Annotated in this window: 53 protein-coding genes and 1 riboswitch; of the genes, 6 read left to right on the top strand and 47 right to left on the bottom strand. The window is 57.1% G+C overall.

The annotated features are described in order from the left end of the window. Nucleotides 1-200 (top strand): hypothetical protein (locus GYN08_RS23530; protein ID WP_206023899.1); only part of this gene is annotated, 200 nt, incomplete at its 5' end. Here the strand turns inward: GYN08_RS23530 and GYN08_RS23010 are convergent. Continuing rightward, entirely contained in the window at nt 195-737 is a 543-nt protein-coding gene (locus tag GYN08_RS23010; RefSeq protein ID WP_166279991.1) for a hypothetical protein, read from the bottom strand. The genes GYN08_RS23530 and GYN08_RS23010 overlap by 6 nt on opposite strands. 106 nt (nt 738-843) lie before the next feature. On the opposite strand from GYN08_RS23010, the gene GYN08_RS23005 reads away from it, so the two are divergent. Beyond that, a complete protein-coding gene (locus GYN08_RS23005) occupies nt 844-1443 on the top strand; it encodes a TetR/AcrR family transcriptional regulator (protein WP_166279988.1) in 600 nt (199 codons plus the stop codon). A 128-nt stretch (nt 1444-1571) separates the two neighbouring features. Here GYN08_RS23005 and lysS read toward each other — a convergent pair whose 3' ends face one another. From lysS to cysK, 10 genes are all read right to left on the bottom strand, one after another. Further along, nucleotides 1572-3083, bottom strand: a complete 1512-nt coding sequence (gene lysS / locus GYN08_RS23000; RefSeq protein ID WP_166279985.1) for a lysine--tRNA ligase — start codon at nt 3081-3083, stop codon at nt 1572-1574. A 230-nt stretch (nt 3084-3313) separates the two neighbouring features. After that, nucleotides 3314-3790 carry a transcription elongation factor GreA gene (gene greA / locus GYN08_RS22995; RefSeq protein WP_166279982.1) on the bottom strand — a complete coding sequence of 159 codons (477 nt, stop codon included), beginning with the start codon at nt 3788-3790 and terminating at the stop codon, nt 3314-3316. Between the two features lie 482 nt (nt 3791-4272). Continuing rightward, entirely contained in the window at nt 4273-5265 is a 993-nt protein-coding gene (gene dusB / locus GYN08_RS22990; RefSeq protein WP_166279979.1) for a tRNA dihydrouridine synthase DusB, read from the bottom strand. A gap of 119 nt (nt 5266-5384) precedes the next feature. After that, the gene (folK, locus tag GYN08_RS22985; protein WP_166279888.1) at nt 5385-5921 is read right to left on the bottom strand and encodes a 2-amino-4-hydroxy-6-hydroxymethyldihydropteridine diphosphokinase; all 537 of its coding nucleotides are present in this window, start codon (nt 5919-5921) and stop codon (nt 5385-5387) included. A gap of 1 nt (nt 5922) precedes the next feature. Continuing rightward, nucleotides 5923-6294, bottom strand: a complete 372-nt coding sequence (folB, locus tag GYN08_RS22980; RefSeq protein ID WP_166279885.1) for a dihydroneopterin aldolase — start codon at nt 6292-6294, stop codon at nt 5923-5925. A 93-nt stretch (nt 6295-6387) separates the two neighbouring features. Next, nucleotides 6388-7257, bottom strand: a complete 870-nt coding sequence (folP, locus tag GYN08_RS22975; protein WP_166279883.1) for a dihydropteroate synthase — start codon at nt 7255-7257, stop codon at nt 6388-6390. Next, on the bottom strand, nt 7254-8150 hold the full coding sequence (locus GYN08_RS22970) for an aminotransferase class IV (protein ID WP_328803012.1): 897 nt from the start codon (nt 8148-8150) through the stop codon (nt 7254-7256). Before GYN08_RS22970 ends, folP begins: the two co-directional genes overlap by 4 nt. Continuing rightward, entirely contained in the window at nt 8147-8734 is a 588-nt protein-coding gene (gene pabA, locus GYN08_RS22965; protein WP_166279881.1) for an aminodeoxychorismate/anthranilate synthase component II, read from the bottom strand. The genes GYN08_RS22970 and pabA overlap by 4 nt, the downstream gene beginning before the upstream one ends. Continuing rightward, the gene (locus tag GYN08_RS22960) at nt 8731-10335 is read right to left on the bottom strand and encodes an anthranilate synthase component I family protein (RefSeq protein ID WP_166279997.1); all 1605 of its coding nucleotides are present in this window, start codon (nt 10333-10335) and stop codon (nt 8731-8733) included. Before GYN08_RS22960 ends, pabA begins: the two co-directional genes overlap by 4 nt. 249 nt (nt 10336-10584) lie before the next feature. Further along, the gene (gene cysK, locus GYN08_RS22955; protein WP_166279878.1) at nt 10585-11523 is read right to left on the bottom strand and encodes a cysteine synthase A; all 939 of its coding nucleotides are present in this window, start codon (nt 11521-11523) and stop codon (nt 10585-10587) included. 474 nt (nt 11524-11997) lie between these two features. Between cysK and GYN08_RS22950 the strand changes: the two genes are divergently transcribed. Continuing rightward, complete coding sequence (locus tag GYN08_RS22950) at nt 11998-12150, top strand: hypothetical protein (protein WP_166279876.1); 153 nt, start codon at nt 11998-12000, stop codon at nt 12148-12150. Nucleotides 12151-12347: 197 nt separating this feature from the next. Here GYN08_RS22950 and hslO read toward each other — a convergent pair whose 3' ends face one another. The 15 genes from hslO to pth form a co-directional block, all read right to left on the bottom strand. After that, nucleotides 12348-13271: an Hsp33 family molecular chaperone HslO gene (gene hslO / locus GYN08_RS22945; RefSeq protein ID WP_166279873.1), complete on the bottom strand. Its 924-nt coding sequence runs from the start codon at nt 13269-13271 to the stop codon at nt 12348-12350. A gap of 59 nt (nt 13272-13330) precedes the next feature. Continuing rightward, nucleotides 13331-14104 (bottom strand): type III pantothenate kinase, encoded by a 774-nt coding sequence (locus GYN08_RS22940; protein ID WP_166279870.1) that lies wholly within the window; start codon nt 14102-14104, stop codon nt 13331-13333. Nucleotides 14105-14371: 267 nt separating this feature from the next. Continuing rightward, nucleotides 14372-16399, bottom strand: a complete 2028-nt coding sequence (gene ftsH / locus GYN08_RS22935; protein WP_166279867.1) for an ATP-dependent zinc metalloprotease FtsH — start codon at nt 16397-16399, stop codon at nt 14372-14374. A 112-nt stretch (nt 16400-16511) separates the two neighbouring features. Next, nucleotides 16512-17051, bottom strand: a complete 540-nt coding sequence (gene hpt, locus GYN08_RS22930; protein ID WP_166279864.1) for a hypoxanthine phosphoribosyltransferase — start codon at nt 17049-17051, stop codon at nt 16512-16514. A gap of 65 nt (nt 17052-17116) precedes the next feature. Further along, entirely contained in the window at nt 17117-18547 is a 1431-nt protein-coding gene (gene tilS / locus GYN08_RS22925; RefSeq protein WP_166279861.1) for a tRNA lysidine(34) synthetase TilS, read from the bottom strand. A gap of 30 nt (nt 18548-18577) precedes the next feature. Continuing rightward, nucleotides 18578-19501: a protein kinase domain-containing protein gene (locus GYN08_RS22920; RefSeq protein ID WP_166279859.1), complete on the bottom strand. Its 924-nt coding sequence runs from the start codon at nt 19499-19501 to the stop codon at nt 18578-18580. Nucleotides 19502-19730: 229 nt separating this feature from the next. After that, the gene (locus tag GYN08_RS22915) at nt 19731-20273 is read right to left on the bottom strand and encodes a S1 domain-containing RNA-binding protein (RefSeq protein WP_166279856.1); all 543 of its coding nucleotides are present in this window, start codon (nt 20271-20273) and stop codon (nt 19731-19733) included. A 126-nt stretch (nt 20274-20399) separates the two neighbouring features. Then, nucleotides 20400-20792, bottom strand: a complete 393-nt coding sequence (locus GYN08_RS22910; RefSeq protein WP_166279853.1) for an FtsB family cell division protein — start codon at nt 20790-20792, stop codon at nt 20400-20402. Nucleotides 20793-21111: 319 nt separating this feature from the next. Continuing rightward, the gene (locus GYN08_RS22905) at nt 21112-21390 is read right to left on the bottom strand and encodes an RNA-binding S4 domain-containing protein (protein WP_166279850.1); all 279 of its coding nucleotides are present in this window, start codon (nt 21388-21390) and stop codon (nt 21112-21114) included. A gap of 2 nt (nt 21391-21392) precedes the next feature. Then, nucleotides 21393-21665 carry an HU family DNA-binding protein gene (locus GYN08_RS22900; RefSeq protein WP_018978486.1) on the bottom strand — a complete coding sequence of 91 codons (273 nt, stop codon included), beginning with the start codon at nt 21663-21665 and terminating at the stop codon, nt 21393-21395. A gap of 245 nt (nt 21666-21910) precedes the next feature. Then, nucleotides 21911-23398 carry a bifunctional methyltransferase/pyrophosphohydrolase YabN gene (yabN, locus tag GYN08_RS22895; protein WP_166279847.1) on the bottom strand — a complete coding sequence of 496 codons (1488 nt, stop codon included), beginning with the start codon at nt 23396-23398 and terminating at the stop codon, nt 21911-21913. 131 nt (nt 23399-23529) lie between these two features. After that, nucleotides 23530-25272 carry an oligosaccharide flippase family protein gene (locus tag GYN08_RS22890; protein WP_166279844.1) on the bottom strand — a complete coding sequence of 581 codons (1743 nt, stop codon included), beginning with the start codon at nt 25270-25272 and terminating at the stop codon, nt 23530-23532. A gap of 108 nt (nt 25273-25380) precedes the next feature. Next, nucleotides 25381-26532 (bottom strand): peptidylprolyl isomerase, encoded by a 1152-nt coding sequence (locus GYN08_RS22885; RefSeq protein WP_166279841.1) that lies wholly within the window; start codon nt 26530-26532, stop codon nt 25381-25383. Further along, the gene (mfd, locus tag GYN08_RS22880; RefSeq protein ID WP_166279838.1) at nt 26513-30046 is read right to left on the bottom strand and encodes a transcription-repair coupling factor; all 3534 of its coding nucleotides are present in this window, start codon (nt 30044-30046) and stop codon (nt 26513-26515) included. The genes GYN08_RS22885 and mfd overlap by 20 nt, the downstream gene beginning before the upstream one ends. Nucleotides 30047-30151: 105 nt before the next feature. After that, nucleotides 30152-30712, bottom strand: a complete 561-nt coding sequence (pth, locus tag GYN08_RS22875) for an aminoacyl-tRNA hydrolase (protein ID WP_166279836.1) — start codon at nt 30710-30712, stop codon at nt 30152-30154. Nucleotides 30713-30849: 137 nt separating this feature from the next. On the opposite strand from pth, the gene GYN08_RS22870 reads away from it, so the two are divergent. Beyond that, the gene (locus GYN08_RS22870; RefSeq protein ID WP_166279833.1) at nt 30850-31050 is read left to right on the top strand and encodes a hypothetical protein; all 201 of its coding nucleotides are present in this window, start codon (nt 30850-30852) and stop codon (nt 31048-31050) included. A 137-nt stretch (nt 31051-31187) separates the two neighbouring features. Here GYN08_RS22870 and GYN08_RS22865 read toward each other — a convergent pair whose 3' ends face one another. The 11 genes from GYN08_RS22865 to GYN08_RS22815 form a co-directional block, all read right to left on the bottom strand. Next, nucleotides 31188-32138, bottom strand: a complete 951-nt coding sequence (locus GYN08_RS22865) for a ribose-phosphate diphosphokinase (protein ID WP_166279831.1) — start codon at nt 32136-32138, stop codon at nt 31188-31190. Between the two features lie 165 nt (nt 32139-32303). After that, nucleotides 32304-33710: a bifunctional UDP-N-acetylglucosamine diphosphorylase/glucosamine-1-phosphate N-acetyltransferase GlmU gene (gene glmU, locus GYN08_RS22860; protein ID WP_166279828.1), complete on the bottom strand. Its 1407-nt coding sequence runs from the start codon at nt 33708-33710 to the stop codon at nt 32304-32306. A 327-nt stretch (nt 33711-34037) separates the two neighbouring features. Then, entirely contained in the window at nt 34038-34334 is a 297-nt protein-coding gene (spoVG, locus tag GYN08_RS22855) for a septation regulator SpoVG (protein ID WP_166279825.1), read from the bottom strand. Nucleotides 34335-34672: 338 nt separating this feature from the next. Further along, nucleotides 34673-35500: a pur operon repressor gene (purR, locus tag GYN08_RS22850; RefSeq protein ID WP_166279822.1), complete on the bottom strand. Its 828-nt coding sequence runs from the start codon at nt 35498-35500 to the stop codon at nt 34673-34675. A gap of 216 nt (nt 35501-35716) precedes the next feature. Further along, entirely contained in the window at nt 35717-36571 is an 855-nt protein-coding gene (ispE, locus tag GYN08_RS22845; RefSeq protein WP_166279819.1) for a 4-(cytidine 5'-diphospho)-2-C-methyl-D-erythritol kinase, read from the bottom strand. 155 nt (nt 36572-36726) lie between these two features. Further along, nucleotides 36727-37005 (bottom strand): Veg family protein, encoded by a 279-nt coding sequence (locus GYN08_RS22840; RefSeq protein WP_166279816.1) that lies wholly within the window; start codon nt 37003-37005, stop codon nt 36727-36729. Between the two features lie 130 nt (nt 37006-37135). Beyond that, nucleotides 37136-38020, bottom strand: a complete 885-nt coding sequence (rsmA, locus tag GYN08_RS22835) for a 16S rRNA (adenine(1518)-N(6)/adenine(1519)-N(6))-dimethyltransferase RsmA (RefSeq protein WP_166279813.1) — start codon at nt 38018-38020, stop codon at nt 37136-37138. A 4-nt stretch (nt 38021-38024) separates the two neighbouring features. After that, nucleotides 38025-38570, bottom strand: coding sequence for a ribonuclease M5 (gene rnmV, locus GYN08_RS22830; protein ID WP_166279810.1), 546 nt, complete (start codon nt 38568-38570; stop codon nt 38025-38027). Between the two features lie 176 nt (nt 38571-38746). Next, nucleotides 38747-40207 carry a ubiquitin-like domain-containing protein gene (locus GYN08_RS22825; RefSeq protein WP_166279807.1) on the bottom strand — a complete coding sequence of 487 codons (1461 nt, stop codon included), beginning with the start codon at nt 40205-40207 and terminating at the stop codon, nt 38747-38749. Nucleotides 40208-40531: 324 nt separating this feature from the next. Further along, nucleotides 40532-40769, bottom strand: a riboswitch (cyclic di-AMP (ydaO/yuaA leader). A 200-nt stretch (nt 40770-40969) separates the two neighbouring features. Next, nucleotides 40970-41737: a TatD family hydrolase gene (locus tag GYN08_RS22820; protein WP_166279804.1), complete on the bottom strand. Its 768-nt coding sequence runs from the start codon at nt 41735-41737 to the stop codon at nt 40970-40972. Between the two features lie 142 nt (nt 41738-41879). Continuing rightward, on the bottom strand, nt 41880-43181 hold the full coding sequence (locus GYN08_RS22815) for an HD domain-containing protein (protein WP_206023898.1): 1302 nt from the start codon (nt 43179-43181) through the stop codon (nt 41880-41882). Nucleotides 43182-43525: 344 nt separating this feature from the next. On the opposite strand from GYN08_RS22815, the gene GYN08_RS22810 reads away from it, so the two are divergent. Next, entirely contained in the window at nt 43526-43780 is a 255-nt protein-coding gene (locus GYN08_RS22810; protein ID WP_018978467.1) for an AbrB/MazE/SpoVT family DNA-binding domain-containing protein, read from the top strand. 249 nt (nt 43781-44029) lie between these two features. Here the strand turns inward: GYN08_RS22810 and rsmI are convergent, their stop codons facing one another. From rsmI to GYN08_RS22765, 9 genes are all read right to left on the bottom strand, one after another. Beyond that, nucleotides 44030-44911: a 16S rRNA (cytidine(1402)-2'-O)-methyltransferase gene (gene rsmI / locus GYN08_RS22805; RefSeq protein WP_166279801.1), complete on the bottom strand. Its 882-nt coding sequence runs from the start codon at nt 44909-44911 to the stop codon at nt 44030-44032. Between the two features lies 1 nt (nt 44912). Beyond that, nucleotides 44913-45677 carry a tRNA1(Val) (adenine(37)-N6)-methyltransferase gene (locus GYN08_RS22800; protein ID WP_166279798.1) on the bottom strand — a complete coding sequence of 255 codons (765 nt, stop codon included), beginning with the start codon at nt 45675-45677 and terminating at the stop codon, nt 44913-44915. Between the two features lie 68 nt (nt 45678-45745). After that, entirely contained in the window at nt 45746-46126 is a 381-nt protein-coding gene (locus GYN08_RS22795; RefSeq protein ID WP_166279795.1) for an initiation-control protein YabA, read from the bottom strand. A gap of 32 nt (nt 46127-46158) precedes the next feature. Further along, nucleotides 46159-46959 carry a PSP1 domain-containing protein gene (locus GYN08_RS22790; protein ID WP_166279792.1) on the bottom strand — a complete coding sequence of 267 codons (801 nt, stop codon included), beginning with the start codon at nt 46957-46959 and terminating at the stop codon, nt 46159-46161. Between the two features lie 158 nt (nt 46960-47117). Beyond that, complete coding sequence (gene holB, locus GYN08_RS22785) at nt 47118-48098, bottom strand: DNA polymerase III subunit delta' (RefSeq protein WP_166279789.1); 981 nt, start codon at nt 48096-48098, stop codon at nt 47118-47120. 101 nt (nt 48099-48199) lie between these two features. Beyond that, a complete protein-coding gene (locus GYN08_RS22780; RefSeq protein WP_166279786.1) occupies nt 48200-48643 on the bottom strand; it encodes a YaaR family protein in 444 nt (147 codons plus the stop codon). Nucleotides 48644-48954: 311 nt separating this feature from the next. After that, a complete protein-coding gene (locus GYN08_RS22775; protein ID WP_037286068.1) occupies nt 48955-49284 on the bottom strand; it encodes a cyclic-di-AMP receptor in 330 nt (109 codons plus the stop codon). 171 nt (nt 49285-49455) lie between these two features. Further along, nucleotides 49456-50103 carry a dTMP kinase gene (gene tmk, locus GYN08_RS22770; protein WP_166279783.1) on the bottom strand — a complete coding sequence of 216 codons (648 nt, stop codon included), beginning with the start codon at nt 50101-50103 and terminating at the stop codon, nt 49456-49458. Nucleotides 50104-50211: 108 nt separating this feature from the next. Then, nucleotides 50212-51744, bottom strand: a complete 1533-nt coding sequence (locus GYN08_RS22765) for an aminotransferase class I/II-fold pyridoxal phosphate-dependent enzyme (protein ID WP_166279780.1) — start codon at nt 51742-51744, stop codon at nt 50212-50214. Between the two features lie 199 nt (nt 51745-51943). Here GYN08_RS22765 and GYN08_RS22760 point away from each other — a divergent pair, with 199 nt between their 5' ends. After that, a complete protein-coding gene (locus tag GYN08_RS22760) occupies nt 51944-52474 on the top strand; it encodes a hypothetical protein (RefSeq protein WP_166279777.1) in 531 nt (176 codons plus the stop codon). Between the two features lie 117 nt (nt 52475-52591). Here GYN08_RS22760 and GYN08_RS22755 read toward each other — a convergent pair whose 3' ends face one another. Next, nucleotides 52592-52990, bottom strand: a complete 399-nt coding sequence (locus GYN08_RS22755) for a hypothetical protein (RefSeq protein ID WP_166279774.1) — start codon at nt 52988-52990, stop codon at nt 52592-52594. Nucleotides 52991-53297: the final 307 nt, after the last annotated feature.

The raw sequence follows: 53297 nt of genomic DNA, 5'->3' as shown, positions 1-53297 counted from the left end.
GGCTTCTTGCGAAGCGTCTATTTCGATCACTTTTGGACCTGCTCACTCACTCGAACCGCACCGGCGCTCTCTCAAGGCCGTTCCTAGAATATATCATGCTAAGACAATCAATGCAAGCTTTTTTTCACAAAAAAAGAGCAGAACCTAATCTGCTCTTTAATTTACCTCTTCTTTTCCTCTGGCAAGCCGCTCTTTTATAAATCGCGAGCTGCTTTTCGAGGCCATAGGCTGTAGCTGAAGCTGATAAGGAAATCCACGCCGAGTATCAAAGCCCAATATACAATCCACTGCTTTAGCGGTGCTGCCCTGTCGGCGTCGCTGATCAACAGAATCATGATTGCCAGAAGCGCGCTGCCCACCGTCCATGCCAGCAAATGCCGATACCAGCCCTTTCTTTCTGCAGCCGCATGTTCTCGGCCCCTCTTGGGCCCTTTCTTCGGCCGCTCTCCTCCCGCGAATCGGTAAGCCGCTCTCTCATCCGCCCATTTGATCATACGATGCCCGTAGGCGACGGTCGCTCCAATGTATACGGCCGCCAACCCATGCATGAAATTCACTTCCGCTCCGCCGCGAATATCGATCACGGTGGCCGCGAGCAGCACCAGGTCGACGACCGGCGTCAGCAGAAGCAGGAGAGCACCGAGCTTTCTTTGTTTCAACAAATAGCGTGCCGCCAACCCTGCCGCCACCAGCACCCAAAAGCCGACTTCGCATCCTATGATTAACCAACCGATCATTAGGGTCCGCTCCTTTCTCCAATGCAGTTCTTCTTCGAAATTATATTAACACAATTGTATTAAAAAAATCAATGATTACAAAATAGTCGCGTGTTATAATTTAGGCATGCCAAAAATCGTTGATCACGCACAGCAGAAAATCAAAGTCGCCGAAGCCGCCTGGCGGGTCATCCGCCGGTCGGGGATCGAAAACGCCTCGGTACGAAATGTCGCTCAGGAAGCCGGCATTTCTCCCGGGTCGATGCGTCATTACTTTTCCACGCAGGCCGAGCTGTTTTCTTTTTCCATGAATCTGGTGTCGGAACGGGTAAACCAACGCATTCTTAAACTTTCTTTTGAACGCCCGGTGCCTGAAGTCGCCCGGGATCTGCTGCGGGAAATGGTACCCTTAAATGAGGAAAGTCGGTCGGAAATGGAAGTCTGGCTCGCCTTTACGTCCAAATCAATGTCGGAGCCTTCGCTGCGCGATCATGCCGATCGCGTTTACGAAGAGATGAGGCAGGCGATGGCGCGGATCCTTCAAGCCATGGTGGAGTACGAATTCGCTTCCGATAACCTGAATGTCGAGGAAGAAGCCGTGCGGATGCAAACCTATGTCGACGGTATCGCGCTGCACGGATTGCTCTACCCTGACCGCATGCCGCCTTCCCGAATGGAAAAGATGCTGGACGATTATCTCGCCTCTCTCTGCAAAAAGGAAAACTGACCGTCCGCCGAGACGCCTGCCGACCCCCATCCCGCATACCGAGGAGGAAAACAAAAAAGAGAAGGTGCGTACGCACCTTCTCTTTTTGTCTTTATTATAGAGAGAACCTCTTGTCCGTTCGTCTTTTTTTACAGATTCCGCATGTGCGGGAACAGCAGGACGTCGCGGATGGACGGCGCGTTCGTCAGCAGCATGATCAGACGGTCGATACCGATGCCCAGACCGCCGGTAGGCGGCATGCCGAATTCCAGCGCGCGAATAAAGTCTTCGTCCATTTCATGCGCTTCGTCGTTGCCTTGTTCCTTCTCGCGCAGCTGCGCTTCGAAACGCTCCCGCTGATCGATCGGATCGTTCAATTCGCTGAATGCGTTCGCGTGCTCGCGCGCCACGATAAACAATTCGAAGCGATCGGTGAAACGAGGATCCTGATCGTTCTTTTTCGCCAGAGGCGAGATTTCGAGCGGATGTCCCGTTACGAAGGTCGGCTGAATCAGCGTCTCCTCGACGAACTGCTCGAAGAAAGCGTTCAGGATATGACCGAACGTCATATGCTTTTCGACCGGCACCTTGTGCTCTTTTGCCAGCGCATGCGCTTCTTCGTCGGTCATGTGGACGCCGAAGTCCACGCCCGTGACTTCCTTGACGGCGTCGACCATCGATACCCGGCGCCACTGCGGCGCAAGGTCGATCTGCTGACCCTGGTATTCGATCGTTGTCGTGCCCAGCACTTCCTGAGCGATGTGCGCGACCATGTTTTCCACCAGATTCATGATGTCCTTGTAATCGGCGTAAGCTTCATACAGCTCGATCATCGTGAATTCCGGGTTGTGGCGCGTCGAAGTCCCTTCGTTGCGGTAGACGCGGCCGATCTCGTACACCTTCTCCAGACCGCCCACGATCAGGCGCTTCAGATGCAGCTCGATGGCGATCCGCATGTACAGTTCCATGTCGAGCGCGTTGTGGTGCGTGATGAACGGACGCGCCGCCGCCCCGCCCGCGATGGAATGCAGCGTCGGCGTTTCCACTTCGAGATAGCCCAGCGAGTCCAAATAACGGCGCATCGACTGGATGATCTTCGAACGCAGAATGAACGTCTGCTGCACTTCCGGATTCACGATCATGTCGACGTAGCGCTGACGATAGCGCAGCTCAACGTCCTTGAGTCCGTGATATTTGTCCGGAAGCGGCTGCAGCGATTTGGTCAAAACGGTCAGTTCCGCCACTTTGATCGTCGTCTCGCCGGTCTTCGTCTTGAATACCGTTCCGCGGACGCCGACGATATCCCCGAGGTCGAGGATCGAAAACGCGTCGTATTGTTCTTCCGGCACGCTGTCTTTGCGTACATATAATTGAATGCGGCCCGTCAGGTCCTGAATATGCGCGAAGCTTGCTTTGCCCATGGCGCGCTTGGCCATAATGCGGCCGGCCAGACGCACTTCGATCGCTTTCTCTTCCAGTTCGTCCTTATCCATCGTATCGTACTTGGCCATGATGCCGGCCGCCGTCTCGTCGCGTTCAAACTTGGCGCCGAACGGGTCGATGCCGAGCTCTTTCAATTCACCCAGTTTCTCCCGGCGTACCTTGAGCAGTTCGCTCAGTTCGACTTCCTGGTTTTCCTGGTTCGTATTTTCTTCAGACACGTATGTTTCAGCTCCTGTCCTTAGCGATCGCCCGCATGGCTGCCGCCGCGCTGGCTCCGCTTATCGTCAACCTATATTATCGTTCCAAATCGTCCGGTTCGTCAACCGCGAAAGCCGCTGCGTTGTTCCGTCATCCGTTCCGAACCGACGAAGACAAAAAAAGTTCCCGCCAACCTTCCGGCGTTGATCCGGAACAGCGGCGGGAAGCTCTGAAGCCTTCAGGCATCCGATTATTTTTTGATGTCGAGAATTTGGTATTGAAGGACGCCGGCCGGAACGTTCACGTCGACCGTCGAACCTTTTGCTTTGCCGATCAGCGCCATGCCGACCGGGCTCTCGTTGGAAATGCGGTTCTCGAGCGGATTGGATTCCGCCGAACCGACGATCGTGTATTCCATTTCGTCGCCGAATTCCAAATCTTTGACCTGTACGGTCGAGCCTACGCTCACCACGTCGGTGCCGATCTCGTCGGCGTTGATGATCCGCGCGTTGCGCAGCATTTTCTCCAGCGTAATGATTCGGCCTTCAATGAAGGCTTGTTCGTTCTTGGCATCTTCGTATTCGGAGTTCTCGCTGATATCCCCGTAGCCGATTGCTACTTTAATACGCTCCGCGACTTCGCGGCGTTTTACGGATTTCAGGTTTTCCAGCTCGTCTTCCAGCTTCTTCAGCCCGTCCTGGGTGAGAATGACCTCTTTATCGCTCATCTGTACCGATTCTCCTGTCATGTGAATAGTAGATTTTCGCACTCTCACATCCGGTTAATTACGAAATCCCTGTAAAGACGGCAACGGCAAAATAGAAACGACCACGCCCTTAAAGCAATAGACATGTTCCGCTTCTCGCTTAAGAAATATAGTCACGGGGCAGCCGGAGCCAAAGCCGTTATATCTCCAAGAACGTCGATACCCGGCGCGTAGACCGTACGATAAAGTCGTAGCGTTCAACGTGCGGCGCACCGTTCGCGTCTATCAAATGCCGAATCCAGGCAAAGCGTGAATATTCCGTATTTTGGAATTTATGCTGCTGAGGCGAATTTTATACTGACAAATTATAGGGGAAGCCTTGCGAAAAGTCAATGCGTTTCCCTGCTCAATTGTAACCGTTTTACCGGGAAGAAAAAGAGCCGTTTCCGGCCCTTCCGTCGAAAAAACGCGGGTTTTGCCTAATTATGTTCCACGGGGAGCAATCAGGCTTCCGCGGACGCCAGCTGCGGCAGATTGGCGATGTAATCCTCCAGAAGGCTGACCATTTCGTTTCGGCTCGTGCCCTCCATGATACTGTCCTTAATCCGGGCCGAACCTTTCAGCCCTTTGAGATACCAGGCCAAATGCTTGCGCATCTCGCGCACGGCGACGCCTTCGCCCCTCAAGGCGATCAAGCGATCCATATGCAGAACGGCGATACGGATTTTTTCCTCCGGTTCCGGGTCGCCGAGCAGTTCTCCGGTCTCCAGGTAGTGGATGGTGCTGTAGAGCATCCAGGGATTGCCCAGCGCGCCGCGGCCGATCATGACCCCGTCGCAGCCGGTCGTATCCAGCATGCGCTTGGCGTCTTCCGGCGTCGCCACATCCCCATTGCCGATAACCGGAATTTTGACGGACTCCTTCGCCAGCTTGATCCAGCTCCAGTCGGCATGTCCGGTATAAAGCTGCTCGCGCGTACGGCCGTGAACGCTGATCGCGCTTGCTCCGGCCGCTTCGGCCGCCTTGGCGTTCTGCTCGATAAAGATATGCTCGCTGTCCCATCCGATTCGCATCTTGACCGTCACCGGCTTCTGCACGGAGGCGGTCACGGCGCTCACCATCTCGTAAATCTTGTCGGGATTAAGCAGCCAGCGGGCGCCGGCATCGCACTTGGTTACCTTCGGCACCGGACAGCCCATGTTGATGTCGATAATGTCGGCGTTGGTTTCCTGGTCGACAACTTTCGCCGCTTCGACAAGCGATTCTCGGTTGCCGCCGAAAATTTGCAGACTGAGCGGTTTTTCGCGTTCGTCGACGAACAACATTTCGCGCGTGCGTTTGTTGCCGTGCAGGATCGCCTTGTCGCTGACCATCTCCGCGCAGACGAGTCCCGTTCCGAACTCCTTCGCGATCAGGCGGAAAGCGGGATTGCAGACGCCGGCCATCGGAGCCAGCACGACGCGGTTTTTCATTTCGATATTGCCGATCTTCAGCATGGGGAATCACCTCTTTGATGTAAAAAAACAATGCGCAGACGCGGGAACCCGCGGCTGCGCGGACTTATACGACCGGCGAAACGCGAAGCGCCTTTAGGCGCTATCCGGCGGAAAGTTTCTTAGGGGAACGGCGGCCCGCCGAAGCGGACGATTCCGGAGGCTTCGCCGAGTTCCATCAGCGAATCGTCGACCAATCGGCGCAGACCCGAAGGCTCGTCCTGCGGTACGACATCGTCGAGCGGCACCAGCACGAAGAACCGCTCATGCATGCGCGGGTGCGGAAGGATCAGCTCTTCGCTGGTAATCGTCAGGCCGTCCATCCAGAGCAGATCCAAATCGGCGGTCCGCGGTCCGTAACGGATATCGCGTACCCGTCCCAGGCTGTTTTCCACCGACTGCATGACTTCGAGCAGTTGATGAGGCGCCAGCGAAGTGCCCAGCACGGCGGCCATATTCAAAAACGGCGGCTGGTCGGCATAACCGACCGGGTCGGTCTCGTATAAGTCCGAAGCGCGAAGCACGTCGATCTCCGGATATTCGCTCAGCATCCGCAGCGCTTCCCGCAGCGTCTCCTCGCGCCGGCCGAGATTGGCCCCCAAAGCAATATAAGCCTCTGATCGCTCAGAGGTCAAATTTCGGATCGTGTCCTTTTTCATGTCAGAAGTCTCTCTTTCGGCTCCGACGAATCTCTACCGTAACGCCTTCAAAATGGATATCGAACGGAGGATGCGGCTTGGTGACCTTCACGGTCGCCGCTTCCACCCTAGTATACGTGCGGAGCACGGCGGATGCAATACGTTCGGCGAGCGTCTCGATCAGCTGAACCGACTCTCCTTCCACCACGCTTTTGACCGTCTCATGCACTTCCGCATAGTTGACGGCCTGCTCCAAATCGTCGGTCAGCCCGGCAGCAGACAGATCAAGCTCGAGTTCCAACCCTACGTAAAACCGCTGGCCCAGACGCCGTTCTTCTTCGAACACGCCGTGGCGTCCATAGTATTCCATGCGGGAAATGATCATTTTGTCCATGGGCTTACCGCCTTTTCCTGAATAGTTTGCCGAGCGCTCGGCAAATCGGATACCGCGGCACTCTCTTCGTCCGCCGCGGTATTCGACGCCTTTTTATGTAAGAAGAGCTTCGTAGGAACGACCGGGTTCGGCATACAGCATCGCATCGCACATGGCCACGGTCCGCTTGACGGAAGCCACGTCGTGCACGCGCACGATTTGGCAGCCTTCGGCGATGCCGAACGCGACGGTAGCGGCGGTCCCTTCCACCACGTCGTTTACCGGCAGATCGAGTACCTCGCGGATAAACCGTTTGCGCGACGTGCCGAGCAGCACCGGAAAACCGAGTTCGACAAGTCGGCCGAGCTGTGTCATCAGACGCAGATTTTCTTCCCCGTTCTTGGCGAAACCGATGCCCGGATCGAGAATGATGTTCGAGTCTCTGACGCCTGCGGCGCGGGCAATCTGCACGCTTTCCATCAAGTCCGCCGCCACGTCTGCAAGCAGATCCGAATAATTCGTATCGGGACGATTATGCGTCAAAATAACGGGACAGCCGGCTTCCGCCGCCACCTGCGCCATCCGCGTATCGGCCTTGCATCCCCATACGTCGTTGATAAGATGCGCTCCGGCTGCCAGCGATTGGCGGGCGACTTCGGCTTTGTAAGTATCGACGGACAGAGGGACATGCGGCAGCTCGCGCCGCAGCGCCTCGATCACCGGCAGAATGCGCGACAGCTCTTCGTCCAGCGAAACGGGGTCGGCCCCCGGCCGCGTCGATTCGCCTCCGACGTCGATCAAGTCGGCTCCGGCCAATACCATCTCGCGGGCATGGCGGACCGCCGCGTCCACATCGACATAGCGGCCTCCATCGGAGAAAGAATCGGGCGTCGTATTCAGAATTCCCATGATGCGTGTGGCACGGCCCAGATCCAGACGGACGTCGTCCCAGGCGTAATGCCGGATATGAAGGGTTGGCTTCATGTTCGGTTCCCCGTTTCTTTCGTATAGTGGCGGTACTCTTCCGTCAACCGGACGGTCAGCGGGCCGGGGCGGCCGCGGCCGACAACCTTTTCCGCTCCGTCTCCATGCCGCAAAACGCGCACCGGCACGATGCCCTGCACCGAACCGGTCAAAAAGATCTCGTCGGCAGCATTCAGATCCGCAATCGTATAAAAGCCTTCTTTCGCTTCAATCCCGGCTTGCGCCGCCAGCTCCAGCACAAATTGGCGGGTGATACCCGGCAGAATCCCGGTACCGATGGCCGGCGTATACAGCGTGCCGCCGGCGGCGAAAAACAGGTTGCTGACAATCCCTTCGGCCGCGAAGCCTTCGCGGGTCAGCATCAGCCCTTCGGCACCTTCGGCTCCGGGAATGCCGTCCAGCTCGCGGCGTCCCAAAATACCGTTCATGTAATGAAGGGACTTCAGCCGCTCCGCCCCTTCGGGCGTATTGCGGGGAGTCTTCAGCACCTGAAGCGTTCGCCCTTCGGCGTACCAGGCCGTCGGCGGTTCCGGCAGCGCCTTGACGTAGACAATGCGGCAGGGATGCTCATAATGCCGACCCGACGGCAGGCCCAGCCCGCCTTCGCCCGCCGTTAACGTCAAACGGATATACGCGTCCGCAAGACCGTTTGCGTTCAGCAGGGCACCTACCTCCGCGCGAAGAGCGGCATGATCGGGACTCCAGGCGATCCCGAGTTCGTCCGCCCCCCTTTTCATCCGCGCCAAGTGGCGCTCGAACAAAAACGGTTCGCCGCCGTACGTGCGGAACGTCTCGAACAGACCCATGCCGTACATCAGGCCGTGATCCATGACGGACACCGAGGCGGCTGCCGCGTCGACGACTCGGCCGTTCAAGCCGATATAACCGCTCACGGGCTTACCGCCGTTTCCGGGCTTCGGTTCAGGAATCGGGCCAGCATCCGGTGTCCATGCTCCGTCACGATCGACTCCGGATGGAATTGAACGCCTTCGATCGGATAATCCCGATGCCGAAGGCCCATAATTTCGCCTTCGGCCGTCCAAGCCGTCACTTCCAGGCAGTCCGGCAGGCTCTCCTTCTCCACGATCAGGGAATGATAGCGGGCCGCGATGAACGGCGAGGGCAGCCCTTCGAATACGGAGTGTCCGTCATGCAGGACCGGCGACGTCTTGCCGTGCATCAGCCGCTCCGCGCGCACGACGCGGCCGCCGAATGCCTGCCCGATCGCTTGGTGGCCGAGACAAACTCCCAGAATCGGAATCTCGCCCTTGAACGAATGGATCACATCAAGCGTGATTCCCGCTTCGTTGGGCGTGCAGGGTCCCGGCGAAAGCAAAATATGATCCGGCGAAAGCTCCCGAATGCCCTCCGGGCCGATCTCGTCGTTGCGGCGCACGATCACCTCTTCGCCGAGTTCTCCCAAGTATTGAACGAGGTTATAAGTGAACGAATCATAGTTGTCGATGACCAGAATCAAAAGGCGGTTCCCTCCTCGGCTTGGGCGGCACGCTCCGCGCACCAGACGGCGCGGCTTACGGATCTCGCTTTGTTGTGGCATTCGCGATATTCCCGGTACGGTTCCGAATCGATCACGATGCCCGCTCCGGCCTGCATATGACCCATGCCGCCTTGAACGACAAGGGTGCGAATAATAATATTTAATTCCATATTGCCGTTATAGTCAATCCAACCCATAGAGCCGGTATAAGGCCCACGGCGCACCGGCTCCAGCTCCTCGACGATCTGCATCGTGCGCACTTTCGGGGCGCCGGTGATCGTTCCGCCCGGAAACACGCCGGCGATCACGTCGAATGCCGTTTTTCCCGGCGCAAGATCCGCTTCCACCTGAGAAACGAGGTGCATAACATGCGAGTAGCGTTCGATCGTCATCAGTTCCGGCACCGTGACGGACCCGTAAGCGGCCACGCGTCCCAAATCGTTGCGCTGAAGATCGACCAGCATAATATGCTCGGCGCGTTCCTTGTCGCTGCCGGTCAGTTCCTCGGCCATGCGCCGGTCCTCCTCGTCGTTCGTCCCGCGCCGCCGGGTGCCGGCAATCGGGCGGGCAGCCAATCGGCCGCCCTCCAGCCGTACCAGCAGTTCGGGCGAACCGGATACGATCTGAAAATCCGGGAAACGCAGGAACCCCATATACGGCGAGGGATTCACGATTCTCATCCATTCATAGATTTCTTCCGGCGAGGCGGACAGCTTTCGCTGTTTGCGCAGCGACAAGTTAACCTGAAAAACATCGCCGCTGCGGATATATTCCTGAATGCGCAGCACGGCGTCTTGGAAAGCTTCCCGTTCGAATACCGTATCGAATCCGTCCACGTCGTTTCGTCCGGCCGTATGCCGTTCCGCTTCCGCGGCAATTTCGTTTCGGCGTTCCTCGCTCCACGGCAGCTCCGATTCTTCGAAGCGGCGCCAGCGTTCCAACATTCGCCGCGCTTCCCGGGCCGATTCTTCGTAGGCGGAAATCAACGCCCTCTCGGCTTCCGCTTCCCGAGCAGTCCTAGGCTCCGCTCCGCCTTCCGGCTCCCGCAGGGTGTCGGCCGGTACGGATACGCAAATATACACCGCGTCCTCTTCATGATCCAGCACCCACAGCTGCCTCAGCCGCATAAAGGCGTAATCCGGAAGGCCGTCCTGCGCCAGATCGTCTTCGGCCAGTTCCGGCAGCTTCTCCAGCGAGCGCGCGACGTCGTAAGCCAGAAAGCCCACCGCGCCGCCGCAAAATTTCGGCGTTCCCGGTACCCGAGGCGCGCGGTGCGGCTCCATCCAGCCGCGAATGATGTCGAGCGGAGAGCCGTACACGTCGGCATCTCCCGCCAATCCTCGACCGCAATCGGTGACAACCGCTTCGTTCCCCTGCCCCCGCAGAACCGACTCGGCTTGAAGACCGAAGAACGTATATCGGCCTTCTTTGCCGCTCTCCAGCACGAAGGCGTAAGGCGAAGCTTCGCTCCAAGCCTTCTGCCAGGACTCCGGCCGCCTCTCCAACTTGTTGCGCATAACGTAAGGGAGACGGGTATATCCGCGCCCTGCCCATTCCGTCCACTGCGTAAGGGATGTCATGATTTCGTTCAAGCTTTCCGCACTCCTTCGGCCCGCATGTTTAAAAATGATCGGATTCGATTTTGTCCATTATACGATGAAGGTGCGATACCGCGGTAGCCAAAACCAAAAAGCGGGCCGAGTCCCTTCGTCTTCAAAATCCGGTTTCTTCGCAAAAAGCCCCCGCGGCCGATGCGGTTGCACGGGGCGGGGGCTTGCTTAGACTTCTATCTCATCAATCCTGTGGGCCCGAAAGCCCGCCGACGAAAATTAAGCTTCGAAGTTGTACAGCGGCGTGCTGAGGTAACGTTCTCCGTTGCTCGGTACGACGACGACAATCCGTTTGCCCTTGCCAAGTTCCTTCGCGACTTTAAGAGCGGCGAAGATGGCCGCACCCGACGAAATGCCGGACAGAATGCCTTCTTCTTTTGCCACGTTGCGGGCCGTTTCGAAAGCTTCGTCGTTCTCGACGTGAATGATTTCGTTATAAATATTCTGATTGAGAATATCCGGGACGAAGTTCGCGCCGATCCCTTGAATTTTGTGCGGACCCGGTTTGCCGCCGGCCAGAATCGGAGAAGCCGCAGGCTCGACCGCATAGATCTTCACTTCCGGGAAGCTGGCTTTCAGCACTTCGCCGGCGCCCGAGATCGTGCCGCCCGTACCGATGCCTGCGATAAACGCGTCCAGCGTTCCGCCGATCGACTGAATCGCTTCGACGATTTCCGGTCCGGTCGTCTCGCGGTGAATTTTCACGTTAGCTTCGTTCTTGAACTGTTCGGCCATGAAGTAATCCGGATTTTGCTGCAGCAGCTCTTCCGCCTTGCGGACCGCTCCGTTCATGCCTTCCGCTCCCGGCGTCAGCACCAGCTCCGCTCCGTAAGCGCGCAGCAGGTTGCGGCGTTCCAAGCTCATCGTTTCCGGCATGACGATAACGGCTTTGTATCCTTTCGCAGCCGCTACCATGGCCAGGCCGATCCCCGTATTGCCGCTCGTCGCTTCGATGATCGTGCCGCCCGGTTTCAGGCGTCCGTCCGCTTCGGCCGCTTCCACCATGCTGATGGCGATCCGATCCTTGACGCTCGCGCCCGGATTCTGGTATTCCAATTTCACGTAGATTTCCGCACTGTCTTCCGGTACGATCCGGTTCAGGCGGACAAGCGGCGTATCTCCGATCAGATCCGTAATACTGTTAACGACTTTGGCCATGGTAAATCCTCCTCCGTAATAGGTAAACTTGGATACATTCGACACCTGCCCGCGCGCTGCGAACAGCCGCTTGGCAGAGGCGCCGTTTATGCAAAAGCGGTTCCGGTTCTGCATGCCCGGGGCCCGCCCGATCAGCCGAGTGACGTTCCGCAGCCGGTGAGGCGACGCCGCCGACTTAATCCGAGTAGAAAAGTAGGTTTTTAACTCCCTTTATCTTAGCAAATCCCCGGGGCTCATGTCAACGAACACTCCGAGGCTCCCAAAGCGTCCGGACTTCTCTAAAGCTTATCGTTCAATGAGCGTTTCGTATTCCGAACAGCGGGTAATTTTCGAATAAGCTCGATTCAACGCTCAACCCGAAACGAAGCCGCGAAGAAACGGCGTGTCCAAGCGTCCGGTTTGTTCGCGAAGCCTGTTCGTTTCGAGGCCGGGCGACTTTGCACTTATCCGTACAATCATAAGGAGGACGACAGCATGAAACGGAAAAACACGCTTCTTGGAGTTGCCGTTGGTCTGGGAGCCGCTTATCTTCTTCGGAATAAGGACTCGCGCGGCAAGCTGATGACTCAGCTTCAATCGATGGGACGCAGCAAACAAGACAAGAACAGTGCCAGCACCGTTATCTGACGGTCGATCCCGCTTCTACCGAAGCGAGGCAGAAAAAATAAATCGCAAAAAGCCGTTCCCCGGGAGGAACGGCTTTTTGCGTTTGTTTATCTATGATCGAAAAGGAACTCTCCATGCAAATCCGGGTTCCGCGACGCGCTCGCAGCGGTCCGATATCCGTTCCCGCCGTATGTCGGGGCATCGGGGTCGTCCGGCGATTATCTGCGGGTCTGTTCCAAAATTTGTTCCAGATCTTCCCGCTCGAATTGATAGGTTTCGTTGCAGAAATGGCAGACGACCTCGGCTACGCCCTGATCGTCGATAATGCCCTGAATTTCCTCGGAGCCGAGGCTGATCAGGGTCCGTTCGACCCGTTCGCGCGAGCATTCGCAGCGGAATACGACATCCAGCGACTCCTGGATATTCACGTCCGGCAGTACCCATTTGATCAGCTCTTCCGGCGACAAGCCTTGATCGATCAGTGCCGACACCGGCGGCAGCGTCGAGATCGCTCGTTCGATCGCGTCGATCTCTTCGTCCGACAGACCCGGCAGCAGCTGCACGATCAATCCGCCTGCGCTGATAACCGAATTGTCCGGCGCCACCAGCACGCCGATTCCGACGGCCGAAGGCGTCTGTTCGGATGCCGCGAAATAGTAGGTGAAGTCTTCGCCGAGTTCGCCCGAGACGATCGGCACGCTTCCGCGGTACGGCTCTTTCAAGCCAAGGTCCTTGGTCACGTACAAAAAGCCCTCGGTACCCACGGCGCCGGCCACGTCGAGCTTGCCCATCGCATTGCTCGGCAGGTGAACGTGCGGATGATCGACGTAACCCCGAACTTCACCTTTGGCATTGGCGTCGGCAACGATTTGCCCGAGCGGTCCGCTGCCTTTGACCTGAATAGTCAGCTTCTCCTCGCCTTTCAGCATGGCTCCCATCATGGCAGCGGTAGTCAGCGTGCGTCCCAGCGCTGCCGTTGCCGTCGGAAACGTATCGTGCCGGCGGCGGAGTTCCTCCACCAAATTCGTGCTGCGTACCGCGAATGCGCGGACTTTGCCTCCGAGCGCCGTACCTCGGACAAGATAGTCGCGCTCTTCCGGGTTTTCGGACCCGCCGTTATGCGTATGCTCCAGATTTTCCATCTGCAGTCTCCTCCATTCCAGCCGCCTGGCGGCATATAAGTTGGTTATAAACGATTATTTCATTTGGCAAAACGATTGCGCTCATAAATCAAACGCAGTCCTTCCAACGTCAGCATCGGATTGACCTCCCGGACCGAATCGGTCTCGGCGCAGATCAACGGGGCCAAGCCGCCCGTCGCCACAACCTTCGGCTCCGTATCCATCTCCTGTCGAATACGTTTGACGATGCCGTCCACCTGTCCCGCGTAACCGTAGATGATGCCGGCCTGCATGGCATGAACGGTGTTGCGCCCGATCACCTTTTTCGGCTTCTCCAGCTCGATTCTCGGCAGCTTCGATGCCCGCTGATACAGCGCTTCGGTCGAGATTCCTATGCCCGGAACGATCGCTCCCCCAAGATAATTGCCCTGCGCATCGATGCAGTCGAACGTGGTTGCCGTACCGAAGTCCACGACGACGAGCGGACCGCCGTACAGCTCGACAGCCGCAACCGCGTTGACGATCCGATCCGCTCCGATCTCCCTCGGGTTTTCGTAGCGCAGATTCAACCCCGTCTTGATGCCCGGACCGACGACCAGCGGCGTCTTCTTCAAATAGGTGCGGCACATCTGCTCGATTACGCCGACGATCGGCGGAACGACGGAAGAAATCATGACCCCTTCGATCTTGTCCGCATCCACGCCCGACATTCGGAACAGGTTATAAATCATTACCCCGTATTCGTCGCTCGTCGCCTGCCGGCTGGTGCTGATCCGAAAATGATGCAGCAGCTCGGTGCCTTCGTACACGCCGAGCACAATATTGGTATTGCCGATATCCACTACAAGAATCACGCCGTCGTTCTCCCCCTCTGCATTCGTTCGAAGCCCAAAAGAAAAACGGCAAGCCGAACGAATCGGCCGGACGGACCGCTAAGCCGCCCTGTCCGTTTGACCGCCTTCTGCATTGTACCATTATCCCGAAAAGCGGGCACTATCCCTTCCGCCGAACTCCCGCACACGAAAAGACCGGAAAACGAGGGTTCGTTTTCCGGTCTTGCTTGCGTTGAACCTGGCTTGAGAAAAGGTCGTGCACGACGATGAACGCCGCCTGCCGTCCTGTTAGGACTGGGTCGTCCCTCCGCCGGAATCTCCGCGCTTATTCATCGGGTCGTTCGGAATGTCTCCGTCCTTGCCGAGATCCACGGGATCCGATTCATCCAGACGCACATTGGTATTGCCGATGCTGTCGAACGTCGGGTCGGCTGCCGGTTCGGAGTCTTCCGGTTTGTTCGTGACGGCGCCCTCCGGAGCTTCGATCGTGCCGTATTCGATCAGATTGCGGATCTGATCGATTTCCAGCGTCTCCACTTCGAGCAGCGTATTGGCGATCAAGTGCACTTCCTTCGCATGATCGGTCAGCACCTGACGCGCTCTCTCGTACGATTCGTTGACAAAACGCTGCATTTCCTGATCGATCTCATGCGCTACGGCGTCGCTGTAGTTCGGTTCGTGTCCGAGATCGCGGCCCAGGAAGACCTGGCCCTGACCGGTTCCGAACTGCATCGGACCGAGCTTCTCGCTCATGCCGTATTCCATGATCATGCTGCGCACGATGCCGGTCGCCTGCTGGAAGTCGCTGTATGCGCCGGTACCGATCTCGCCGATGAACAGTTCTTCCGATACGCGTCCGCCCAGGAGGCCGGTAACGCGGTCGAGCAGTTCCTGCTTCGTCACGAGCATGCGGTCTTCTTTCGGCAGCATGATGACGTAGCCGCCTGCGCGGCCGCGAGGAATGATCGTGACTTTATGCACCATATCGGCGTGTTCGAGGAAGTAGCCGACGATCGTGTGACCCGCTTCGTGGTAAGCCACGATGCGTTTCTCCCGTTCGCTGATCACGCGGCTTTTCTTCTCCGTACCGACGATGACGCGATCGATCGCTTCGTCGATCTCCTGCATCGAGATATCTTTGCGATCGCGGCGCGCCGCGATCAGCGCCGCTTCGTTCAGGAGGTTCTGCAGATCGGCGCCCGAGAAGCCCGTCGTGCGCTTCGCGATTTTGTCGAGCTGAACGTCCTTCGTGAGCGGCTTGTTGCGGGCGTGAACGTGCAGCACCGCTTCGCGTCCTTTGACATCCGGGCGGTCGACCGTGATTTGACGGTCGAAACGTCCCGGACGCAGCAGGGCCGGGTCGAGGATATCCGCGCGGTTCGTCGCCGCGATAATGATGATGCCTTCGTTTTCGCCGAAACCGTCCATTTCGACGAGCAGCTGGTTGAGCGTCTGCTCGCGTTCGTCGTGTCCGCCGCCGAGACCTGCGCCCCGCTGACGTCCGACGGCGTCGATTTCGTCGATGAAGATGATACAAGGCGCGTTTTTCTTCGCGTTCTCGAACAAGTCGCGGACCCGCGAAGCGCCGACGCCGACGAACATTTCGACGAAGTCGGAACCCGAGATGCTGAAGAACGCCACGCCGGCTTCGCCGGCTACCGCGCGGGCGAGCAGCGTCTTACCGGTACCCGGAGGGCCGACAAGCAGCACGCCTTTCGGAATTCTCGCGCCGAGAGCGGAGAATTTGCGCGAATCCTTAAGGAATTCCACGACTTCGACGAGTTCCTGTTTCTCTTCGTCTGCTCCGGCAACGTCGTTGAAGGTCACTTTCTTCTTTTCTTCGTTGTAAAGTCTCGCCCGGCTTTTGCCGAAGTTCATGACTTTACCGCCGCCGCCCTGGGCTTGATTGAAGAGGAAGAAGAACAGCACGAACATCAGAATCAGAGGAATGAACGAGGTAAGCAGCGTAACCCAGATGCTAGGACCCTGCATCGGCTTCCACGAGACCTGCACCTCGTTGTTTTCCATCGTATCGATCAGATTGTTAACCACCGATTCGGTGGACGGAATATACGTCGAGAACGTTTTTGGCCCGTTTTCCTCAAGCGGAGCCTTATACGTTCCGGTCACCAAATAAGAGTAGTTGTCGAACTGGAACGTGGCCTTTTCCACGTTGTCGTTCTGCACCTGCTGGACCAGTTCGTCGTATCTTGGAGCTTGGGCCGTATCCCGGCCGCCGTTCAAAAACTGAATAATGCCTACCACGACAAGAAAAAGGATTAAATAAAAGCCAGAATTCCGGATGAACCGATTCATCCCCAACCTCCTCTCAAGACACTGAAGTTATTTTAACATAGTACGTTCACACATCACAAATTCAGACGAGGAGCGGACTTCGGAGCGGACAAGCCCCGGTCCGGCACGCGAATTATTTCGTGTAAACCTCCGGTTTGAGCACGCCGATATACGGCAGGTTGCGGTAGTGCTCCGCGTAGTCCAGACCATAGCCGACGACGAAAGCGTCCGGCAGAACAAAGCCCGTGTAATCCGCTTCCATCTTCACCGAGCGGCCCGACGGCTTGTCGAACAGCGTGACAACCTTCACGCTCTTGGCGTTGCGGTTCTTCAGCAGCTCGATCAAATGGCTCAGCGTAAGTCCGCTGTCGATGATGTCTTCCACGATCAGTACGTCGCGGCCTTCCACCGTCGTATCCAAATCCTTGATAATTTTAACCACGCCGGACGATTTGGTCGCCGCTCCGTAGCTCGATACCGCCATAAAATCGAGTTCGATCGGTACCGTAATGCGTTTGACCAGATCGGCCATAAAAATGAACGCGCCTTTCAGTACGCAGATGACGAGCGGATTGCGGCCTTCGTACTCGCCGCTGAGCTGCTCGCCCAATTCCTTGATTTTGGCCTGGAGTTCCTCTTCGCTGATAAGCACTTCCTGAATGTCGTTTTGCAACGTGCATGACCCTCCCGTAATCGTGATCTGATTCGATCTTCTTTCTATCTTATAAACCAAAACCGTCAACAAAGAGCCCGATCTATCCGAATATATAGAATCTTCTCGCTCCGACGGTCCAACCAGGCGTGCTTGGAACGCTTCAAGCCGCCGAGCCAGAGTATGCGTCCTCCGGCGTCGCAGACGAGCGGAATCAGGCCGCGCTGGGACGGAGCGATCTTTTCGTCGATCAGCAGATCCTTGACTTTCTTCGTGCCGGCTCCGCGCGGAAGCTCGATCCGGTCTCCCGGAAGGCGCGAACGCACGGTCAGCGGGTATTCGAGACGATCCGCGTCGAAAGCGGCTTCTTCCGGTCCCAGAGTCGTGAACGCCTCGTCGTCCGGGACTTTCCGCTCTTCTTCGAAGATCATTCCGAGACTTCCGAACCGCAAGGTCCGGATACCCGGTTCCCTGCCGATCGTCTCCGCCCGAAGAACGCCGGGCTCGGGCCTGCCGAGACGGAAAAACGCACGATCGTACTCGCGCGTACAGGTCCGGCCGTATCCGAGGTCCAGCGTCCAGGTCGAATCGTCCGGGGAGAGCAGACGCCGGCGGACAAGGTCCACCTTGGCGAAGTCGGTCTCCGCCCCCGGCTCCGACAGGTAATTTAATATTAATTTAACGAGCCTGCGTTGTAAAGCGAAGGGCAGGGCGGAGAAGGCCGTCCGATCAAGCTCGGTTCCTTCTTTCCGGCCCCGGCAGGTTTGTTCGAACGCCAGAAGCGTTTGTTCGTGCAGATAGTCTTCCTCCGGCCCGAGCGTGTCTGCCAGGCGGTTCAGCGCCGCCGACAGCTTTGCGTTGTAGCTCTCCAGGTGGGGAAAAGTATCCAACCGCAGGCGGTTCCGGGCATAATCGGTGCCTGCGTTGCTGCTGTCCGTCGCGTACCGGATACCGTTATTTTCGCAAAAAACGACAAGGGCTTCTTTTTCGAACCGCAGCAGCGGACGAACGACTCGCAGACCTTCCCACAGCCGGATCCGCCGCATGCCCGCCAGACCTCCCGTTCCGCTGCCTCGCAGCAGATGCAGCATAACCGTCTCCGCCTGGTCCCCGGCGTGATGGGCCAGCGCAATCGCGGAAGCCCGATGTCTCAGGGCGGCTTCCCTCAGAAAGCGATATCGCAGTTCGCGTGCCGCGGCCTGCGTGCCGAGCCCCGCTTGCCTTTTATACCCGCGCACGTCGGGTTCGCCCAGTTCGAACGGCACGCCGAGCCCTGCCGCCGCCGCGCGAACCAGTTCCGCTTCCTCCGCGGATTCTTCAGGTCTCAGCCCGTGGTTGACATGCGCGCAGACCAGGCCGAATCCCTCTTCCCTCGACAAAACGTGCAGCAGATGCAGCATCGCCATGGAATCGGGTCCCCCCGATACGGCGGCGACGACGGTGTCCCCGGTCTTCCACATGCCGTATTCCCGGATTTCTTCCCTTGCCTCCCGCAGCAATCCGTTCCGATCGTTCATTCCCAGGCCTCCTTCTCTCCCGCCGATTCCTTACAGCGACAGCACCGTATACAGCACGGCGGCCAGCAGCAGCAGCGAACCGCAAAACGCGGCCGCCAGAAGCTTGGAGGCGCCTTTGCGTCCGTCTGCGGGCAGACGCCGGCAGAGCGCGTTCCAGTAGGCATGCGCTTCCCGCGAATTGACGAAACCGCCGCGCAGGGCGCGATCCAGCCACGGTTCGAACGGGCGCAGAGCAGGGATCTTCCCGGCCAACTGCACCAGGTCTTCGGGACTGCGCGTCTGCGGCAGCAGTGCGGCGTCCAGCCGGCGCAGTCCCCGTTCGTCGAATACATGCAGGCACAGAACCGCAAAGGCGAACAGATCATAGCCGGGATCGGCCGTCCGGCTGCCCGCATTCCAATACTTGCGGTCATACCAGCCGCTGTACTGCTTGACGTTCCCTCCGATGGAAGTCGCGCCGCCGTAATCGACCAGCTCGACCCCCCCGCTTTCTTCCACCAGCACGTGGCAGGGCTTAAGGTCGCCGAAGATAAATCCCGCCTGATGCAGGCCCGACAGGCGATCGAGCAGCCCGAGCCCCGCGGCGCCGATCTGGCGATATCCGTACTTGCGGATGTAGGCATCGATCGGGACTCCGCGGACGAATTTCATCACGTAAAAGGGCACCGAACGTCCGTCTGTCTTAAACCGGTCGGCATCCAGCAGAAAAGGCCGGCGGCTTCCCCGGTCGAGCTCGTGCTTTTTCAGCTCCGCCAGCACTTCGACTTCCGCTTTCAGTTCGGGCTTTTCCGGACCGGCCTTGAGCGCGGCCTGCTGCCCGCCCGCCGTCCGGACCAAATACACGTTGCCGTTGGAACCTCGTCCGATCAGCGACTGAATCGTGTATTGTCCGCCCTGGGACGCTCCGGTTACGACCGTTCCCGGCGTAAATCCCGGTAAATCTGGTGCAGCCACTCGGCATCCCGTCCTTTCCGGTGCGATTCCGGCGAAATTCCAAATCCGCCATTCACATCCAGTGTATCATAACGCTTCCGGCCGGGCAGCCCTGCCGGGCGACCGTTCGGATTTCCTGTTCCCGTTCTTTATCGGTCAATCCGGGGAGTTCGCTGAAGCCTTTGTTGCGGCACAAAGCAAAAAACCGCGAGCGGCTGAGCTGAGCCATTCGCGGTGCTCGAAACTATAATTACGATCTCTTGGCGCCACGGCCTCCGCGTTTGGATTCCGTGTTTTTCTTGATCGAAGAAATTCTCTCTTCGCTGTCCTTAAGGAAACGGGACAATTTATCATCGAACGAAGGCTTACCGAATGCGGGCTTGCCGAATGCAGGTTTACCGCCGCCAGGAGGTCTGGATGGTCTTCCGCCGCCGCTGCCGCCGCGGTTGAATCCTCCTCCGCCGCCACCGCCGCTGAAGCGTTCGCCCCCGCCGCTGCCAGGGCCGCGATCTTGTCTGGGCGGACGGGAAGATGGCGCAGGCGCAGAGCCGGCAGGACGATCCACGGTTTGCTTGATGGACAATCCGATCTTGCCGTCTTTGTCGACATTGATGACCTTAACCGTCACGACGTCGCCGATCTTCAGGTGGTCATTCACATCTTTTACATAGTTATCGGCGATTTCCGAGATGTGAACGAGACCCGTGACACCTCCGGACAAATCCACAAATGCTCCAAAATGCGTGATGCCTGTCACTTTGCCCTCTAATTTGGTGCCCACTTCAATTGCCATAGAATAAAATGATCCTCCCTTAAAAATATACAGCCGAATCAGTCACATTCCGGTCTGCGGTGATTTGATTATAACGGAAGCGCAATCGGCGGTCAACAAACAAAACCGCGTGAAACCGCGGAAAAGCTACTCTCCTCCGCCTTCTCCGGTGACCCGGATCGGGATCTCTTCCGGTTTGAACATATTGTATTCCTTACGTGCGATTTGCGCGATATATTCGGGATCCTGGAGACGCTTGATCTCCGCTTGAACGTCGTTAAGCTTCGCTTCGCTGGCGACTTTGGCTTCCCGGGTCGTTTCCAGCTCCGCCGCTTTGTCCGCGATGACGGAAGACTGCCCGATCAACGTATATACAGCCCAACTGCACAAAGCGATCATTAAGACGGCCCACAAACGAAGACGTTTCTTACCGCTCTGCTGCCGATTCGACGAAGTTCGCCGGACCTCGGTCCGAGTCGCCTTGGACGTTCGTTCAGTCTGATGGTTGTCTGGCTTGGGTGCTGCGGAAGTCGCTCTCATGGAACCCTCCTTCACCGGACTGCTTCCGGCTTTTATGTAAAATGACGCATGGCCGATTCCCCGACAAACGGCGGTTTGGCACACGATCCAATTCTTTTATCGGAAAGCAAGCGGCCCAGCTCGATAGAGCGGCAGAACTATTATTAAGCCGAAAATGCTCGGTCAATAGTCTCTCCTGCCTAACTTTCATGTTCATCTTAAACATTAACACAAAAAATCGAACTGTGAAGCAAAAAAAAGTCATATTTATGCCGAAAAGGCGCTTCCGCGTTAGCGGAAACGCCATAAATCGATATTCGGCTATCAAAAAGCGGGTCTGTCAGAAGTTCAATCCGTCTTCTCTCGGAAGCGGCTCTTCCTTCACGACGGTGTACATGCCTGCGGCTTCGTCCTTGCGGGTCGTGTCGGCGATTCGTTCGACGCGAACGGTAACGAGCTTCTGGCCGAACTGCACGGTAATTTCGTCGCCGATCTTCACCGAAGCGCTGGGCTTGGCCTCGCGGCCGTTAATCAGCACGCGGCCCTGCTCGGACACGTCCTTCGCTACGGTGCGACGCTTGATCAGCCTGGACACTTTCAGGAATTTATCGACACGCATAATTACTTAACCGCGTCTTTGAGTTTGTTGCCGGCTTTGAACGCGGGAACGCTGGACTCGGCAATCGTGATCGGTTCGCCGGTTTGCGGGTTGCGGCCCGTGCGGCCTGCGCGCTTGCGGGTTTCGAACGTGCCGAAGCCGATGAGCTGCACTTTGTCGCCGCTTGCCAGAGCTTCGGTTACGCCGTCCATGAATCCGTTCAGTACGGCTTCGACTTCTTTTTTGCCTACTCCGCTTTTTTCCGCGATGCTGTTGATCAGTTCTGTTTTATTCATTGGTTTCATTCCTCCCGGGATTTTAAAATCGCGTCTTTTCGCCTGGGCACCGGACGCCGAATCGGAATCCGTACCGGTACCGGGATCGAGACGCTCAATAATAATGATAAGCGGAGCACGGGAATGATCCGCGCCGCCGCGGTTATCCGTTGTCTGAGCAGCCTGCACGCTTGCGGGCGCCTATCCTCATATTCTGGATTCCGACGCGTTTTCCTCTTTCGCGGACAGGCGCTTTGAAAATTTTGTCACTTCGTTTGTTCCGCGCCTTTGGCTTCGTTCCACAAAGCATCCATTTCCTCGAGGGTGCTGCCTTGCGGCGAGCTTCCCTGCTCGCGCAGCCGATCCTCGATATAGCGGAAGCGGCGGCGGAACTTGTCGTTGACGAGCGACAGGGCTTCTTCGGGATCCGCATCCAAGAAGCGCGACGCATTGACCGCGGAGAAGAGCAGATCGCCCAATTCGAGCTTAAGCGATTCCGAATCGGCTCCCTCGGCCAGCGCTTCGCGCAGCTCGCCCAGTTCCTCTTCGATCTTCGCAAAGACGTCTTCGATCTTCTCCCAGTCGAAGCCGGCCTTCGCCGCCTTCTTCTGGAGCTTGTACGCCTTCATAAGCGCCGGGAGATCTCTCGGAACGCCGTCGAGCAGCGAAGCTTCGGGCGCGGATGCGCCCTTGCGCTTCTTCTCTTCCGCCTTCATGGCGTCCCAATTCTTGAGCGCCTCGTCGGCGCTGCCGGCCGCCCGGTCTCCGAATACATGGGGATGGCGGAAGATCAGCTTCTCGTTCAATCCGCGAATCACGTCGTAGACGGTGAACGTGCCGACTTCCTCTTCCATGCGGGAGTGCAGCATGATCTGCAGCAGCAGATCCCCCAGCTCTTCGCGCATATGGTCCGGATCGTCGTCGTCGATCGTTTCCAGCACTTCGTACGTCTCCTCGATCAGATTTTTGCGAATCGAGGCGTGCGTCTGCTCCATATCCCACGGGCAGCCGCCCGGACTGCGCAGAATGCCCACGATCTCGTGCAGCCTCGCAAAGCTGCCGATCGTCAGCGACTCGTCGTCGGCCTTCGGTATGTAGACGAGCGACAGATTGCCGTACCCTTCCAGCCGATCCAACTCGTATAAGGGAACGCGCAGAATCCGTTCTTCGCCTTCCACGCCGAGCGCATGACCCACGATAACCGGATGATCGTCGGGGTAGACTTCCATCAAACCGAGTTTAACCTCCGAGGCAGTCAGCGAATCGTAGACCTGCCCGATCAGCGTGTGCAGGGAAGGGCGGATGCTCTCGACCGTCACGTCCGAAGAGTCCAGCAGTTGGAACCCTTCGATCGGATCGAAGCCCAACCGGACAAAGGCCTGGTCGAGGAAGCTTTCCCCGCCCAGCACCTTCAGAGGAATCCCCGCTTCCTCGGCATATTCGCGCAGCAGCAGTACCGTCTTCTCCGCGACCATGGGATGACCCGGAACCGCATAGACAAGCTCGCCGGAGGCGGCAAGCTCGACAAGCCGCCGGGCAATCGTCTCGTACACGTCGCTGAACGATCCGTTGTTCTCGTAGACCGAGTCGAACGACTCGAAAGCGATGCCCTCCCCGGCGATCCGGTTCATGACCGGATGCTCCTTGGTCCGCACATAAATCCGGGACGCGCCCTGAAGAACTTTCCATATACCCAGCGTCAGCTGATCCGGATCGCCGGAGCCAAGTCCGACGACCGTAATTCCCGTACCCATTGCCATTCCTCTCCTTCCGCTGCACCTCGCATTTTACCACTATATCACGGGTTCCGGCGAATTGCGAATCCAAAATGCGTACAGACGTTCCCGCAGACCAAAAAAGCAAAACCCGCCGGATGCGACGCCGGCTACGCTTCCCGCCGAAGACGCCGTGCCAAAGCGGCGAGCTTCGCGCCGCCGGGCAGCGCGGACAGCTCCGCGTCCGACACCGCGCGGGTGTAGACGAGCGCGGCGGCGAAGACGAGCACGCCGGCGGCGACGCCCGCGACGCTCGTCAGCAGCGCGCCCGCGCGGCCGCCGAGTTCCGCGGCGGAGAGCAGCACGCCGCACAGCAGGCGGGCGGAATAGGCGGCCAGCGCCGTCAGCCCCGCCAGCAGCAGGGGCTGGAGCAGCGCGCGGCGCACGCCGCCGCGCAGGCCGGTCAGACGGGCGAGCACCAGGACGCCGAGCAGCGCGGCGGCCATGTAGGAGACGGCGCCGGCCAGAGCGGCGCCGGAGATGCCCATCTGCGGCACCAGCAGCAGATTGAGCACCAGCTTCAGCGCGGCCGAGACGATCAGGAACAGCGCGGGCGCGCGCACGGCGCCGATGCCCTGCAGCAGCGCGGCCGAGACGATGCCGAGCGTGCCGCCGGCGGCCGACAGCGCCGTCCAGCGCAGCGCGTCCGTGCCTTCCGCGTCGGCGTACAGCATGACGTTGACCGGCTCGGCCAACGCGGCCAGGCCGGCGGCGGCCGTCAGGCCGAGAATCCACAGCCAGCGCAGCGACGTACCCGCGGAAGAGCGGATCCGGTCTTCTTCGCCGCGGGCTTTCGCCTCGGCGATCGCGGGCAGCAGCAGCGTCGAAAGCGAGGTCGCCAGCATGAAGACGAGCTGCACGAGCGGAATACCCCGGTTATAGACGCCGAACTGCTCCATGGAAGCCAGGTCGTTCCATCCGGCTCCCTGCAGCAGGCGCGGCACGGTGAGCGTATCGACCAGATTTAACAGCGGCTGGGACAGCGAGCCGACAAATACGGGAACCGCATAGATCAACAGCCGCTTCGCCCACTGCCCCGACGTGAAGCGCTTCGGCCGTTCCGCCGAATCGGCCGCCGCTTCAACGAAGCCGGGCTCCTTCTCCGCATAAGCATCCGAAGCGCCGACCGACCGCAAAGCTTCCTCTTCGGCCTCGCGTTCGGCCTGCACGGCCAATTTCGCCGCCGACGGGCGCCAAGCGCGGCCGCTGCGGCCGTAACGGCGCCAGAACAGCAGCATGGCGCCCAAGCCCGCCAGTCCGCCCCCGGCCGAGCCCAGCGCGGCTCCGGCCGCGATACGCTCGTCCGACGCTCCCGCCGCGTTCAGCGTCAGCAGCAGCGCCACCATAACGCCGACGCGGACGATCTGCTCCGTCACCTGCGACACGGCTGTCGGCAGCGCCTGCTGCAGCCCCTGGAAAAAGCCGCGCAGCGCAGCCATCGGCGGTACGACGAGCAGCGCCAGCGCAGCCGCCCGCAGCGGAAGAAGCGTATGCTCGCTCCCGATCCAGCCGGACAGGGCGGGAGCGAAGGACCACATGCCCAGCGCCATCAGAAGACCGGCGCTGCAGGCCGTCAGGAGGCCGGCAAATAGCACCTTGCGCACGCCGCGCTCGTCCGATTCCGCCGTCCTTTCCGCGACGTACTTCGAAATGGCCGCCGGCAGAGCCGCCGTCACGAATACCGCCAGAAACGCATAAAAGGAATAAACGGTCGTATAAATGCCGAACACGCCGTCTCCGCCTATGTTTTGCAGCGGGATTTTCTGCAGCGTGCCGATCAGCTTGGACAGGATCGCCGCGGTTCCGAGGATAAAAGCGCCCCGCAGCAGACCCGATGAAGCGGGCGTCTTCATGCGGCGCCCTCCTTTCCTTCCGGGAGTCCTTCGGACTCCCGGCGTTTTTCGGCTCAAAAAAATAGCGCGGGTTGCGCGCTATTTTGGGGTTTCGTTATGAGTCGCGATTTACTTGCCGTCCGTCTTCGTATCGGTCGTCGTTCCGGCATCGCCGGATCCGTCCGTCGCGGCGCCCTGATCGGCCGGCGCGCCTTGATCCGCGCCTTCCGTGGCCGCTCCGTCCGTGCCTTCGATCGAAGTGCCGTCGGTTCCTTCGGCCGGCGCTCCGTTCGGATCTCCGGCTGCAGGCGCTTCTTCGTCCTTGAACTCTTCCTTGCTCTTCGTGATGCCTTTCAGCTCTTTTTCCATGAAATCGTTCAGCTTGGTGGAAGCGAGGTTGCGGCGAACCGATTCCTTCACTTCGTCCGTGAGCGTGTCGTTTCTTTTCTCGACTTTGATGACATGGTAGCCGTATTCCGTCTTGACCGGATCGCCGACTACGCCGACTTCTTGTTCCATGGCCGCTTTCTTGAACGCCTCAACCCATTGGCTGACGGCAGCGTCCGCGTACAGGCCGCCGTTCGAAGCCGAACCCGGATCTTCCGACAGTTCCTCCGCGACTTTGGCGAAATCTTCGCCTTTGTCGACTCTTGCCTTGGCTTCCTTCGCCAGCTTCAGCGTTTCGGCGTCGGTACGCTTGCTGCCTTCGGCGTCGGTGAAGTTGATCAGAATGTGGCGAACGTCCGCCGTGATATAAGCTTCCTTGTTGGCGTCGTATTCCTTCTGCACTTCTTCGTCCGTCACTTGGTCGGACATATACTGCACGGCCGTCATTACCTGAGTCATGTAAGTCGTCAGGTCCTGTTCGGTGATGTTTTGCGACGTCAGCATCGTGTCGAGCTGCTCCTGATCGACCTGCGCCTTCAGCTGGTCGATTTGCTCGGTCGCCATATCGGCGCCCTTCTTCTTCTCTTCGTCCGTCGCTTTGCCTTCCAGATAGTTATAAGCGATCTGTTGGTCGAGCATATAGTTTTTGATTTCGGCCGAATCCATCAACGAAGCATAGGTCGGCTGAAGGAATTTCATTACGTTCAGTTCGGTATTGAACTGGTCTTCCGTCACCGTTCCTCCGTCGTAAGTGGCCAGTACCTTGCTGTCGTCGGTCTTTGCGGTGTCGTTATCGGCTTTGTCGCCGCAGGCCGCCAGCACGGAAAAAGACAATACCGCGACTGCGCCGAGCGACGCCAATTTTCCCCATTTTTTATGACTTGACTGCATCATGAAGTTCTCCCTTCGATTTGAACGCTTCTTGGAGGGCGTCCAGAACCCGCTCCAGCGTCTCCAGCCGTTCGGATTCCGGCAGGCTCTTGCCCTTGATCGTAAACGCAAGAGGCATGCCCTGCTTAAATTGTACACTGCTTTCGAACCGATTTCCAATTCGCGCGAGTTTGGACGGTTCGGCCGCCTTTTCCTGTCCTTCGTAGAACGTCACCGTGAAGTCGTCGCCTTTTCTCGCGATGCTCTCGATGCCGTACATCCGTCCGTAAATCTTGAAGCGCGCCACCTGCATCAGGCGCACGACCGCTTCCGGCATCTCGCCGAAACGGTCGAGCAGCTCGTCCTCCAATTCCAGCACGTCTTCGAAGGTCGTGGCCGCAGCCACTTTTTTGTAAATCTCGATTTTTTGGATGCTGTCGTAGATATAGTCCGAAGGCAGATAAGCGTCGATCGACAGGTCGATCATCGTGCTCCAGTTCTTGTCGTCCGCCGGCGCTTCGCCCAGCATCGAGATTTTGCGTTTCTGAATTTCTTCGGCCAGCATCTGCGAGTACAGATCAAAACCGACCGACGCGATAAAGCCGGACTGCTCCGCGCCCAGCAGGTTGCCCGCGCCGCGGATCGACAGGTCTCGCATCGCGATCTTGAAGCCCGAGCCGAGTTCCGTGAATTCCTTGATCGACTGAAGGCGCTTCTCGGCGACTTCGGTCAGAACCTTATCTTTTTGATAAGAGAAGTACGCGTAAGCGATCCGGTTGGAACGACCGACCCGTCCTCTCATTTGATACAGCTGCGACAAGCCCATTTTGTCCGCGTCATGCACGATCAGCGTATTGACGTTCGGGATATCCACCCCGGTCTCGATAATGCTGGTGCTGACCAGAACGTCCGACTCGCCTTCCAGGAAGTCGAGAATGGTCCGCTCCAGCTCCTGCTCGCTCATCTGGCCGTGACCCACGCTGACGCGCGCGTCGGGTACGAGCTCGGAGATTTCCGCCGCTTTTTCATGAATGCCCTGCACGCGGTTGTACAGGTAGTAGACCTGTCCTCCGCGGGCAAGCTCCCGTTCGATCGCTTCGCGCACGAGCGTCGGGCTGTATTCGACGACGTACGTCTGCACCGGAAACCGGTTTTCCGGCGGCGTCTCGATAACCGACAAGTCGCGTACGCCGAGCATGGACATGTGCAGCGTGCGCGGAATCGGCGTAGCCGTCAGCGTCAGCACGTCCACGTTCGTTTTGAGGCGTTTGAGTTTTTCTTTATGCGTGACGCCGAAGCGCTGCTCTTCGTCGACGATGAGCAGGCCCAGATCCTTGAATACGAGGTCCTGGGACAAAATGCGGTGCGTGCCGATAATGACGTCGATCGTGCCCTGCTTGACGCCCTTGATCGTCTCGTTCTGCTCTTTGCGCGAACGGAAACGGCTGAGGACGCCGATATTGAACGGGTAGCCCTCGAAGCGTTCCTTGAACGTTTCGTAGTGCTGCTGCGCCAGAATCGTCGTCGGCACGAGAATGGCCACCTGCTTGCCTTCGATCGCCGCCTTGAACGCCGCCCGGATCGCCACTTCCGTCTTGCCGTAGCCGACGTCTCCGCACAGCAGGCGGTCCATCGGACGGCTCATCTCCATGTCGCCCTTGATCTCTTCGATCGCCCGGAGCTGATCCCTCGTCTCTTCGTAAGGGAACGTATTTTCGAATTCCTGCTGATCCGGCGTATCCTTGTCGAAGCTGTAGCCGGCCGAAGCCTGGCGTTCCGCGTACAGCTTGATCAGGTCGTCGGCGATATCCTGCACGGACGAGCGGACTTTGGTCTTGACCCGGGTCCATTCGTTGCCGCCCAGCTTGTAGACCTTCGGCTCTTTGTCTTCGGCGCCGACGTATTTCTGAATCAGGTCGATCTGCTCGATCGGCACGGACAGCTTGTCTCCGCCCGCGTACATGATATGCATGTAGTCCTTATGGATGCCGCCGACTTCGAGCGTGCCGATGCCGAGGTACTTGCCGATGCCGTGGTTTTGGTGCACGACATAGTCGCCGACCTTCAGCTCGGTGTAGCTCTTGATGCGCTCGGCGTTGTCGATCTGCTTGGACCCGCTGTTTTTACGGACTTTGCGCTGCTTCTGCGCGAACAGCTCGCCTTCCGTAATGACGACCAGATGCGCGGACGGAAGTTCGAAGCCTCCCTGCAGATGGCCGCGCACGATCTCCGGCGTTTCGATCTCGTAATCGTCCAGCACGCGGCGGATGCGCTCGGCCCGTTCGTCGTCTCCGGCCAGCATGATGACGCGCATATTGGACTTTTTCCAGCGGTCCATCTCGGCCTTCAGCACGTTCATTTGTCCGTGGAAGTCCTGCATGGTCCGGCTGACCACATTGACGACCTGCCCCGGATGGGTGCGCGGAATTTGCCGGACGAACAGAGACAGGAACAGCGTCTGGAACGGGCGCTGATACACGGCCCCGTCGCCTTCGATCGCCAGCGGCAGATCCGGCAGGCTCTTCCCGCTCTGCAGCAGATGCAGATTCCACTCGGCTTCGTCGCGCTCGAGCTGCGAAGCCGTGTCGAGCAGACGCGAAGGCTCGTCCATCAGCAGCAGCGTGTTTTCCGGCATGTAATCGTACAGCGTCCGCTGTTCCGGATAGATCAGCGACACGTATTTGTACATCTCCGGGAAATGGATCTGCTGACGCAGCATGTCGATCTCGCGGCCGATTTCCTGCTGCATCGCCGTTTTGGCTTTGCGGTCGGTCATCCGTTCGAGCTGCTTCTCCAGCAGCGCCGCGGCCGCGTCGGCCGCTTTACGCATCCGTTCGCCGCTTGCCACAAGCTCACGGCTCGGCAGGATGCGGACACTTTTGACCTTATCGATCGAACGCTGGTCTTCCGGATCGAACGTGCGGATCGAGTCGACCTCGTCGTCGAACAGTTCGACCCGGTACGCAAGCTGCGACGTCATCGGGAAAAAGTCGACGATTCCGCCGCGCACGCTCATCTCGCCCCGGGTCTCCACGCGTTCGACGCGCGAATATCCGAGTTCGACCATTCGCAGCAGAAACCGTTCGAGATCCAGCGTTCCGCCTTCTTCAAGCGTGAACTGGGCCTCGCGAATTGCCGTTGGATCCGGCACGAAGCGGCGCAGGCCCGAAAAAGGCACCACCAGAACGCCCTTAAACCCGTCCGCGCAGCGAGTCAGCACTTCGATCCGCTGAGCGATCGTCTCGGGACTGGAAATGGCCGATTCCGCGGCGACCAGCTCGTTGGCCGGGTAGAACAGCACGGTCCCTTCAGGAAGCGCTTCCTGAAGATCATCCGCGATTTTTTGAGCCGAAAAAATATTATGCGTCACAATCAGCAGCGGACGTTCCAGCTCCTGATGCAGGCCCGCCATCATCAACTGGCGCGCCGAGCCCGACAAGCCCGCGACCAACTGCTCCTTCATCCCCGCCGAAACGGCGTCCTTGATGGAGACGAAGTCGTGATCCCGGGCAACTTCTTTGATAAGCGCGTTTAACAAGGGGGGCACCTCTCTTATGCTTGTAAAGTCTCAGACTGGGAAAGTAAAAGGATACGGCACGAAGGCCTTGCGGCACGTAAGGACGTGCGACGAAAAAGGCCTTCTTTATCCATTGAACCGGGCCATCGTTTGTTCAAACGTATGGTCCAGGCTGTATTCGATCGCTTCGCACGTTTTTTCGATCATTTCGTCCAGCAGCGGCTGCTCCGCTTTGGCGAAAGGAGCCAGTACGTAGTCGACGACGGCCATGCCGTTTTGAGGACGGGAAATGCCCATGCGCACGCGGTCGAACGTCTGCGTGCCGGTATGCTGAATGATCGACTTGATCCCGTTATGGCCGCCGGCGCTGCCCTGATAACGCAGCCGGACCCGGCCCACCTCGGTATCCAGGTCGTCGTAGACGACGATCAGGTCTTTCAGTTCGACCTTGTAGTAATCCATATAGGCGCGCACCGATTCGCCGGACAGGTTCATGAACGTCATCGGCTTGATCAGCACGATCTTCTCGCGGCCGATCATGCCTTCGCCGACCAGCGCCTTGCACTTGCTCTGGGTAATCGATATGCCGTGTTTTTGTGCCAATCGGTCCAATGCCATGAATCCGACATTATGGCGCGTTTTTTCATAATTTTTGCCGGGATTCCCCAGCCCAACGATCCATTTCATCTGCCGTGGCTCCTCGTTCGCAATCGTTATGGTTCTGATGCGTATTTTTGTTACAATATAGGGATAAAGCGCAAGGTCGCGCGGCTGGGCCGCGAATCGCCTGCGAGTCAGTATCAGCAAAGGAGCTGTAAAGCGACATGTATTCATTCGGAGCCGTACTCAAAGAAAATCGCCACTTTCACGATCATATGAACGCCGGAGTCCCCGTCGAGGTATATCACCAGGACGTTCCCGTCGATATCGGACTCGTTACCGGCATCCACGACAGCTTCATCGAGATCGGCCAAGCTCTTTATCATCGCGGCCGGTACGTGTTCCTCTCCCGCCCCGGTTATTGACCTTCGGGCCTTCCCCGCCCGCCTTCCGGACGCTCCGGACTTTCCCGCGAGCGCCGGAAACGTTCACGCCGAGAAGGGTTACGCCTCCTTCCGGGAAGGAGGCGTAACCCGCGGCAGGCTTATCGCGATGGGAAATCTTAGAGTTCGAACAGCTTGCTGATCGACAGCTCTTCATGGACGCGAATGATCGCCTCGCCCAGCAGCGGAGCCACGGACAGCACTTTGAGCTTGTTCGTCGGATTCGGATGCGTGATCGGAATGGTATCGGTCACGATGACTTCCTTCAGCGGCGAATTTTCCAAACGATCCATCGCCGGTCCCGAGAGAACCGGGTGCGTGCAGCAGGCGTATACTTCTTTCGCTCCGCCTTCCACCAGGGCGTTCGCGCCGAGCACGATCGTGCCGGCGGTATCGATGATGTCGTCGATCAGAATCGCCGTTTTGCCTTCGATATTCCCGATAATGTTCATGACTTCGCTGACGTTCGGTTCCGGACGCCGCTTGTCGATGATCGCCAGCGGAGCGTTAAGCAGATCCGCCAATTTGCGTGCCCGCACGACGCCGCCGTGGTCCGGCGAGACGACGATCGGATTCTCGATCTGCTTCGAGCGGAAATACTGCGCCAGAATCGGCACGCCCAGCAGGTGATCGACCGGGATGTCGAAGAAGCCCTGAATCTGCATCGCGTGCAGATCCATCGCGATGACGCGATGAGCGCCGGCTTTTTCGATCAGGTCCGCTACCAGCTTCGCCGTAATCGGGTCGCGGGAACGGGCTTTGCGGTCCTGACGCGCATAGCCGTAATACGGAATGACAACGTTAATGCTTTTCGCGGAAGCGCGCTTCAGCGCATCGACCATAACCAGCAGTTCCATCAGATTGTCGTTGACGGGAGCGCAGGTGGACTGGATGATGTAGACGTGGCTGCCGCGCACGCTCTCCGACAGCTTAACCTGAATCTCACCGTCGCTAAAGCTCGTCGTGTGCGATTCGCCCATCGGGATTCCGATATAGTCGGCGATTTGGTTCGCCAACTTGGGGTTCGAATTGCACGTGAATATTTTCAGCTTTGAATCGCAATAAGTCATAGTATTGTAAACCCTCCGTGCTGGTCATTAGTGGTCAGGCGCGCCATAAGCGCCCTGGCTCTGAATATAGCGATGCCGCTCCGACTGGCGGAGCTTTGCCCTTCACGCCGCTTCGAACTCTCGCGAAACGCCGTCCGGTCTCTACCCGGACGGCCGTTTCGCTTTTTATTTGTCTTTGCCTGCTTCTTTTTTCGCCTTGGCGCGCGCCTTGATCTTATCGGCGTAGCCCTGCTTGTTCTCCTGGCGCGCTCTTGCGATCGCCAGGTCGCCTTCCGGCACCTGCTTCGTGATCGTGGAGCCGGCCACCACATAAGCGCCTTTGCCGACATGGACCGGCGCGATCAGGTTGACGTTGCTTCCGACGAACGCGTCGTCTTCGATCTCCGTCAGCGATTTGTTGAAGCCGTCGTAGTTGACGGTAATGGCGCCGCAGCCGATGTTGACGCGGCTGCCGACTTTGGCGTCGCCGACATAACTCAGATGGGACACTTTCGAGTCCTGTCCGATTTCGGCGTTCTTCACTTCCACGAAATTGCCGACCTTTACGCCTTCGGCCAGGCTTGCGCCCGGACGCAGATGAGCAAACGGTCCGACCGAGACGTGATCGCCGACTTTCGAATCGCGGATCACGGAATGCGATACGGTCGTGCCGTCGCCGATTTCCGCGTTTTCGATCTCGCTGTTCGGGCCGATTTTGCAGTCTTCGCCGATCGAAGCGCGGCCCGTAATGACGGTGCCCGGGTAGAGCACGGTATCGGAGCCGATCGATACGTCCGCGCCGATGTACGTCGAAGCCGGATCGATGACCGTTACGCCGCCGAGCATATGCTCGCGCACGATGCGCTCGCGCATCGCCGCTTCAGCCTGGGACAGCACCACGCGGTCGTTGACGCCGATCGACTCCGTGAGATCCTGCGTCACGTAGGCGGCGATTCTCTCGCCTTCGCCCCGCAAAATGCCGATGACGTCGGTGATGTAGTATTCGCCCTGGGCATTGTCGTTCGTAACTTTGGACAGCGCATCGAACAATTTGCGGTTGTCGAAGCAGTACGTTCCCGTATTGATTTCCCGTACGGCGGCTTCTTCCGGCGTGCAGTCCTTCTGCTCGACGATGCGCACGACGCCTCCGTCTTCGCCGCGGATAATGCGGCCGAGGCCGGTCGGGTCTTCCGGAGTCGCCGTCAGAATGGTGGCCGCGGCGCCTTCGCTTTCGTGCAGCGCGATCATCGCTTCGATCGTTTCCGCGCGCACGAGCGGCGTATCGCCGCAGATCAGAATGGTCGTTCCTTCTTCTTTACCCAGAAGTTCTTCCGCCTGACGTACCGCATGTCCCGTGCCGAGCTGCTGCTCCTGCAGCGCATACTCCGCCTGGTCGCCCAGATAAGCCTTCACGTCTTCGGCTCCGTGGCCTACGATCACTACCGTACGCTCGCTGTTCGTCCGGCGAACCGTGTCCACGACATGGCCTACCATCGGCTTGCCGCATACCGGATGCAGCACCTTGTACAGCTTCGACTTCATTCGTTTGCCCTTGCCGGCGGCCAGGACAATCGCCATCCTTTTCAATGCCATGCCTCCTCTTCGTTTACCCGGAAATAACCGTTGCCTATGGAGGCGACGGTTATGAGGGGTTCGGCGCTTCAGCCGTTATTTCTGCGTCTTCTGCTGCGTCTATGTCATTCATCCGACCGCGAAGATTGTCCGCAGCCTTCACAAATGCGAATTGAATCGTTATTCCGAACTAAGATTCCGCCGCGAAAAAAACCGTTTGAGTCGGCATCCTCGCCTCGCTTCCCTATTTCGCAATAACTGTTTACTATACTGAATATAGCGCATTCCGGGCAAAAAGAAAAGGGAACCGATACTCCCCGGCTCCCCGTTCCGTCTGTTATGTGTGTCTTACGCGCCTTCTTCGATCGCTTCTTCGACTTCCGCGCCTTCCACGCCGGCCCGTTCGTATTCTTCCAGAACGGCAGCTTGGATCTTCTCGCGGGTTCCCGAAGAGATCGGATGGGCGATATCCCGGAATTCGCCGTCCGGTGTACGCTTGCTCGGCATTGCGACAAACATTCCGTTATTTCCATCGATCACCCGAATGTCGTGAACGACAAACTCGTCGTCGATGGTAATCGAAGCGATTGCCTTCATTCTACCTTCGGAGTTGACGCGGCGGAGTCTCACAGCCGTAATTTGCATCTAGGTTCACCACCTTTATCATTAGAAGACTTGGTGTATTATTCCACACCCACTTTCAAAATCCTTCTTTTTGCAGACAAAAATTCAGGAATTCCGTAATTTTTTTTGCTTTTATTCATGAAATCGACAGATACCGCCGTTTTACGCTGAAACTCGTTATCAATACGACGGATTTGCGAAAAGGTTTCAGTTTTTTGGACGTCCTTTTGCGAATTTCGCCTCCGTTTTGCAGATTTTATCGTTCCTAGCGCCTTGGTCGGCGGCATAGATGCAAAAAGACGCTTTCCGGGGGGAAAGCGTCTTTTTGCATCTATGCCGAAAACGGAACCCGCCCGGCGTTACTTGTCGAAGTAATTGCCCGGCTTTACGCCGACTACCCGATTTTTCGCGTCTACCGTCTCAAGCGTCGCCAGCGACACGTAGTCCTCGAACAACCGCTCTTCCGAATCGACGGAACCGGAATCGAGCAGCACGCCCACGCCTGCGACTTCGGCATCGAATTCGGCCAACAGGTCGATCATCCCGCGTACCGTACCGCCCGCTTTCATGAAGTCGTCGACGATCAGCACGCGGGACTTCTCCTTCATCGCCCGGCGCGAGAGCGTCATCGTATGGATGCTTTTGTGCGAGCCGGAGACGTAGTTGATGCTGACCGCCGAGCCTTCCGTCACCTGATGGTCCCGGCGTACAAGCACGACCGGCAGATTGAGCTTGGCTCCCGTCGCGTAGGCGATCGGGATGCCCTTCGTTTCGACCGTCATCACGACATCGATGTTCTTCCCGCCGAAGATGGTCGCGAAAATGTCGCCGATCTCGTTCATCAGGTGCGGCTGCCCAAGCAGATCGGACATGTACAGGTAGCCGCCGGGCAGTATGCGGCCCGGCTCCTCCAGCTTGGCGCAGACCCCGTTAATGATGCCGAGCGCTTTCTCGTCCGAGACGCGCGGAATATATTTTACTCCGCCCGCCGCGCCCGCCAGCGTCTGCAGCTCGCCCATGCCTTCTTCTTCAAATACTTCCTTGATGATTGCCAGATCCTCGCTGATCGACGACTTCGCCGCTCCGTAACGTTCCGCGAAAGTCGTCAGCGGAATAAGGGAATGCGGTCGGGCCAGCAGAAATTGGGTTAACTCGACTAAACGTGCACTGCGTTTTAATTTTTTCACTAGGGTTTCCTCGCTAAATCCGAATGTTTTATAAAAAATATATCATTGATGTACGTATTTGTACATGTGAATGTTTTATAAAACTCTAAAAAAGCAAGGAAAATCAGAGAAATTCAGGAAAAAAGGCCGGATTGGCCGAATTTCCGAGCTTTAAATCCCCCAAATGCTCCCCTTCGAATTTTATAAAACACCGAACGCCGATAGGATGGGCGTTTCTTACCCGAGCGTTCTGACCGCATACACTTCTTCGCAGAATCCCCGAAGTCCGTTGCAGATCTGCCGCGCTTTTTCTTCCTTTGCGACCAACGCGAATACGGTCGGTCCGCTCCCGGACATCAACACGCCGTCCGCGCCGAGGCTCTCCGTCACCTTTTTCAGCCGCTCCACAGCCGGATACAGCTTCAGCGTCACGTCTTCGAGCACGTTGCCCAAGCCGCCGCAGACGTCCCGGAACGAGCCGCGTTCCAGCGCCTCCCTCATCTTGGAAGAGGAAGGATGGACGGCGATCTCCCCCGCTTTCAGATTGCCGTACACGTCGGCGGTCGATACGTTGATCGGCGGCTTCGCCAGCACCACCCAGCATCGCGGAGGGTTAGGCAGCGTCTCCAGCTTTTCGCCCCGTCCGGTAGCCAGCGCCGTTCCTCCCCGCACGCAAAACGGCACGTCGGAACCGAGTTCGGCGCCCAGCTCCTCCAGTTCGGCTTCGGACAGCCCGAGCTCCCACAGCCGATTCAGTCCGCGCAAAGCCGCCGCCGCGTCGCTGCTTCCTCCCGCGAGTCCGGCCGCTACCGGAATCCGTTTTTCCAGATGCATATGTACGCCGCGGCTTACGCCGAAGCGCTGCTTCAGCAGACGCGCCGCCCGAACCGCCAGGTTTTTGTCGTCCAGCGGAATGTATCCCGATTGGCTCGACAGCGAGATCCGGCTGCTGCCGGGATCGCTCAGCGTCAGCCGATCCGCCAGATCGACCATCGTCATCACCATCTCCACTTCGTGAAACCCGTCTTCTCTTTTATGTAAAACGTCCAGCATCAAGTTGATCTTCGCCGGCGCTTTTTCGTAAATGTACAAGCTTTCCACCGCCCCTGCATGCTGACCGAGCTCTCGGCCGCCCTCTCTAAACAGCTTTAGATATTATATGAAAAATCAGGGTTGAAGTCTATTTATTGAACGAACAAAGGCGGCCTTCGCATAAGCGAAAACCGCCTTCTAGAAAAACGTGTCAATCAGGCGCCCGCGTAAGCGATCGGAGTCTCCGAATCTTCTTCCACGAGCGAAAGCTCAACCGTCTCTGTCAAAACATCGGCATAACTGTAAGATACGCGGCCCGAAGCGTGCTCGGCCTCTTCTTCAAGCATGACGGTAAATACCGCCGGGTAAGTTCCTTCGAGGACTCCGGTCTGCTCAACCGTCTTGCGTCGGCCTCCGTTGGCCCGAAGCATGATGCGGTGTCCTACGTGAGCGTCGAGACTGCGTTTGATATCCGATAGCGTTTGATTTGCCATTCTTCTCAACCACCTCTCTCATGCACTTAATTGTAACATTTTGAGAGGTTCATGTCAAGTTTAATCGATAATTATATCAATACCCTTTGTATCTTGTCAACGAGGTTTTTTCTGGTAAATTACTGACGTTTTACCGAATGCCTTCCCTGAGAAAAATGCCGCTCAGCCGCGCATATTCTTCCATCGACAGCGTCTCGGCGCGGCGCGAAGGTTCGATTCCCGCTTCCTGCAGCAGCCCTTCCATCCGCTCGCGTCCCTCCTGCGAAAAGTAGCGCGCGCGCAGGTTGTTGGCGATCGTCTTGCGCCGCTGCGTGAACGACGCCTGCACGAGCGTGAAGAAATGCTCCTCGTCCGCCACTTCGACCGGAGGCTTCTCGCGCACTTTCAGGCGAATGACCGCGGACTCGACGTTCGGCTGCGGAATGAACACCGTGCGCGGCACGATGCAGACCAGTTCCGTTTCGCTGTAATATTGCACGGCGATGCTGAGGCTGCCGTATTCCTTTCCGCCCGGGGAAGCGGACATCCGCTCGGCGACCTCCTTCTGGATCATTACGACGATGTTCTCCAGCGGAAGCTTTTCTTCCAGCAGCTTCATCAAAATAGGCGTCGTTACGTAGTACGGCAGGTTGGCGACGACGCTGACCTTTTCGCTGCGGACGAATACTTCGTCGAACAGCGCCTTCAAGTCGACTTTGAGCACGTCGGCTTCACGCACCGTGACGTTGCCGTACGGGCCCAGAACATCCTTCAGAATCGGAATGAGACGGCGGTCGATCTCGATGGCGGCCACTTCGCCGGCGTTCAGCGCCAGCTTCTCCGTCAGCGCGCCGATGCCGGGACCGATTTCCAGCGCTCCCTTGGAGGGATCCAGACCGGCGGCGTCCACGATTTTGCCCAGAATATTTTGATCGATCAGAAAGTTCTGACCGAGGCTTTTTTTGAATGAGAAACGGTGCTTGTCGATGATTTCCTTGGTTCGCTTCGGCGAAGCGATGCCTTCTCTTTCGTTCATGGGTTCACGATCCTTCTTCTTCGATTTGGGCAAGCGCGTCGGCGAATTCCTGCGGAGAAATCTGGAACATGCGCAGGCGATTGTGGAACTGCTTGCCGTTGCAGTACCCGATGCCAAGCAGGTTGCCCATCGCCATGCGGCGCGCGGCCGCGTTCTTGTGCACGATCAGTCCCGCCTCGATCAGATCCTGCCAGTCGAGCATGCTCTCCTTGCCCTGGACTTCCGTATGCACCCGTTCCAGCGCGCGCCGGATCGCCTCGGGAGACGCGTTCTCCACGCCGATGTCCCCTTTGCGGGTCGCGTCGGCTTCCGGAATAAAAGCATGCTTGCAGCCCGGTACCTTCTGCGCCACGATCTTCCGGATGCGCTCGCCCGCAAAATCGGGATCGGTCAAAATGATGACGCCCCGGCGTTCCATCGCCAGCTTGATGCGGCGAATGACGGCCGGTCCGATCGCCGATCCGCCGGTCTCGATCGTATCCGCCTCCACCGCGCGCTTGACGGCTACCGTATCGTCGCGTCCTTCCACGACAATGACTTCTTTGATCATGGTTGTTCTCCCTCTCATAACAAAAAGAAGAGGAGAACCTCCTCTTCTTTGGCTTCGTTCGTTCCTATACGGTTGAGTATACCATCTTGCGGCCGTCAGCGTAAACGTCCGCTTCGATGAAAAGGCTTGGCATACCGGTAAAGGCATGCCAAGCGCTTTGAAAGAAACGGGTTAGTTTACGGTCTGTTCGGACCGATTACGTAAATGGTCAGACCGGATTTGCGGCCGAAGTTCAGCGCGGCTCCGAGGCTGTCATAATACATATCGATCTTCTTGCCTTTGATGGCGCTGCCCGTGTCTTCCGCTTTGCGGTAGCCGTAACCTTCGATGTACACCCACCATCCGAGCGGAATCACGTTCGGATCGACGGCGATGGTACGGCCTTCGGTCACGGTCGTGCCCGTCGCGGTGCGCGTTCCGATTCCCGGCTGCTGCGAGGAATAGGCGGTTGCGGATACGCCGGTCAACACAGTCTTATATTCGAATCCCTTGCTGCTGGACGAACCGGAAGAAGTCGTCTTGGCGGCGGCTGCCGGCGCAAACGTCTTCTCGACGACCGGCTCTTTCGTGCCGACGGCGATGATCTCGTCCCGCTTTTCGGTTTTGACTTTTTTATCGACTACGTACTTCGTCACGAACTCTCCGTTCTGGTAGACCTTTTCGATCGTTTGGACCGTGACGCCTTCGACGCCGGCCTGAATCGTTTTGGTCTTGCCTTTAAGCAGCGACGAGTCTTCTTTTTTGACGGTTTCGTAAGGCACCTTGATCTCCTGCTCGGCGGTAAACTTGTTGATCCGGTATACGGCAACGTCCATGTTTTCCGTCAGCGGAGTCGTCGTTCCCGGATAGACTTTGTCATGCTCTCCGAGTTCGATGCCTTTGTCGGCCAGAACGGATTCTACCGTTCTCGCGGTCGTGTACGTCGTGCTCGCGTCCTCGCCCACTTTCAGCGTGACCGGAATGGCGGTCGTGATCGCGATCTTGCCTTCCGCTTCGACTGCCGAACTCAGCGGCACCGAAATTTTGTCGTGGGCGCTGAAATCGACGTTCCAACCTTCGAGCGCGGCGGCTACCGTCTTTTCGGCCGTATACATCTGCTTGCTTGTCCCGTTGACGGACAGCGATACCGGGACGGCTTTCGTGATGGCCACGGTCGCGCTTTTTTCGACTGCCGAGCTGACCGGCACCGAAATCTTGTCGAACTGGCCGAGCTTTACGTTCCAGCCTTCGAGCGCGGCGGCCACCGTTCTCGCGGTCGTGTACCGCTGCTCGCTCTTCCCGTCGATCGTCAGGGTTACCGGCAGTGCCGTCGTAATGGCGATCCGGTCGCCGTCCTGAATCGAAGCGCCGAGCGACATCGATACATCGTCCTGCGGTTTGACGCTGAGCGAGTGTTCGTCCAGAAGTTCCTGGAGACTCCCCTTATGCGTGCTCAACGTCTGTTCTTTTCCGTCGACGACCAGCACGATCTGCTTTTCGGCCTGCGCATACAGTCCGAGCAGCACCATCGTCACCAGTGCGACGACGAACAATGCGACACCCAAAATTTGGAGCCCGTTCTGGCGCTTCCAACGCAAAGCGTAAGTCATGCTGGATGATCGTGAACCATGGGTGTCTTCTTTAGTGAAAATGCCCACTCTTCCGTCCTCCTCCATAGCCCCGCCGTCAAGTACGTACATGAAAAAATTGACGCGACTACTTGCTATTTTTTCGTAGAAGCGCGCGGCACAACGTTCGTGTTTGCCCGGCAGGCCGGTAGCGCCGCTTCTACGTCATTCCCGTTCTAATAGCTCAGCCCATGATCCACACTTATGTACGCTGTTCCCCCGGCTTATGCGCCTAAAACAAAAGAAGCCTGGGAAAAATCGACTTAAGCAAACTTAAGAGGACTTTTCCGCGGCTTCCCTCTGTATACAATCGACAAGTTGACGATCTGAGGAAAACATAAGGCGCGTGGCTGCCTCTCTCTTATTTTACGCTTACGAGGTTAGCTGTCGGGTTCGGACGAAGAGAGTCGTCCTATGTCGGTTCTTCCGCTCATGGCGAGAAGACCTCCAATTCACCCCGTAGACCCAGTTGAAAAAGGAATCGACCACGGCAGCTTCTTCCGGCGATTGGGCCGGTTATTCGATCGGGCATGCCGCTTCGGGTTCCCCCGTTCTCCGTTTATGTATGACGAAGATTCAGCGAGACGGTACATGAATTTATCGGATTAACCGAACATACGGCCGATTAATCACTGACAAGATAATAGCTTTTTTCAGAGGAGTTTGTAAAGCCGCCCGTTTTCACGTTTATCCGTGTAAAAGGTTAAAACTTTGTAATCTTCTACTCTTTTTTGTAACAAAGAGATTAATATCTCGTAAATACTCTCTTTTTTGCCGGTTTTACTCCCGTTTTTAAACGATACCAAAAAGATTGTTGGCATTTTTCGTTGTCTGTTCGGCAATTTCTTCCAGAGAAACGCCTTTTAACAGCGCGGCGGCCTCGGCAACCAAGCGTACATAAGCGGTCTCGTTTCTCTTGCCTCGATATGGGTGAGGTGTCAAATAAGGGGAATCCGTCTCGATCAGCAGGCGGTCCATCGGCGTCTTTTCGAGCACCTCTTTCGGCTGCTTGGCGTTCTTGAACGTAACCGGACCCCCGAATGACAAATGGAAGCCCATATCGAGACAGATTTTGGCCGTTTCCCAGCTTCCCGAGAACGCATGCATGATGCCGCCGACCTCGGACGCGTTTTCTTCTTTCAGGATCCGGATCGTATCCTCGTGCGCTTCGCGGTTATGAATGACGATCGGCAGCTTGACCCGCTTGGCCAGCGCGATCTGTTCACGCAGTACCCGGTGCTGTATCTCTTTCGGCGACTTGTCCCAGTGGTAATCGAGGCCGATTTCTCCTATCGCGACCACTTTTTCGTGGCTGCACAACGATTCGATCCATTCCAGGTCGCCTTCCTGCATATCGATTGCATCCACCGGGTGCCAGCCGATGGCGGCATAGACAAACGGATATTTTTCGGCCAGCGCCAGCGTCGTCGGAATGGTCTCCCGGTTGAACCCGATATTGACCATACGGCTTACTCCGGCTTCCACCGCTCGGGCGATCGCCTCGTCCCGGTCTTCTTCGAATTCCGGCGCATCCATATGAGTATGAGTATCGAATAACATGATTCACCATCTCCAATTCATAAAAATGGACAGCCGGATTTTTCGCCGACTGCTTTCTTTCACGACTTTTCTGACTGTTTTTCAATAAGGCGAAATCGGGAAACAGGTTCTTTTTTCAAGAAGAAATCGGCATTTAAAGGCTTTAATCGGCCGAAATCGGGAAAATCGACGCAATTTCCGGCGGCAGTTCCGAGATCACGTCCGCAAGTTTGTGGTGAGGGTAATAGAGATGATACTTTCCGCGATGCAGTCCGCTGATCGACCTTATGATATCGGAAACTTCGGAAATTTCTCTCAATTTATCCTGTTTTCCAAGAAGCAAGATTTGACTGCCCCTTTTGGAGTCGTCAGGCCGGAACACATCATACGGAAGATCGGTCGGAAAGTCGATTTCGAAGTCGTATTCCGGATGCAGTCCGACTTTCGCGAAGCTGCTGCGAATCTCATCGATCGTTTCCATATCGATGGACTCGACCTCTACATATTTATACAACCTGCGATGCAGGAATCGGCAGCAAAGCTCGCTAAGAATAGGATCTTTTTCGTCGCTCCACTGCATAAACGTCGTTTGGATCAACGATTCATCGAGTTTCAGATATTCTTTGACGGTCAGATTGTTTCGGAACAATCCCGGCAGCGGCTGCGGCAGAAACGCAAAAGAGTATCCTTCCCGATAAAGCTCGCCCGCCCGGCGGAAAATTTGCCGCAGAATAATTTCGGAGCTGCGCGTTACGGGATGGAAATAGACCTGCCAGTACATCTGGTAGCGGGACATCAAGTAATCCTCGACGGCGTGCATGCCCGACTCCTTCACCACGATTCTTCCATTATAAGGGCGCAGCATCCGCAAAATCCGGTCGATGTCGATCGTTCCGTAATTGACGCCGGTAAAATAGGCATCGCGAAGCAGATAGTCCATTCGGTCCGCATCGAGCGGGCTTGTGATGAGATTGACCACGATTTCTTTTTCGTAGTCCTTGCGGATGACCGAAGCGACCCGCTCCGGCAGGTCCGCCGATACTTCGCTCAGCACCCGGTTAACGTCCGTATCGCCCAGAATGATCTTGCAGGTCCAGTCCTCGTGGTGCATATGGAACGCTTCTTCGATCGAGTGGGAGAACGGACCATGTCCCAGGTCATGCAGCAGGGCGGCACACATGGCGACCATATTTTCTTCGACCGGCCAGTCGGGATAGTGGCCGCGTTCGAATTGGGAAATGATTCGCCGGGTAATCTCGTATACCCCGAGCGAGTGGGAAAACCGGCTGTGCTCCGCTCCGTGGAAGGTCAGATAGGTCGTCCCCAGCTGCCTGATTCTGCGCAGCCGCTGAAATTCCGCCGTGTTGATCAGCGACCATATGGTGCGGTCCTGCACATGCACATAATTGTGTACGGGATCTTTGAATACTTTCTCTTCGCGCAGCGGCTTGATATAATTCGGCAAGGTTTTCACTCCCTTAAATAAAATGATGGATGATTGAGCCTATGTCGTTTTTTGTCGTTGCGGTTAACGAGGGCTTTCCAATTATGTCATATCGTCGTTCTTGGCTCTTTTTCGGATTCCAATCGTTTCTTCATCCAAAATTCAGTTTTATTTCATTTTTTATCAAATTTTAAGGAGATTTTCATTTTTTCTGGGTTGACTGTTCTGGGAAACATTGTTATTATGAGGAGCATAAAAGCTAGAACAATGTCGAAAAATGACACTGGATGGACACTTAAGCCGATCTTCAGCTGACGTAGACACCACTAACCTTTTAAATTCTCACTTCCGGGAGGCAAAATATTATGATGAAATCGACTGGCATTGTAAGAAAAGTGGATGAATTGGGACGTGTCGTCATCCCGATCGAACTGCGCCGCACGCTGGGCATCGGCGAGAAGGACGCGCTGGAAATCTACGTCGACGGCGAGCGCATTATGCTGAAAAAATACGAGCCTGCTTGCATTTTCTGCGGCAATGCGGATAATGTTACTTATTTCAAAGGCAAAATCGTCTGCTACGATTGCGTTTCGGAAATTCCGGCTCCCGTAGCGAAGTAAAGACGGTTATCCGAGATGCCATGCTGCAAGAAGCGGCGAAGCACCGATGTTAAAATCAAGCAATTTGCTTTTGCAAAATAAGCCTGATCGGTTATAATGAAAAAGACCAGAGAAAAAACGATCCGATCGGGGATCAAGCAATCTTAACGATGTTAATTCTAACCTTTTTTATATCTCCTTGCACCCTTGAACGTCCGGAGACGGCGTTCAGGGGTTCTTTTTTTTATTTTATCTTTTTTCGGAATTTTTTTAATCCAATAAGGCATTATAAATGTCGCGCTTGGACAATCCCCGGTCCGCAGCCGCTCTCTTCATCGCGTCTTTCCGGGATAATCCTTCTTCTTGCTCATAATGAGCCACATGTTCTTCCAGTTCCAGTTCCTGCCACCACGCATCTTTGCGCTCTTTGGCTTCTTCCGCGCTCTCGCCCTCGACCGCAATGCAGTATTCGCCGATCGGCGGATGCTGATTCAGCAGTTCAAGCAGTTCGTCCAGCGTTCCCCGCGCGATCTCTTCGTGCCGCTTGGTCAGCTCCCGCGCCAGCGCCGCGCGTCTCGGCCCCCATGCTTCCTTCATCGCTTCCAGCGTCTTGACGATTCGGTGCGGCGATTCGTAGAACAGCAGCGTGCCTTCCAACTGCCCCAGCGATTCCAGGGCGGCTCGACGATCTTTGTTTTCCCGCGGCAAAAAACCGGCAAAGGTGAACCTTTCCGTCGGCAGGCCGGATACGATCAGCGCAGATAAGGCGGCATTGGCGCCCGGCACCGGGACGACGGCGATTCCCGCCTCGACAGCCAGCCGCACCAGGTCAGAGCCGGGGTCGGAAACGGCGGGCAGACCGGCATCGCTGACCAGCGCCAGATTTTTTCCTTCTATTATATAGCGTATCAATTCGGGGCCGCTGGCCGCCTTGTTGTGCTCGTGGTAGCTGAACAGTTTCTGCGGCACGATCTCGAAATGGGTCAGCAGCTTGCGCGTCTGCCGCGTATCTTCCGCCGCAATCAACTCGCACTCGCGCAGCGTACGCACGGCCCGGTAAGTCATATCTTCCAGGTTGCCGATCGGCGTTGCGACCAGATACAGCGTGCCGGCTCCGTTGGATTTAGGCTCAAAGCTTTTTTGGACCTGCATGTTAGGCCTCCTCGCCCGGTTTTCCGTAATAGATGGTCATGATCTCGTCGCAATATTCGCCCTGCTCGTTATATACGATCAGCGGAGGCAGAATGCGCATTTCCGGCTTGCCGTCGCGCAGACCTTCGACCAGTACCATGTTCGCTTCCATGCCGGCGCGCGGATGAACGAACCGGACTCGCTTAGGTTCGATCCGGTATTGGCGCATCAGCGTCAAAATGTCCGCCAGACGGTGAGGCCGGTGTACCATCGATACTTTGCCGCCCTGTTTGACCAGTCTCGCGCCGGCCTGCACCACGTCTTCCAACGTGCAGTGAATCTCGTGACGGGCGATCGCTTCATGACGGTTGGCCTTGATCTCGCTGCCGGTCAGCTGCGTATAAGGCGGGTTGACCGTAACCGCGTCGTACATGCCGTGTCCCGCCGTTTCATGAAAGCTTTTGAGATCGGCCTGATGAATGCGAATCCGCTCCTGCAGTCCGTTCATCGCCACGCTGCGCTCCGCCATGTCCGCCAGGCGCTCCTGAATCTCTACTCCTTCGATGTCGGCTTTGGTTCGGGTCGACAGCAGCAGCGGAATGACTCCGTTGCCCGTACATAAATCCAGCACCCTCCCTCTGGCGGGAACGGAAGCGAACCGTCCCAAAAGCACCGCATCCATCGAAAAGCTGAATACTTCCCGGCTCTGAATGATATGCAGATTTTGTGTGAGCAGGTCGTCGATCCGCTCTCCTTCCCGCAGCGGGATCTGATTTGATTTTTCCATATTGAACGCTCCTCTTTCAAAAAAAAGCCGCAGGCAAAAAACGCCGCGGCTTTCAGGCTGATTCCGGATCATTTATTCAAAAAAGACAGGCAGAACAAGCAGTCGCCTTCCGTGCGCAGATGGCCGTAGTACACGTTGCAGATATGGAATCCTTCGTGATACAAACGGGCCAGGTTGTCGTAACCTTCGCCGACCGTGTCGCTGACTTCCTCGTTCTTCTTTTTCGGCTCGCTGAGGACGTTGTACGGTGCGGGAGGGTTTCCGGAGAGCGTTTCTCCCTGGGCTTCCCTTTTCAAAATTTTCCGCAGACGTTCGTTTTCGGTAAGCAGCCGCTGGTTATCTTCCATCAGCTCTTTGACCGCCTGCTTCATCGTGCCGAGTTCATTTTTGAAGCTTTCCACTTGCGTTTCCATCTCGTGTATCTGTGCGAAAACATTTTTCTTCTCCAAGTAAACTCCACCCCAGAGCGGTTCCGATTGACTTACTTAACGACGATGTCGTCCATGGATAATTCCTTCACCTTGCTGACCTCGAACAACTGCACCTGTACCATACGCTTCCCGACATTGAGACCTACAACCTTGCCTTCTCCGAGCGAAGTGACGACCAGCTTGCCGACGGCAGGCAGTTCTTCCTTGCTGCTCTCGTAATTGTCGTGCTCGAACTTCAGGCAGCACATCAGCCTTCCGCAGAGCCCGGAAATCTTGGTCGGATTCAGCGAAAGATTCTGATCCTTCGCCATCTTGATCGACACCGGCTCGAAATCGCCCAGCCACGACGAGCAGCACAGCACCCGACCGCACGGCCCGATGCCTCCGAGCATTTTCGCTTCGTCGCGGACCCCGATCTGCCGCAGCTCGATCCGTGTCCGGAAAATGCTGGCGAGATCTTTGACGAGTTCGCGGAAATCGACCCGGCCTTCGGCCGTAAAGTAGAAAATGACTTTGTTGCGGTCGAACGTATACTCCACGTCCACCAGCTTCATTTTCAATCCGTGATCCTTGATTTTATTTAGACAGATGGCGAAAGCTTTGCGTGCGGCTTCCTTGTTCTCTTCCACCACGCGCGCATCCGAATCTCCCGCGATGCGGATCACCCGCTTGAGCGGAAGAACGACGTCGCTCTCCTGCACCTGCTTCTTCCCTACGACGACTTTCCCGTATTCGACTCCCCTTGCCGTTTCCACGATCACGCATTGTTCCTGCTCGACGGGAAACTCCAGAGGGTCGAAATAATATACCTTGCCCGCCTTCTTGAAGCGGACTCCGACTACACTGTACAAAGCTAAACCTCCCTTGCGCGCATTCAAAACGTTCGGTCCCGGACTGCCTATCGGACCTTGTACCAACGTCCCGGCTTCCCTTCCTTGACCGCGTTAAGTATTCGATTTTGTGAAAACCGAACTTATGCGCGGACCGCCTTACTGGCGGGCGCACCGGGTCAAGGGGCTAAATTTACCAAAAACTGCTCAAGACAAAGCTGGGTGTTCATGTTGGATTTGAGCTTCTTTTTGCTCTCCGCGGTCATGGACATGCAGGATATCCAATATTCCGCGCTGCGGGAACCTGCCACTTGGGAGATAAACTCCAGCTGATCTATAAAAACGATATGCTCGCGCCGTTCGGATTGAACGTAAATCATATCTCTAAACCACAAATGGAAAAGATCGAACAGACTGTCCAGGTGCTCGCCGAGTCCCGCCTTGAACACTTGCTGCTGGGCGGTCACGAGGCTTGCTCCGCTTCGGCCGATCGACTCCTTCCCTAATTGTATCACTACATTTCTTATTTCTGCAAACCAATTCTCTGCTGCAAGCGCTTTGCATTCCTCGGGTCCCGGCGTCAGGCAGGCGGCGCATCGCGCTGCGGGAGTCGCCAGCCCCTCGGCCGCAAGGGCGGCGAGAATATCCTCCGCGCCGAGCGCCGTAAAAGGAACGAGCTGCGTCCGCGAACGGATGGTCGGCAGCAGCGTCTGTCCGTTCTCCGCCAACAGAATCGCGACGGCCGGAGCCGGCGGCTCCTCGAGAAACTTCAGCAGGCTGTTGGAGGCCTGAACGGTCATCTTGTCCGCTTCGTCAATAATGTATACTTTTCGGCCGCTCGAGCCCGAACGATAGGAAAACATCTTCTGCAGCTCGCGAATCTGCTCGATCTTGATCGAAGCGCCGTCGGGGCCGATCGCCTGCAGATCGGGATGATTTCCGTGCTCCACCTTGCGGCAGCTGAGACATTCTCCGCAGGCATCGCCCAATTCCGCGCCCCGTTCGCACAGCAGCGCCTTGGCAAAAGCGTCGGCCGCCCGGCGCCGCGCGCTGCCGCCGGGGCCGCTGAACAGGTAAGCATGCGAGATCCGTCCGCTGCGCAGGCTGCTTCCCAACATGCGTTTGGCGTTGGTCTGACCGCTGATCGTTTGTAAAGACATGATAGTGAACGGGCTCCTTTCTCGTTATGCGCCCACTGAACGGAAGCCGGGAGCCTGCAAGGCCCCCGGCTTTCTGTCGAGCGAGTGTCACACTCCTGCGTTTAAAACAAAAGGTTCATCAGCAGGCCTCGAACTTCGCCGATCTGCTCAAGCAGATCGATACGGCCTTCTTCGCTGGCCAGCAGATCGTCGGCCATCGCCAGCAGCTTGCCGTCGATTTCGTCGATCAGCTTATAACGCTTGGTCCGTCCAAGCCGATCCCAGCCTTTGGTGTCTTTCATGCCGACGCCGCGGCGGACCGTATCTTCCAGGAAACGCTTGACCATCGTCCGGTAAGCCTTCAGTTCGCGTATGGTCATCGAACGCGCCAAGCGATCGCCCTGGCGGTTGATCTCCTGCATGCGGCGTCCCAGCTCGTCCTGCGTCGCCTGCGCTTCCTGATGCCGAATCGCGTCGGCGAAGCTGCGCTGCTCGACGGGACGCGCGCCGGTATCCGGCGTGATCGGCGTATTGTTTAAAGGGCGAAAGCCCGGGTTGATTTTCATGGGATATCCCTGCCTTTTATATCCGTGAGGACGAGCGGTCTCCTTGCGGAGACCCTGCTCTCCCTCAGGCCGGCTGTCCGCCGGTGAAATGGTCGTTCAGACGGCTGCTTTCGACTGCGTACGTACGCAAACGCTTCGGTCCGTTCGAAATCGCCTGAAAACTCAACGTCACATCGTCTTCTGCAGCTGCGGCACCCAAAAAACTCTTCTGCGGAAATCGTTTGGGATCGGCGCACGCGTCATCGCCTCGTTTTCCGACGGCCGGCGGGACAGCTCGTACCTTCCTGACGCTCCCTTGCGGGAACATCGGATCAGAAATGTTCGAAACGGTCAACCGGAAGCACGAATACCGTCGCGCCGCCGACCTGCACTTCGACCGGCAGCGGCAGATACGAATCCGTCGTTCCGCTCATCGGCGTAACCGGCGTAACGAGCTGTTCGCGCACTTTACAGCTGTTGCGAATCACGCTCATTACGGCCTCTACCTGGCTGTCGTCCACCCCGATCAGAAAAGTCGTATTTCCCGCTCGCAGAAAGCCGCCTGTACTTGCCAGCTTCGTAGCCCGGAAATTCGATTTGACCAGCTCGCCCGACAGGCGGTTGCTGTCTTTATCCTGTACGATCGCGATAATCAGTTTCATCCGTGGTCCCTCCCTTTCGATTGGGCTGCCTGTCAAAAAGACAGAAAGAGCCGTATAAGACTTATTCGACGCGATGCCTTGATAATCCTGCTTGCTCCGGCGCTTCTCCCGAAGCCGCCGGCCTCCCTCCGCCTCTTCCGCGCAGTCCGCGCGTGCCGGACGAACGACGCGTCAATTCGGGAAGAGAAGAGATTCAAGCACTTCTTTTATATCGGCAAAAACCTTGTCTTCGCTTTGCGAAGCGTCGACCGTCGTAAATTGTGCCTCATATTCGCGAATCAGCCGCAAATAACCTTCGCGGACTCTGCGGTGGAACTCCTCCGCCTCCAGGTCGAGCCGGTTAATCTCGCGACCCGCATGTTTGGCATGAATCCGCTGCAGACCGATCTCCGGCGTTACGTCGAGATAGATATTCATATCCGGCCAATATTCGGCGCCGTTTACGTTGATGGCCCGTTTGTTGATATCCAGGACGGCCTCTCCAAGCTCCCGTCCGTACCCCTGGTAGCTGAGCGAGGACATGATGTAGCGATCGCAGATGACCGTCTTGCCCTGTTCCAACGCCGGAAGGACTTTCTGCATCAAATGTTCCCGGCGGGCCGCCGCGTACAGCAGGCATTCGGTCAGCCCGCTCATGGCGTTGTCCACGTCCAGAATCACGCTGCGAATCTTCTCCGCCACGAGCACGCCGCCCGGCTCCCTCGTGGAGATAAAGTCCACCCCCCGCTCCCGCAGGTAAGTTTCGATTCGGCCGATCTGCGTCGTTTTCCCGCTGCCGTCCGGGCCTTCCAATACTATAAACTTACCCGAATGCTTCATGTTTGGTTACCGTCCTCTGTCTTTTTTATGCCAAGATCCCTATGGGGATTTCATTTTATTGGTTTTGCGCGGCAATGCCAATAGAGAAGCGAACCGTGCGGCCATCCCCTAAGCTTCCGCGAGGCGGACCCTCAGCGTAGTCAGCGTACCGTCTGCCGCCCCTTGAAAACGGGCTCCGGCTTCGCGCAGCCGAATCAGCTGCTCTGCTGCGGATGCCGTGATCCGCTCTCCCTCGTAAATCAGCGGAATGCCCGGCGGATAAGGCACGATCATCTCCGCCGCGATCCGTCCTGACGCATCTTCCGGCCGTACCGGCTCCGATCCGCCCGCCGGACGCAGGTCAAACGGAACCGGCTCGGAAACGAGAGCTGAATTCGGAATCCGCGCGACCTTAAGGGCGGAAGCCGCCGGCACTCCGCCGGATTCGCCTCCGCCGGCCTCATGCGCGGAAGGCCGGCCGTCTTCGGCATCGAGCTCGCGCTGCAGTTCCCGCAGCGCGGCGACCAGCCGTCCGGCATCCTCCATGCCGGACCCCGGTCCGAGCGCCAGCACCGTGCGGCGCTCGTCGCTCATCTCCGCAATGCAGCCCGCGGCCGCCAGCCGCTGCTGCAGCGCGTAGCCGCTCAAGACTCGCCGTCTGTCATAGACGGAGATCTTGAGCGGGTCCTGTTCGGCGTAGGCACGGTCCGGCAGCTCCGGCCGGACGTACCCGAACCGGGGCAGCCGCTCCAGCTCGCGGCGGATATGCGCCGCGGCCTCCAACGCGCCGCTCCAGGCTCCGGCTCCCCTGTGCTGCGTTACGCTTCGCGCCAAATCCAGCGAAGCCATGATCGGATAAGACGGGCTGGAGCTCTGCACCATCGCCAGCCGCTTGCGCAGCAGTTTCCGGTCAAGCAGGCTGCCCTGAACGTGAAGCATCGCGCCCATCGTCATCGCGGCCAGCATCTTGTGCGTCGACTGCACGACGCCGTCGGCGCCTTCCGCCAGCGCGGAAGCCGGAAAGGCGGGATGCAGCCCGTAATGGGCGCCGTGAGCTTCATCCACAAGCAGCGGCACGCCGTATTTATGGCAAAGTTTCGCCGTTTCGGCGATGCTCCTGCCCATTCCGTAATAATTCGGTCGGGTCAATAACACGCCGCGCGCCTGCGGATATCGCTCCAGCGCCTCCTCCAGCGTCTGTTCTCCCGGCAGTACGGCCAGCCCGCTTCCCTCCTCTTGATCCGGTACAGCGAATACCGCCCGTGCTCCAGCCAGCATCAGCCCGTTCAGCACGGACTTATGAACATTCCGCTGAACGATCAGCAGGTCTCCCGGTTCGGTGCATACCGTCAAGATCAAAGCCAGATTGCCGACCGTGCTTCCCCCGACAAGAAAAAAGGTCTCTTCCGCGCCGAAGAAAGCCGCCGCCTTTTCCTGCGCTTCCCGAATGACCCCCTCCGGATCATGCAAATCGTCCGTGCCTTCGATTTCGGTAGCGTCGATCTTCAGCACTTCCGCGAAGCCTTCCGGCATCGTTCCTTCTCTATTCCGATAAAAGTGCCCGTCCTTATGGCCGGGCACATGAAAAGAAGCTTCCTTACGTGCGGCGTAACGAAGCAGCTCCGCATAGAGCGGAGCATCATCCGAATCCCATCCGCTCATGCCGCGCCTCCCGTAAACTGCATTTTTCTTATCTATTGTACCTGATTTGGAGCCGGCACTAAACCCGATTTTATAACTCGCCCGCAGAAAGCAAAAACGATTTTCAATCTTCCGATTGCCGCCGCAATGCGTTATGATAAGATAAGCTCGCTTCCCAAATTCGGGAAAGCTTGATCAGCAACAGGAAGGAAGGTCGGACATGCTGGAGCAACAGCGCGAGAACGGGAATGCCACGATTTATCAGTACCAGCTTATACGCAAGTTTCATATTCCGCGGCTTTTGCTGCTTTTTTATTTGTTGTTTCCCATCCCGGTACTGCTTGTCGGCACCTTATGGTTTTCCTGGCCTGTCCTTGTTTATATGCCGCTCGCTTTCCTGCTCGTTCTGTGGATCCACTTCGTGGTTTCGCATTCCGTTCTGCTGATCCGGGGCTCGATCTATCGCAAGAAATGGCGTCTGCGCTTCTCCGGCATCTGGCTCGGCTTCCTGCCCGATCAGCATACCGGCTACTCCGTTCTTCAGCAGGTGCTTCTGCAGAACCTATGGATCGGATTCGTATTTATCGGTGTCCTGATTGCCTGGCTCCCGCTTCCGCTGACGCTGGCGCTTCTGTTCTGGCATCTGTGGTTTATGGCTCCGCGCCTTTCGATTCTCTTCAGCATGCGGGGACAGCGCAAAGATATCATGATCAAGCTCAATCCGCAGGACATTTCCTTTTACGTACAATAACGGCCGCTTCGGCATGAATCAAAGAAAGACCGGTCTTCGACTTTATCGTCGAGCGCACCGGTCTTTTGTCTTTCTTTATACGGCTTTCCGTTTTGCTTTATTCGTCTCCTGCTGTTCTCAGTCTTCTTTGGGAACCAGAACCGTCAAGTAACTGCCTTCAAGCGATAAATGCACGGTCGTATTGCCTTTGGAAAAAATCAAGATCGGATTCGGTTCTTCCCGATTTTCCTGATCCGTTTGTTCCGTCCATCCCCACGCTCGAATTGCATCCAGGTAAGCGTCGGGAATTTGATCCAAACTATCGAGTCCAGGCACGGAATAACGTACATAGCTCATCTTTGTATTATCGGCTGTTACATCTGTTTTACTTGCTTCTTGAGGCACGGGAAAACTTTCTTCGACCGTTGCGCCGTTGTAGATCGCCCAGGAAGAAGGCTCCTCCGACGTGCATCCCGTTAGAAGAAGAAGTGAAGTGCAGAATAGGCAAAAGGCTAACGAAGCCACCTTTCGCTTCATATTCAATTCCCCCTTACATCGTTCTGCGCAGTTCTTATGAAACCTCCATATGGTTCTTCTCTCCCGGTTCTAAATTCCCTGCTTGCAAACCTGGAGTCCCCTAGAAAAACCGGCGATTTATTGTGCAGACTTTGACTTTTTCCCTGAATTAACGACTGGCAAGGTCATTCAATCCATTTCCCCATTATACCGAGGATACAAAAGTGAACGGTTACAAAAATGTTACCTAGAAACCTGAGCCCAAGCCGCTTCGCGGAGCTATCGGCTGCAAGAGCAAAGTCGCAGGATCAAAGAAACACAGAAACAC

This window comes from Saccharibacillus alkalitolerans, assembly GCF_011090185.1.
Classification (GTDB): domain Bacteria; phylum Bacillota; class Bacilli; order Paenibacillales; family Paenibacillaceae; genus Saccharibacillus; species Saccharibacillus alkalitolerans.
The sequence above is the reverse complement of the archived record's forward strand: the minus strand, read 5'-3'. Positions and strand labels throughout refer to the sequence as shown.

Excerpts from the sequence above, each read along its gene's own strand:
- GYN08_RS23010 (WP_166279991.1), bottom strand. The coding sequence starts at position 737 with ATGATCGGTTGGTTAATCATAGGATGCGAAGTCGGCTTTTGGGTGCTG.
- GYN08_RS23005 (WP_166279988.1), top strand. The coding sequence starts at position 844 with ATGCCAAAAATCGTTGATCACGCACAGCAGAAAATCAAAGTCGCCGAA.
- greA (WP_166279982.1), bottom strand. The coding sequence starts at position 3,790 with ATGAGCGATAAAGAGGTCATTCTCACCCAGGACGGGCTGAAGAAGCTG.
- dusB (WP_166279979.1), bottom strand. The coding sequence starts at position 5,265 with ATGCTGAAGATCGGCAATATCGAAATGAAAAACCGCGTCGTGCTGGCT.
- folK (WP_166279888.1), bottom strand. The coding sequence starts at position 5,921 with ATGAAAAAGGACACGATCCGAAATTTGACCTCTGAGCGATCAGAGGCT.
- folB (WP_166279885.1), bottom strand. The coding sequence starts at position 6,294 with ATGGACAAAATGATCATTTCCCGCATGGAATACTATGGACGCCACGGC.
- folP (WP_166279883.1), bottom strand. The coding sequence starts at position 7,257 with ATGAAGCCAACCCTTCATATCCGGCATTACGCCTGGGACGACGTCCGT.
- GYN08_RS22960 (WP_166279997.1), bottom strand. The coding sequence starts at position 10,335 with ATGACATCCCTTACGCAGTGGACGGAATGGGCAGGGCGCGGATATACC.
- cysK (WP_166279878.1), bottom strand. The coding sequence starts at position 11,523 with ATGGCCAAAGTCGTTAACAGTATTACGGATCTGATCGGAGATACGCCG.
- GYN08_RS22950 (WP_166279876.1), top strand. The coding sequence starts at position 11,998 with ATGAAACGGAAAAACACGCTTCTTGGAGTTGCCGTTGGTCTGGGAGCC.
- hslO (WP_166279873.1), bottom strand. The coding sequence starts at position 13,271 with ATGGAAAATCTGGAGCATACGCATAACGGCGGGTCCGAAAACCCGGAA.
- ftsH (WP_166279867.1), bottom strand. The coding sequence starts at position 16,399 with ATGAATCGGTTCATCCGGAATTCTGGCTTTTATTTAATCCTTTTTCTT.
- tilS (WP_166279861.1), bottom strand. The coding sequence starts at position 18,547 with ATGAACGATCGGAACGGATTGCTGCGGGAGGCAAGGGAAGAAATCCGG.
- GYN08_RS22915 (WP_166279856.1), bottom strand. The coding sequence starts at position 20,273 with ATGGCAATTGAAGTGGGCACCAAATTAGAGGGCAAAGTGACAGGCATC.
- GYN08_RS22910 (WP_166279853.1), bottom strand. The coding sequence starts at position 20,792 with ATGAGAGCGACTTCCGCAGCACCCAAGCCAGACAACCATCAGACTGAA.
- GYN08_RS22905 (WP_166279850.1), bottom strand. The coding sequence starts at position 21,390 with ATGCGTGTCGATAAATTCCTGAAAGTGTCCAGGCTGATCAAGCGTCGC.
- GYN08_RS22900 (WP_018978486.1), bottom strand. The coding sequence starts at position 21,665 with ATGAATAAAACAGAACTGATCAACAGCATCGCGGAAAAAAGCGGAGTA.
- yabN (WP_166279847.1), bottom strand. The coding sequence starts at position 23,398 with ATGGGTACGGGAATTACGGTCGTCGGACTTGGCTCCGGCGATCCGGAT.
- GYN08_RS22890 (WP_166279844.1), bottom strand. The coding sequence starts at position 25,272 with ATGAAGACGCCCGCTTCATCGGGTCTGCTGCGGGGCGCTTTTATCCTC.
- GYN08_RS22885 (WP_166279841.1), bottom strand. The coding sequence starts at position 26,532 with ATGATGCAGTCAAGTCATAAAAAATGGGGAAAATTGGCGTCGCTCGGC.
- pth (WP_166279836.1), bottom strand. The coding sequence starts at position 30,712 with ATGAAATGGATCGTTGGGCTGGGGAATCCCGGCAAAAATTATGAAAAA.
- GYN08_RS22870 (WP_166279833.1), top strand. The coding sequence starts at position 30,850 with ATGTATTCATTCGGAGCCGTACTCAAAGAAAATCGCCACTTTCACGAT.
- GYN08_RS22865 (WP_166279831.1), bottom strand. The coding sequence starts at position 32,138 with ATGACTTATTGCGATTCAAAGCTGAAAATATTCACGTGCAATTCGAAC.
- glmU (WP_166279828.1), bottom strand. The coding sequence starts at position 33,710 with ATGGCATTGAAAAGGATGGCGATTGTCCTGGCCGCCGGCAAGGGCAAA.
- spoVG (WP_166279825.1), bottom strand. The coding sequence starts at position 34,334 with ATGCAAATTACGGCTGTGAGACTCCGCCGCGTCAACTCCGAAGGTAGA.
- GYN08_RS22840 (WP_166279816.1), bottom strand. The coding sequence starts at position 37,005 with ATGGCAAATCAAACGCTATCGGATATCAAACGCAGTCTCGACGCTCAC.
- rsmA (WP_166279813.1), bottom strand. The coding sequence starts at position 38,020 with ATGAACGAAAGAGAAGGCATCGCTTCGCCGAAGCGAACCAAGGAAATC.
- rnmV (WP_166279810.1), bottom strand. The coding sequence starts at position 38,570 with ATGATCAAAGAAGTCATTGTCGTGGAAGGACGCGACGATACGGTAGCC.
- GYN08_RS22820 (WP_166279804.1), bottom strand. The coding sequence starts at position 41,737 with ATGTTATTCGATACTCATACTCATATGGATGCGCCGGAATTCGAAGAA.
- GYN08_RS22810 (WP_018978467.1), top strand. The coding sequence starts at position 43,526 with ATGATGAAATCGACTGGCATTGTAAGAAAAGTGGATGAATTGGGACGT.
- rsmI (WP_166279801.1), bottom strand. The coding sequence starts at position 44,911 with ATGCAGGTCCAAAAAAGCTTTGAGCCTAAATCCAACGGAGCCGGCACG.
- GYN08_RS22800 (WP_166279798.1), bottom strand. The coding sequence starts at position 45,677 with ATGGAAAAATCAAATCAGATCCCGCTGCGGGAAGGAGAGCGGATCGAC.
- holB (WP_166279789.1), bottom strand. The coding sequence starts at position 48,098 with ATGTCTTTACAAACGATCAGCGGTCAGACCAACGCCAAACGCATGTTG.
- GYN08_RS22780 (WP_166279786.1), bottom strand. The coding sequence starts at position 48,643 with ATGAAAATCAACCCGGGCTTTCGCCCTTTAAACAATACGCCGATCACG.
- GYN08_RS22775 (WP_037286068.1), bottom strand. The coding sequence starts at position 49,284 with ATGAAACTGATTATCGCGATCGTACAGGATAAAGACAGCAACCGCCTG.
- tmk (WP_166279783.1), bottom strand. The coding sequence starts at position 50,103 with ATGAAGCATTCGGGTAAGTTTATAGTATTGGAAGGCCCGGACGGCAGC.
- GYN08_RS22765 (WP_166279780.1), bottom strand. The coding sequence starts at position 51,744 with ATGAGCGGATGGGATTCGGATGATGCTCCGCTCTATGCGGAGCTGCTT.
- GYN08_RS22760 (WP_166279777.1), top strand. The coding sequence starts at position 51,944 with ATGCTGGAGCAACAGCGCGAGAACGGGAATGCCACGATTTATCAGTAC.
- GYN08_RS22755 (WP_166279774.1), bottom strand. The coding sequence starts at position 52,990 with ATGAAGCGAAAGGTGGCTTCGTTAGCCTTTTGCCTATTCTGCACTTCA.